This window comes from Streptomyces sp. NPDC035033 (assembly GCF_040636735.1).
Classification (GTDB): Bacteria; Actinomycetota; Actinomycetes; order Streptomycetales; family Streptomycetaceae; genus Streptomyces.
Genome location: NZ_JBEZUZ010000068.1, coordinates 1 through 43,844, shown reverse-complemented (window position 1 = coordinate 43,844; position 43,844 = coordinate 1). Strand labels below are relative to the sequence as shown.

The window sequence follows — 43,844 nt, the reverse complement described above, 5'->3', positions numbered from 1 at the left end:
CGTGGCCGACGGCCGGTGGGCGTGGGGGCGGACCCCCCCCCCCCCGCGCCCGCCAAGGCCGTGATCGGGAGCCGGGCGCTCGACCCCGCCCGGCGGGGCGCCGCCGCCCGCGCCGGACGCGCCCAGGCCGCGGCGCACGCGGAAGCGGTCGCCGCCGTGTGGACGGGGTGACGGGCGGGGCCGCGCCGGGCGGGCGCGGGCGCGTTCCGCGCGGTTGCACAATGAGGGGGTGAACGAGCAGATCCCCGTCCTGCGCGAGGTCGACCACGGCACCGCGCGTCTCATGCCCGACGTGGACCGGGAGCGGGCCTGGCTCCTCACGGTCGACGGCGCGCCGCAGTCGTACGTCGACCTCGACGCCCCCGGCCACCTGGAGTTCGAGTACGCCCGCCGGCTCGGGCACGTCGTCGACGGCGCCGCCGCCGACGGCGCGCCCCTGGACGTGCTGCACCTCGGCGGCGGGGCGCTCTCGCTGCCGAGGTACGTCTCCGTCACCCGGCCCGGTTCGCGCCAGGACGTCGTCGAGGCCGACGGCGGACTCGTCGCCCTGGTCGCCGAGCACCTGCCGCTGCCGGAGGGCTCCGGGGTCACCGTGCACACGGCGGACGCGCGCGCGTGGCTCGAAGCGGCGTCCGCCGCCTCGGCCGACCTGATCGTCGGCGACGTCTTCGGCGGCTCGCGGGTCCCGGCGCACCTCACCTCCGTCGCGTACGCGCGCGAACTCCGGCGCGTCCTGCGCCCTGGCGGGACCTACGCGGCCAACCTGGCCGACGGCGCGCCCTTCGCCTTCCTCCGCTCCCAGCTCGCCACCTTCGCCGCCGTCTTCCCCGAACTGGCGCTGCTCGCCGAACCGTCGGTGCTGCGCGGCCGGCGGTTCGGCAACGCGATCCTGGTCGCCTCCGACGCGCCCCTCGACCTCCCCGGCCTCACCCGCCGCGCCGCCAGGGACGCCTTCCCCGCGCGCGTGGAGCACGGGGAGGCGCTGGCCCGGTTCACGGGCGACGCCGCTCCGGTCGACGACGCCCGGGCCGTGGGGTCACCCGTTCCCCCGGAGGGCGCCTTCGGCATCGGCTGACGGCCCCGGCGCGGGCACCGCGCCGGGGGTCTTTCCGCCGGCCGCGCCGGCGCCCGTGCCCGCGTCGCCCTTCGCCGCCGGCACGCCGTGCGGACGCCGCGTCATGTTCCGCACGTCGGGGACGAGCAGGACGAGCCCGGTGACCAGGGTCATCAGGACCACCGCGCCCCACAGCGACTCCGTCCGGCCGAACGCCGTCTCGGCCGGGCCCGCGAGGGCGGTCGACAGCGGCAGCAGCGCGGTCGAGCCGAACCAGTCGTAGGCGGAGACCCGGGAGAGCTTCTCCTCCGGGATCTCCTGGTGCATCGTCGTCATCCAGGAGACGCCGAAGATCTCCATCGCCACACCGCTGACGAACATCACCGCCGTGAGCCCGACGGGATGCAGCGGGATGGCGAGCGCCGCCGAGGGCAGCGCGATCGGGAACACGCCGAGCGTGCCGACGAGGAGCAGCCGGCGCGGCTTCCACCGCGTCATGAGGACGGCGCCGGCGACGGTGCCCACGCCGTAGCCGGCGAGCGCGATGCCCCAGGGGCGCGCGCCGCCGAGTTCGTCCCGGGCGACCAGCGGCCCGTACACCGACTCCACCGCGCCGATGAGCGCGACGACGACCGAGAACTGGGCGACGATCGACCACAGCCACGGGCGGCCGATGAACTCCTGCCAGCCCTCGCGCAGATCGGCGAAGAGCCCGCCGCCCGGCTTGCGCTCCGGGATGCCGCTGACGTCGAGGAACGCCCGCAGCGCGCCCGCCACGGCGAACGCGGCCGCGTCCACGGCGAGGACCCAGCCGGGGCCGACGAAGGCGACGAGCGCCCCGCCGAGCGCGGCGCCGCCGATGCCCGCGCCGTGCATCGCCATCCGGTAGAAGGCGAAGGCGCGGCCGGCCTGCTCGCCCGAGACGCTGGACATGAGCATGCCCTCGGCGGCCGGGTTGAAGAAGGCCTGCCCGGTGCCGCAGAGCCCGGTGAGCACCATCATCTGCCAGATCTCGGCCGTGCCGGAGAGCACCAGGGCGGCGAAGACCGCCTGGGAGACGAAGTTGAGCGCGTTGGCCGCGACCATCACCCGGTGCCGGGGTATCCGGTCCGCCACCGCGCCGCCGATGAGCAGGAAGACGACCAGCGGCAGGAAGCGCGCCATCGCCACGAGGCCCACGTCGCCCGCGTCGCCACCGGACTCGAACACGGCCCAGGTGGTGGCGATCAGGGCGCCGTGGGCACCGAGACTGGTCACGATGGTGGCGGCGGTGAGCAGCACGTAGTTGCGTCCGGCCCATTCGGGGCGGCGGCCGCTGCGGGGGGAGGCGGGGCGTTTCGTCACTCCGGGACTATCCCCGCCGCCTCCCCCTCCTGCCAAACCGATAACCGGACCGGCCGTCACACGGAGCGCCGGGGCGGGGGGAGGAGCGGCGGGCCGGCGGGCCGGTCAGGACTGCTTGCTGAGCCGGACCGTGGAGAGGATCTTCCGGATCGTCGCGTCCGGGAGCTCGTCCTTCACGCCGTCGGCCGCGTAGAGCACGAAGGCCGCGTAGTCGTTCTCGGCGTTGAGGAAGCTGAAGGCGAACGACTTGCCGTCGGTGTCGCACTTGTTGCGCTTCTTCACGTTCGGCGCCGTGGCCGTGGCCAGGCTGCCCTTCAGGCCGGACGCGGTGGTGAACGGGACGGCCTTGGTGACCTTGATGCTCTTCTCGGGCATGTGCTGGGCGAACGCGGCCCACACCCACAGGCCGGCCTGGCCCTGCGCGGCGGCGGCGGTCCCCTTGGCGCCCTGGGCGCCCTTGGTGCCCGCCCCGGCGAGCCCCGTGTGCTCGGGGCTGCCGTTCCTGTCCGAGTCGACGGCGCACCACTCGCTCTTGAGGTCGGCGGGGCCGGACATGACCACGAGCGGACTGCCGTCGCCCTTCTTGGCGTCCTCGAAGCCCACCTGCATGGTCGGCTTGCCGACCTCCCACTCCGGCGGGACGTCGAAGAGGGTGCCGTAGCGGGGGTTGTGGACGACCTTCCAGCCCGGGACCGTCGGCTCGTACGTCGTGCCGTCGCGCGGGTTGTCGAGCTCGCTGGTGGGACCGTCGGACGGCTCGCCCGTCTCCGCCGAGGGCGTGCCGGAGACCGGGGCCGAGGAGCTCGTGGACGGCTTGCCGGCGTCGTCCGTCTTCTCGTCGTCCTTGCTCAGGACGAGGAAGCCGGTCACGCCTCCGGCGACGACGACCGCGGTGGCGGCCACGATCGCGATGAGCGTCGTCCGCTTCCGGCCGTCCCCGCCCGGGCCCTGCGGCGGCACCGGGCCGGGCACCTGGTACTGCGGCACGGTCGGCTGCTGGTACGGGTTCGGCTGCGCGTACCCCTGCTGCGGGTACGGCTGCTGCGGGTAGCCGCCCTGCTGCGGGTAGCCCGGCTGCGTCGGCTGCTGGTACGGGTTCGGCTGCTGGTACCCCGGCTGCTGGTACGGGTTCTGACTCTGGTCCTGCGGGTTCTGCTCGCCCCCGGGCGGCTGCTGTCCTGGCCACATGGCCCGTAACGATAGAGGGGCGGTGGCGGCCGGGCCACGCCCGGGGCACGGGACGGCCGGGGGCCGTCGGCCGACGGGGCATGGCCAACGCTCCTACTCGCGGGTAACATCACGGCGCATGAGCGCAGATCAGATGTCCGTCGGCGAGATGCTCGCCGCCACGGTCCCCATGGCCAAGACCCTCGACCTGGAGTTCCTGGAGACCACCGGCGAGCGCGCCGTCGTGCGCCTGCCGGACCAGCCCGCCTACCACAACCACCTGGGCGGCCCGCACGCCGGCGCCATGTTCACCCTCGCCGAGTCCGCCAGCGGCGCCATCGTGCTCGCCGCCTTCGGCGACCAGCTCGGCCGGGCCGTACCGCTCGCCGTCAGCGCCGAGATCGCGTACAAGAAGCTCGCCAAGGGCGTCGTCACCGCCACCGCGACCCTCGGCCGCCCCGCCGCCGAGGTCGTCGCCGAGCTCGACGCCGGGCAGCGCCCCGAGTTCCCGGTCCGCATCGACATCACCCGCGAGGACGGCGCCGTCACCGGCGAGATGACCGTCCTGTGGACCCTGAGGCCCAACGACCCCGGCAAGTGACCCGCCCGGCGGACCGGTACGCCTGACGGACCGTTCCGCCCGGAGGCCCCTCCGGCGCCGCCGGTACGGACTTCCCCGCCCCCGCACCCTCCCCCCGGGTGCGGGGGCGGTCGCGTCACGGGACGGCGGACCGGGGAACGGGCGGGGCGTCGTACGCACCGCGCCCGGGGGCCGGGCCCGCCGGGATCCGCGCCGGCGGGCCCCGGGCCGCGGACGACCGTCGAGATCCGTTCGGGGCGAGCGGGTAGGCTGCCCCGGCGTGCCCGACGCGGGGCACGCCACCGCGGCGGCCCGCGACCGGGGCCGCGCAGGTCCGACGGGAGGAACCCGCGTTGCACGTCCAGGAATGGCTGGAGACGATCCCGGCCGTCGCCATCTACGCGCTGGTGGGGGTGGTGATCGGGCTGGAGAGCCTCGGCATCCCGCTCCCCGGCGAGATCGTCCTCGTCAGCTCGGCCCTGCTCGCCTCGCAGCACGGCGACATCAACCCGTACGTGCTCGGCGCCTGTGCCACCGCGGGGGCGATCATCGGCGACTCGATCGGGTACGCGATCGGCCGCAGGGGCGGCCGTCCGCTGCTCGCCTGGCTCGGCGGCAGGTTCCCCAAGCACTTCAGCGAGGCGAACATCGCCCTCGCCGAACGCTCCTTCCAGAAGTGGGGCATGTGGGCGGTCTTCTTCGGCCGCTTCGTCGCCCTGCTGCGGATCTTCGCCGGCCCGCTCGCGGGCGTCCTGAAGATGCCGTACTGGAAGTTCCTCCTCGCCAACGTCTTCGGCGGCATCCTGTGGGCGGGCGGCACCACCGCCGTCGTCTACTCGGTCGGCGTCGTCGCCGAGGCGTGGCTGAAGCGGTTCTCCTGGCTGGGCCTGGTCCTCGCCGTCCTGATCGGCGTCACCTCGATGCTCGTCATCAAGAACCGCGCCAAGAAGGCGGCCGCGGCCGCCGAGCGGCACCCGGAGCCGCGGCGGGAGGCGGAGGAGAGGCCGCGGGAGACGGTCGCGGCGGACTGAGCCCGCGCGGGGACGCGCCCACCCGTACGTGACGGAGGGCGGCGCCCGGAACCTGGTTCCGGGCGCCGCCCTCCGCCGTCCGCCGCCCGGCCGTCAGTCCTCGTACGCCTCGGCGTGCCCCTTGGCCAGGTGGAGGTACATCTCGGCGTTCAGCCGGATGCCCGCCCGCTCCTCCTCCGTCAGCGGACGGCGGACCTTCGCGGGGACGCCGGCGACCAGCGAACCGGGCGGGACCTCCATGCCCTGCGGCACCAGCGCCTGCGCGGCGACGAGCGAGCCCGCGCCGATCCGGGCCCCGTTGAGCACCGTCGCGCCCATGCCGACGAGCACGTCGTCCTCGATGACGCAGCCGTGCACGGTCGCGTTGTGCCCGACCGTCACCCGGTCGCCGATCGAGACGGGGAAGCCCGGGTCGACGTGGACGGTGCAGTTGTCCTGGACGTTGGAGTCCTCGCCGACGGTGATGGGGCCGCAGTCGGCGCGCAGCACCGCGTGGTACCAGACGCTGGCCCGCGCGCCGAGCGTCACCTCGCCGAGCACCACCGAGGTCGGGGCCGTGAAGGCGGACGGGTCGACGCTCGGCTCCTTGCCGCCGACGGCCTTGATCAACGCCTCTGCCATGGGGTCACTCCTGAGGGTCCGTACGGCCCGTGCGGCCGTGGGGGTGTCGCGCCTTCCGGTTGTCTGCCCGCACCTTATGCCGCGCCCATGACGGACATCACAGGGGACCGCGCCGATCAGGTCCCGCACCGCCGACTACGGTGTCGGGGTGCCCAGAAACGGAAACACGTTCTCCTCCCTCGCCGCCTGGCGGCGCCGGGTCGTCGCCCACGCCCTCCAGGGCGGCCGGCGCTGGGCGCAGCAGGCGGGCGCGGTCACCGCGGAGCACCCGGGGAAGCTGAAGTTCCGCCGGCTGGGCGCCGGCACCCGGCTGGCCTTCCCGCAGGGCACGGTCTTCGGCGAGCGGTGGATCGAGATCGGCGAGTGCTGCATCATCGCCGAGCAGGTCACCCTGACCGCCGGGATGCTGCCGGGGCTCGACCTCGGCACGGAGACCGTCCTCACCCTGGGGAACGGCGTCGTGCTCGGGCGCGGCAGCCACGTCATCGCCGACACGACGATCACCATCGGCTCGGACACCTACTGCGGGCCGTACGTCTACATCACCTCGACCAACCACAGCTACGACGACCCGCACGAGCCCATCGGCCGCCAGTGGCCGCGCTCCGAACCGGTCTCGATCGGCCCCGGCTGCTGGCTCGGCACGGGGGCGGTGATCCTGCCGGGCGCGCGGATCGGCCGCAACGTCGTGGTGGCGGCGGGCGCGGTGGTGCGCGGCGAGGTGCCGGACCACTCGGTGGTGGCGGGCGCGCCGGCCAGGGTCGTCCGCCGCTGGGACCCGGAGCGGGGCTGGCAGCCGCCCCTGCGCACCCCGGCCCCGAGGCCGGTCCCCGAGGACGTCACCCCGGAGCAGCTGGCGGCGCTGGCGGCCTGGGAGGCCGAGCGGGCGGAGGCGGGGGAGAGGCCGGCGGCCGAGGCGGACGGGAACGCCGAGGCGGCGGACGCCGTCACGGCCGGATAGCGGCCGGCGGACGCGAGGACCGGTCCGCGCCGCGCGGCCGGCGGGGCCCCGCGGAAGGGCGGTGGCCAGGGCGGACGCGGCGGACACGGGCCCCGCGCGGGCAGGGGCGGACCGGTCGGGGGCAGTACAGTGCACTGCACGATCGGGCGCACCTCACCGTAGTGCGGTCTGTTGAACGATGTCATCCAGGATATTGGACGGAACGTGTCGGATCTCGACCAGCTGACCCAGTCGCTCGCCCGCAATCTGAAGCGCTGGCGCAACGAGCGGGGCTTCACCCTGGACGCGCTCGCCGCACGCTCCGGGGTCAGCCGCGGAATGATCATCCAGATCGAGCAGGCCAGGTCCAATCCGAGCGTCGGCACCACCGTGAAGCTGGCCGACGCCCTCGGCGTCTCCATCACCACCCTCCTCGACCACGAACAGGGCCCCCACGTCCGTCTCGTCCCGCCGGAGCAGGCCGTCCGCATGTGGTCCACCCCGGCGGGCAGCCACACCACCCTGCTCGTCGGCACCGAGGCCCGCGGCCCCCTCGAACTCTGGTCGTGGTCCCTGGTGCCGGGCGAGGGCAGCGCCTCCGACCCGCACCCGCAGGGCACCACGGAGCTGCTCCACGTCGTCGCCGGCGTGCTCACCCTGGTCGTCGACGGCGTCGAGCACACCGTCCCCGCCGGGACCTCCGCCGTCTTCGAGGCCGCGGCCCCGCACACGTACCGCAACGACGGCGGGGAGACGGTCGAGATGACCATGGCCGTCTCCATCCCGCCCGCCCGCTGAACGGCCCGTTCGTACGGTGAGACGGCCGGCCGCGCCGCGGACGGGAGCCGTTAGCGTGGCGCGCATGCGCGCACCCATCGGAGACTTCGCCGACGTCCGACCCGCCCCCGACCGCCTCGACCTGCTCACCCCGCCCGTCGCCGCGGCCGTCCGCGCCTGGAGCGGCCCGGTCCCGGCCGACCAGATCCTCTACGTCGACACCGACCCGGCCATCGCCGACACCGCCGTCTTCGTCGAGCACCACGGCCCCGCCCTCCTCGACGCCTCCGCGAACTGCGTCGTCGTCGTCGGCAAGCGCGGCGAGACGACGACCCTCGCCGCGTGCGTGGTCGGGTCGGCGACGCGCGTCGACGTCAACGGAGTCGTGCGCAAGCACCTCGGCGCGCGCAAGGTGCGCTTCGCCCCGATGGAGACGGCGACCGGCGACACCGGCATGGAGTACGGCGGGATCACGCCCGTCGGCCTTCCCGCCGAGTGGCCCCTCCTCGTCGACGCCGCCGTCGTCGACACCCCGTGGGTCCTCGTCGGCAGCGGCCGCCGCCGCGGCAAGATCATCCTCCCCGGCAAGGCGTTCGCCCAACTCCCGAACGCCGTCGTCCTGGAGGGCCTGGGCCTCCCGGCCGCCTGACCGGGACCGCACGGAGGCGGCCGCGCGACCGCTCAGCCCAGGCGCGGGATCTCGATCGCGGGGCAGCTAGGGTGTATTTCCCCATGTGATACTGCCCTGCATCGGGGAGGTCCCTATCAGGGGAGAAGCATGGAACGGGAAGACACCGACGCGCTAGCGGCGCTCGGGCTGACACCTGAAGAGCTGGAGGAACTCGGGCTCGACAAGCCCGCCACGGGTGACCCGAGCGAGCTCGTAGACCTCTACCTCCGGCGCTCCAAGAAGATGGAGGATCTGGCCACCCTGCGGCGCCACCTCCGCGACGCTGTCAGGTGGGCTCATGCGGAGGGGCTCGGGATCCGGCACGTCTGGTTCGAGCAGCGCAGCGCAAGTAAGCAGCACATTCGTCGGGACGAGTTTGAAAACGCGAAGGCGGCCGTCCTTGCTGGGCGGTCAAAGTGCCTCGCTGTGTGGAAGACGGACAGATTGGACCGGCGCGGCATGGGGGCCGTCGGCTCGCTCCTCGATGAACTCGACCGCCGGCGTGCCCGCCTCGTGTCGATCACTGAAGGGCTGGACAGCAGTAAGGGCGGTCGCATTGTGTTCGCCATCCTCTCGGAGAGAGCCAAGGACGAGGCAAAGGACATCGCCCTCCGTGTGCAGACTGGCCTAGAGGCGCACCGCATCATCGGGCGAGCACCAGGGGGTAAGCCGCCTTACGGCGTCAAGCACGTCGGCGACGGCAAGGTGGGGCCCCACCCGGACGAGTACCCGACGGCCCGAAAGATCGCCGAAGCGTTGTTGAACGGAGAAGCCGGGACGACCGTCGCTCATGCCATGACCCGAGAGGGGGCCCGTACCCGTTCAGGCCGGCATTGGTCTGCCAATGCCATTTCCCGCATGGCGCATTCCCCGCTCTGGGCTGGCCTCGTTCCCTTCAGGGAGCGCCAGACTGACGAGTACGGGAACCCTGTGGACAAGTGGGGCTGGAAGGCTGAGCCCCTGCTTGACGTGGAAGGCAAGCCTGTTGTCTGCGGCACTGGCGTTGTGTCGGTGACAGAGTGGTACGCCATCCGGTCTCTCATTGCGGGCCGGACGGTCCGCGGAATCAAGCGGGGGCACGGGGTTCGCTCCGCGGCGAAGATCCTCACCGGCATTCTGCGATGCCCGCACTGCAAGGTGGGACTCGTTTCGGGTGGCGAGTCGTATCGATGCCGAACGCGCATGGAAGGTGGAGAGACTGCCTGTCCTGGAGTCCGCACTTCTGTGGCGCGGGTTGACTTCGTGGTGGGGGAGATGTGGGTTACCCACGTCTCCGCGCTGGAGCCGGACGACCCTGTTCTTCATGAGATTGGGGCTCGATGGCTGGCCTACCAGGATCCGGAACGTGCAGAGCGTAAGCGTCACGTCGGGGCAGCACTGGACGACGCGGAGCGGAGGCTTGCAGAGCTGGACGATGCCTACTTCGTCAAGGGCCGCATGCCTGAGGAGCGCTACGCCCGGATCTCGTCGGCGCTCGACGATCAGATCTCGTCGCTCCGGACAGAGATGGAGGAGCTGAAAAGGCAAACGGACCTCACGCCGCTTCTCGACGGTTCCCTCCTGGCGGAGGCGTGGCACGCCGCGACGCTCGCGGACAAACGCATGCTGCTGCGCTGTGCCATCGATGAACTCGTCCTACTCCCGTCCACGGGACAGGGGGATCGCCGACCGGTCCGCGACCGCCTCCACGTGAAGTGGCTGTCTGTCGAGCCACCGAGCAACACGGACTGACGTTAGGCACGCGAGAGGCCCCGCTACTACGGGGCCTCTTTGCGTTGCTCAGGAGTCGGATGGTGTCGACCACGTTCCCGCCAGCGGACGCGTCGGGAGCACCGCTCCTGGGCGGCTTACGAAGTACTCCATGAACTGACGGAGAACCGCTGAGCGGTCACTGTCGACGGCCTTCGCCGCGTGGTCGAAAGCGTCCCACAGATCGCTGTCGATACCTCGTAGCCCGCGAAGGGGGTGCTTGTGTTGGCTAGCCATGACTCAATGATGCCAGGGTGGTTGACCACCTGTCGACCATGTGTCATCTTGAAGGTGGTCAACCACCCCGTGAGAGCGGGAAAGGGTGCAGCCCCGGTGTTCCTCTGGCCGAGTCTCCGGGGCTGCGCACTCCCGTGAAGGAGCGATCCAGCATGGCATATCACTTCTCCCCCCGGCGCGAGCGTCTGAACGCCGTCCTCGTCGTCGGCGACACGTCCACCCCTGACGGCCTGGCCGACGTCACGGCCCTGGCCCACGAAGTCGCTGTCCGCATGCAGGTACCAGCGGTGATCGCGATGGGGCGTGACTACGACGTCCGGGCCTACGACACCCTCGTGTACGACGAGGGCTCCTACCTGGAGAACGTCGACGCGGCCGTTCTGTGGGCGGAGGCGTCGAGCGACGAGGCGGACATGGCCGTGATGAACCTCGATGACCTGGAGTCGTTCGACTTCATGGTTGTGTGCGGGTGGTGCGGAGAGCCCGACGAGGACGACCCCATGCCGACGCTCGTCGAAGGAGTCTGGATCCCCGCCGAATTCTGCGGCGGATGCCTGAACGAGGCGCGGCGCCAGGGGCGCGTAGACGCGTAACACTCGGTAACCGAATCGCCCTCGATACCCGCCCCCCGCACCCCGTGGGAGGCGGGTCGTCGGCGTTCCTGGTGACGTCGAGCGGCATCCTCGTCCTCCGGACGGGTCGGACCGGGGCGAACTGTGGGGAGTTTGGCACCGTCCTGACCTGCGGAAATGGCCGGAACGGTCAAACTAGACCCTAACTTCTACTTTTCCCTTAACGCGTTATAGAGAAAAGGAGAAAGCTATTCGGTTCGGCACTTTGGACCCCGGTTTGGCGGGGGCGCCTGCTCGACGTCGAGTCGGACGGAGGCGACGAGGCGGAGGAGGCTCGAAACGGCCCGTGAGGGCACCTCTGAGGCCCTGGAATGCATCTAGGTCACTCGGGTGCATTGCGGTGGTTACGGGCCGCAGGAAGGCGCCTTGAGGCGTTCACGGCTTTGAGGGCGTTCAGCGCCCCGCGTTCGACCCCTTCAGGGCTCAGTTACACAGAGTGTCCGCTAGTAAGGATGGGCGGAGTCGCTGATTCAATCTCACATTGCAAGGCCAACATAACGACTGTGTAACCATTTGAGGGGCAAATGCCTCATCTTCGCGATTTTACGTAACACGCCCCCCATAACTAAAGTAGGAGGGGTTTTCGCGGACGCCGGCTTTGGGCGCGGCTCCCGACCCTCCGCTGACTGCGCCCCCGCTCCCTCCTCTCGGCGGGTGGCGCGCTGCCCTGCGTCGTCGAGCACCCGACGAGCCGCGTTCTCTCTCTCCTCCGCGAACGTCGGCGAGCTCCGGCGCAGGGCTCTGACTTTCGAAGCACTGTCCGACGGGCAGTGCTTCTCTTTTTGCCCAACTTTCGCCAGGAACGCGAGGAAGCCAGGAACAGGAGTGCCCATGGCCGACGTGCCCACCCCCCATTCAAGCGACCGCCCGTGCACGCTGTGCGGACGACTCCTTCCCCGGGATGTCCGTTACTTCAGCCGTGACCCCATGGGGCGGCAAGGACTGTCCGCCAGGTGCCGTGAGTGCCGCGCTGCCGTCGAGCGAGAGCGGTACGCCCGCACGTCGGCTGACGTCCTGGAGCGCAAGCGTCTGGCGCGCATCGAGAGGGCGGAGATGTTCCGCGACTCACCCCAGTGGAGCGCCGCTTAGGCGCCCGTATAGACCCCTTCCTGGCCTCGTCATCCGACGGGGCCAGTTTCATGCCCGAGAGAGGTAAGAATGATTGCCAACCCTGAGTACCGCGCCGCATGGAGCGCCGTTCCTGACGTCGTGCACGCAGAGACGCAGCTCCGAAAGCTGGAGGAACGCCGAAGGGCCCTGGGCGACGTCCCGAGTCCTGATCAGGCTCGCCGCAGGGTGTTCGACGAGGCGGCCACGGCCGTGCGTGCCGGCGCCGAGTTCCCCGATGACATCGGGACGCGCGCGGCCGACGCCTACAGGGGCGCTCTGGAAGCCGAATCGGAGGCGCTGGGGCTCAGTGAGGGCATCAACAGCCTTCGCTACCACCTGGACTACCTGCGGACGACCGACGGCGCGGAGATGGCCCTTGAAGCGCTCGGGAAGCGCCTGACGGAGTTCCTGGCGGAGGTGAAGAAGCCAGCCGCCGAACTGGGCGGCGCGCGTTCCGCGGAAGAGGCAATCCAGCGTGGAGGCAAGGCGCCGGCGGCGTGGAAGACGCTCACGAGCATGCTGGGCACACTGCGGAACATCCGCCAGGCTCAGCTCGACATCCTGAGGCCGCTGGGCGACGGCTACCGACTCAAGGAGCTTCGCGAGAAGGGCTACTTCGAGGCGGCGGGCATCACGCTCGACGGCGTCCCGGAGGACATCATGCGCGCCATGACGTCGGGCTACTACGACGTCCCGTATCTCGTGTACCTGGCAGAGCTCCCCAACGTATGGGTGCCGACGAGCTTCGAGGCGCTGGAGGCTGAAGACGCTGTGGATTGCGGCGTCTCTGACGACTACGTCCACGATTACACCCCGCGCGAGCGGATCATCCCTGCGCACCCGGAGCCGAAGCGGCACGGGTTTGAGCGCACCCCCGACATCACCCTGAAGTGAGAGAGGTAACCCGATGACTGACCCCACCCCCGCGCAGCTTGCCGCTGGCGAGGCTCACGGCCTTCCCCCAGCGCTGTGCGCCCGCCTGCGCGGCGAGACAGACGAGGAGCTCCAGGCGGACGCCGTGGCGTTCGTGGAAGCCTTCGGCACCCCAGAGCCGCCCGCGCCTGTGTACCGCTCCGGCGGCCCCCGCGGAGTCGATGTAGCGAGCTCTGGCGGACGGGGCAGCGTCAGCGCAGGCGCCGCGCTCTACCGCGAGCGCCACGGGCTCGACGAGGACGGCCGGCGCCCGGCGAAGAAGCCGGGGCCGAAGCCGACGAACCGCAACCCGTTCTGGACCAACGACCTCACGTGGGAGAACCGCTAACGGTCGGATTGACGCGCCCGGCGCCAGCCCACAGCCTCTACCGCCTCGATGGCGTCGGCGAGCTGCGTCATGTCGTTCGTCGGCTGCTGAGACACCTGGACGCGGTACGCGAATACCTTGTGGCCGGCCTTGAGTCGAGCCGCAGCCGCCGTATCCGGTCGTGCTGCCGTGACGTGATTCCTGAAGCTCATGGACGTCACGGTAAGCGCCTAGAGGATCCGTGTCAGGCGCTTGACCCCAGGGGCATGGACCCCTCCGAGCAACCTCCAAGACCGTACAGGTGCTGGTCCTCGCGCTCTGTACGGGTCTGGGGGATCTGAAAGGGCCCGCCGGCCCCCGGTCCGCGGTAGGCCCGGAGGCGACCATACAGCCCCTTCTAGGGGGTGCTGAGCGCCGCTCCAGCGGTGAAAGTGTGACTCGCCCGGCATAGTGGACGAGCGCATATCCGCAGATGAGAGGCTTGAAAGTGTGACCTGCCCCCCAGTAGGATGAACCCATGGATACGGTAGACCGGCGCCGCGAACTGTTTGATCGGCTGGTCGAGCTCGTGTTGGCGTACGAAGCCGATTTGGATGGCGAGTGGGGATGCGGTCACACGATCTCCCAGATTACGGCTGGCGAATGCCCTGATCGGACGCCCCTGACCATTGAAGCGTTGCGCCTCATCGCGGAGCTTCGCTCATGAAGAGGACGTGCGCGATGTGCCCCAACGAGCTTCCGCTCATGGCGCGCTCGCACGCCCGCACTTGTTCTCCTCGCTGCCGCAAGGCTCTGTCCCGTGCAGCGAAGAACGCGCTCCCGGACGAGCTGACGACCCGCGACAGGTGGGTCCGACGCGCTGCGGACAAGCGCCCGTTGACCGTCGCCGGCATGCCGGCGTCCTCGACGGACCCGCGGACGTGGAGCACGTACAAAGACGCCTCCGCCTCGACGGCTGGCGTCGGTCTGGGCTTCGTCCTCTCCGACGAGGACGACATCGTCTGCATCGACCTGGACCACTGCATCAACACCCTCACGGGCCGCCTGGCGCCGTGGGCCGCAGCCATCCTCCGCGACGCGGGCGCCACCTACGTAGAGGTGTCCCCGTCCGGCGACGGGCTGCACATCTGGGGCCGCGCTGACGTCCGACAGGGACGGCGCATCCGGCGCCCCGACGGTACGGCCGTGGAGATCTACGGGACCGGCCGCTACATCGCGATGACGGGGCGCCGACACGGCAACGCCCCGTCGATCCTCGCTGATGCATCAGCGCTAGTCGACCAGCTCACATAGCGCTAGCTTCGGTGGGGGGTTCGCCCCCCTTGCCCTTCCGAAGTTCATCACGAAGGGCGCGCAACGAACGAACCGCCAGCGTCGCCTTCTTGCTGAGTGGGGGGATCTGTTCCAGAGCGTGCCGGACGACGAGCTGAGCGCCGCCAATGGCGCTCACACTGAACGCAACCCAGCCAACGGTTTCCATGTGGTCCTTCACCCTTCTTGGGTGGCCGGACCGGGGCGCACGCGCACTCGGCCCGACCACACGCGTGTGTAGTCGAAGCCGAGATGCGCTACCCAGCAAGCCCCGTACTAGCGGGGCTCAGCGGATCTCGAAGAAGCTAGTTCTTGATCCTTTAAGTCAGATTTTCTTGGTGTACCACGCTCTCCGCGCTGGGAGCTGGAGGCGGTTAGGGACCGGAAGCCCTAAGGCCCGTTCCCGCTGGCGAGCACCCACTGGGGGCCCGGCAGTGGCCACACTGTACCACCGATTTCCCACAACCCATCTAAATTTCAGACCACTTGAAGGCCCGCAGCCCCGTGCTGTGGGCCTTCTGCGTTTCCCAACTTGAGAGGTTCCTCATGCCCGCAAACCTGAACGATCCGTGCGCCCGCGACGGCTGTACCTTCCTGCCCCTCTTGGTGCAGGTCGGTGACTCCCTACTCCCGACCGTGCATTGTTCGCACGCCTGTGCTGACTTCTGCTGGCTTGAACGGTCGCTCTCGGCGGCGCCGGTCACGGATGCGACGCCCGGAGCCCTGGAGGGGCTGGAGGAGCTTCGACGTCGACTGAACGCGCGACGAGAGCCGTTCGACATGGGCCCCCTGGTGGAGTTCTGATGGCCGTTGACCTGGACATCGTCGGCACCGCCGGCGTAGACGTCGTTCCCGTCGCCCCACGTTTTCACCAGAAGCTTCAGGCGATCGTCATCCCTGCCGCGGATCGCGTTGGGCAGCAGGCGGGGCGGGTCCTCGGGGAACACATAGCCGACGCCATGGTGCGGCAAATTGCGCCTTCGCTCTCGGAGGCGATCACCTCTGGCGGCCGTGCTGCGCAGACGTCGGCAAGCCGGCAGGGTTCCGAGTCGGGTGGCGCCTTCGCGAACAGCCTGCGGCGGAAGCTCGAAGTCGCGTTCCGCGCGATGCCCCGCCTCGACGTCCGTCTCTCCGACACTGGCGTTGACGCCGAGCTCGCGCGTCTTCGGGCTCGCCTGGAGACCCTGGCCGGCAAGCGAATCGGCATCGACGTCTCGACGGAAGCCGCGGAAGCGGAAGTGGCGCGGATCCAAGCCGAACTGGAGCGGCTCGGAGCCACGCACCCCGAAGTCTCTGTCCGCGCTGACACCGCGACCGCCCGCGCCGCTCTGGCGGAGATCCGTGCGGAGATCGCGGCCGTCGACAACGCGGATCCCGAAGTCGACGTCAAGGTCGACACGAGCGGCGCCCGCATGTCGCTGATGGCGCTCGGGATCGAGATGGCTGCTCTGCTCGCCATTCCCCTGGGACCCGTCATCGCCGGCGGGCTTGGTGCCGTCGTCTCCATGACGGCCGTCGCGGCCGCCGGTTTCGGCTCCCTCGCCCTCGTTGCGGTCCCCGCCATTATGGGCGTGGGTAAGGCGCTGACGGCGCAGACGGCCGCGCAGGAAGACGCGGACGCCGCTACTCGACGTGGCGCAGCAGCCGCGCAGACGGCCGCGTCCAGGGCCCTTCAGCTCGAAGGTGCTCAGGCGTCGCTCGCAGCCGCCCACCGCAACGCGGCCCGCACGATCGCGCAGGCCAACCGCTCCATCGAGGACGCGGAGCGGGCACTCGCGCAGGCCGGCATCCGTGCCGCGGAGCAGCGACGGCAGTCCCTCCGCGCGATCGAAGACGCCGAGCGCTCCCTTGCGCAGGCCGTTACGCGCGCGGCGGACCAGCAGCGTCAGGCGGCCGAGTCCGTCGAGCGCGCTGAGCGCTCCCTCGCTGACGCCAAGCGCGACGCGCAGAAGGCGGAACAGGAGCTCGCCGACGCCCGAGCGCGGGCCTTTGCGGACCTGGAACGCCAGCGCCAGGAGCTGGAGCGCCAGCGCAAGGACACGCACGAGCGCCTGGAGGACGCCTCCCTCGACGAGCGGGACGCCGTCCTTCGCGTCCGGGAGGCTCAGGAAGAGCTCGCCCGGGTGATGGCGGACCCGAAGGCGACCGATCTCCAGAAGGAGCGGGCCAAGCTCGCGGCCGACGAGGCGGAGCACGGTCTCAAGCGTCAGCGGCAGGAAATCAAGGAGCTCCGCGATTCCCTGACCGACCACAGCAAGCGTGCAGTCCTGGAGACCGACGAGATAGCCGCCGCCCAGGACCGGCTGGTCGAAGCTCAGCAGAAGGTCAAGGACGAAGCGAAGGCTGTGGCCGACGCCCAGGGAGCTGCGGCGCGCACGCAGGTCGAGACCCTGGAGGACATCGCCGACGCTCAGCGTCGCGTGGTCGACGCCCAGGAGGACGCCACCCGCTCGCAGGTCGAGTCTCAGCGCAACCTCGTGGACGCTCAGCGACGTGTCGCGGACGCCGTGGACCGTGCGGCAGAGGCCCAGGTGTCGGCCGCGGAGAGCGTCGAGTCCGCCGAACGCTCCCTGGAGTCGGCCCGGCTGTCGTCGTCCTCCGTGACGTCGACGGCGATCGACAAGCAGGCGAAGTACCGCGAGGAACTCGCGAAGCTCACGCCGGCGCAGCGGGACCTCTTCGATTCGGTGAACGGGCTCAAGGACGCCTTCAAGGAGTGGCACACCAACCTTCAGCCCGAAGTCCTCGGAATTTTCACGCGGATGGTGGACGGGGCGGCGAAGATGTTGCCGTCGTTCACTCCGCTCGTGAAGGGTGCTGCCGCCGGCGTCAAGGAACTGATGGACCGCGCGAGCGCGGACCTGAAGGAACCGTTCTGGAAGTCCTTCAAGGACGACCTCGACAAGTCCGTGAAGCCGGCAGTCGTCGGATTCGGCATCGCATTCGGCAACGTCTTCAAGGGCATCGCCGGAATCATCGATGCATTCCTGCCCCACATGGACAGGATTTCCGACAAGTCGGAGACCCTGACGGCACGTTTCGCGGCTTGGGGGACGAGCCTCAAGGGAAGCCCGGAATTCGAGAGCTTCCTGAGGTACGTCGCTGAACAGGCGCCAATTGTAAGCGGGATCGTTTCGGGCGTTCTCGATGCGTTGACTGGCGTTGCAACGGCGTTGAGTCCAGTTTCGACGGCGCTTATGAAGGTGCTGACGCCGTTGTTCGACGGCGTTTCGTGGCTTGCCGAAAACATGCCTGGACTCGTACAGACGCTGTGGGGTTTCTGGGCAGTAAGCAAGGCGATCACGCTTGGAATGGCGGGGTACGCGTTTGCGATGTCCCTGTACGCCACGGTGACGGGTCTAGCTGCCCTGGAAACGTGGAGTCTGTCGGCGGCGCTGGCTACCTCAGGAATCGGTCCCCTAATCGCGACTGTTGCGGTAGTTGTTGCAGGCTTGGCGGCGGCTGTTGTCTACGCTTATCAGGAATGGGATTGGTTCCGCACGGTCGTCGACGGCGCCGTCAACGGAATTGCTACGGCTGCCATGTGGCTGTGGGACGAGATCCTGAAGCCCGCGTTCGACGGTATCTGGTGGGCCATCAAGGGTGTCGGCGACATCGCTGTATGGCTGTGGGAGAACGCAATCAAGCCCTCCTTCGAGCTCATCATGGAGGCCGCGCAGATCTTCGTAACGGCCGTCGTGACGTGGGCGCTCCTGCCGGCGTACCTGGCCTTCAAGGCGCTTGGTGAAATAGCCAAGTGGCTGTGGAAGGAGGCAATCCGGCCTTCCTTCGACTGGATCGCCGACAAGGCTATATGGCTGTGGGACAAGGGTCTTCGCCCTGTCTTCCAGTGGATCGGCGACAAGGCACTCTGGCTCTACAATAGCGCCATCAAGCCCGCGTTCAGGGGCGGCGCTGACGTCATCAGGGCGCTCGGTGACGGCGCGAAGTGGGTGTGGGACAAGACCCTCAACCCGGTGTTCGGCTGGATCGGCGAAAAGGGCGACTGGCTGTACAAAAAGGCCCTGAAGCCCGCCTTCGACGGCATCAACAAAGCCATCGACGCTGTGGCCGACAGCTTTGCCGTGGCGCGTGACGCCATTAAGAAGGCGTGGGACGCCGTCGCGGATATCGCGAAGAAGCCCGTAAAATTCGTCATCAAGCACGTGTACAACGGGGGCATCGTTCCCCTGTGGAACAAGGTGGCGGGCATCACCGGCGCCGACAAGCTCGAAAAGATGGATCTCTCTGGCTGGGCGCGCGGTGGTATTCTGCCGGGCCAGTCCTCCTGGAGGGACGGGGACGATCAGCTCGTCCCGATGCGTCGCGGCGAAGGCGTTTACGTCTCCGAAGCGATGCGTGACCCGTACGAGCGTGCTCGCCTCTACGCCGTCAACAAGGCGGCCATGCACGGCCAGTCGCTCGCCCAGTTCCAGGGCGGCTACGCCGAAGGCGGCATCGTCGGATGGCTGAAGGACCGCGCGGACGACGTCGGCGACTTCTTCAGTAACCCGCTCGCGGTGTTCAGTAAGGCCAAGGATCTGATTACCGATCAGATGAAGGGCATTCTGACAAACCCGTGGGCGAGGCAGATCGGAAGAATCCCGATCAACTTCCTGACGAAGCTCAAGGACAAGGCGCTCGACTTCCTCGGCTTCGGCCCTGACGGGACGAAGAAGGACGTCGCCGGCGGCTCGTGGACCATGCCCGTCAACGCTCCCTTCGGCACCCCGTTCGGCAAGCAGGGTTCGATGTGGGCATCTGGTCGCCATAGCGGTCTCGACTTCCCCGCAGCCGTCGGCACCGCGATCCGGGCCGTCGACGACGGACGGGTCAGCTTGGCGAAGAACGGCGGCCCCTACGGCATCCACGTCACCGTGAACCACGGGGGCGGGATGAGCTCCCTCTACGCCCATATGTCGAAGATGCTCGTCGACGCTGGGGCGCAGGTCCGAGCCGGCCAGGTCATCGGCCAGGTCGGTGCAACGGGCAACGTCACCGGCCCGCACCTCCACCTGGAGGCGCGGAAGAACGGCGTCGCCGTCGACCCGATGCCGTTCCTGATGGCCAACGACGGCACGGGCGGGAAGGGTGTCGAGCGTTGGCGCTCCGTCGTCCTCCAGGCGCTCCGGATGACCGGCAACCCGGTTGACCACGCGAACCTGACGCTGCGGCGCCTTAATCAGGAGTCTGGCGGTAATCCGCTTGCCGTCAACGACTGGGACATCAACGCCGTGAACGGCACACCGTCGGTCGGTTTGATGCAGCTAATCAGGCCCACCTTCGACGCCTATGCCGGCATCATGCGCAGCGTCGGCCCGAAGTTGCACGGCGTCTCGGTGAACCCTCTCGCGAACGTCTACGCCTCGATGCGCTACGCGATGGACCGCTACGGCTCGCTCCCGACGGCCTACAACCGTCCGGGCGGATACGGGTCGGGCGGCTTCCCCGCAGCGGGGGAGGTTGCGTGGGTCGGCGAGCACGGGCCCGAGCTCGTCCGCTTCCTCCACCCCGCGCAGGTCTACAGCAACAGCGAGTCCATGGCGATGGCCCGTGCGGCGTCGACGATTCCCGCGGGAGCCGGGCGCGGCGGACCGGCACAGATTCACGCTGACGTGCATGTCTACATCGGCGACCGCGAGATTACGGACATCGTGCGCACGGAGATCAACATCCGTGACGCCGATACAGCGCGGGCGCTCGAATACGGACGCCGCGTCTGATCACCCGCTAGCTTCGCCCCCGCCATGGGGACGGACGAGCACACCCCCGGGTGCCCCGATGCCGACATGGCACGGGGCACCTGCCCATAGATATTCGAGAGGACGACCATGTTCAACAACATGCCCGTCAAGGAGCAGCCGACCACGTGCCAGCACTGCGGGGCTGACGTGCCTCAGACGCAGGGGCCGGGCCGCGTGAAGCTGTGGTGCACTCCAGAGCACGGCCGGCTGTGGCGACGGAAGGCACGCTTCTTCGGCTGGCTCTAGGCCCTGATTTCGTCCATGAGCATCCGCAGTGTTAGTGAGTGCTTCTCTGGCGGTAGCTGATCCATGGCGGCTGTCGCGTAGGCCAATCCACCCTGCTTGTCGCCGGCCCTGGCGAGCATGAGGCCCCTGTGCAGCTCCAGGTGTGTCGCGAACCGGGGCAGCGCGGCGGGTAGCTCTCGACGAGCGGCATCCTGAGCCTCGACGGCTCCTCGCTCGTCGCCGAGACGAGCGAGGAGAAGCGACATGAAGACGTTGACCCGCCACCACGGCACCGCGTAGTCACTGGTTTGCTCGTGTGACCCGGCCTTGTCGAAGATGCGGCGACCCTCCTCCAGGAGCCGACGGGCCTCGCCGACGTCGCCCCGGAGAGCTGCGGCATGAGCTTTACCGAAGACGGCGTTGAGGAGTCCGAGAGACGGGCGGTCACTGATGGCCATGGCTTGGTCAGCCAGTACGTCAGCGACGCCGAGTGAGGCCCCCTCGTAACCCAGAGCAATAGCAGCCCGGCCGCGAACCCATACGCGTGCGTCGTCGTCCCCGGACTCGTCTGCCGCCTGTGCGGCCATGCGGTACCAATGGACCGCCTTCGACCCGTCCGATCCGGGGAACGTCTTCGCGTAGAGCGTCATCAGGCGGCTAGCGACGGACCACAGTCGGGGGTTCTCCAACTGCTGCTGCACTGCGACGAGTTCGGCGCTTACACGTCGCTGGATGTCTGCGGCCCCCAGAGACATGTACTCCGTGCCGTACGTCGCTAGCTTGCTCTCCCATTCGTCGATGGAGGGCCCACCGCGGAGACGAGCGGCAAACCCCTCACTGAGGAGGTCCGAAGCGACGACGGGAGCTATGGCGGCACCCACGGCGTCAGTCAGGAAGTCGCGGCGCCGCACTTCACCCTCCAGGACAGCTAGGGGCACGTCTAGGACGGCCGACAGACACCGGAGGTAAAACGGCCCCGGTGTTGCCTTGCAACGCTCCCAGCGGCTGACGTACTCCCGTTCCAGGTTCGTTCCGAAGGCGTCGTTGATCGCCGACGCTAGTCGCCCTTGGCTCCATCCGCGAGCCTCGCGAAGATCCCGGATCAGTGCCCCGATCGTCATGCCCCCATCTTGCCCCTAGCTCTGCCCCTTGACATGGGCAAACGGGTGAACGGGGGCGCCTTGCCCCTACTCCTGCCCCTAGTCCCAGCGCTGGTTTAGGACGAACCTCCGTCTGGAGGAAGGGCGGTTAGGCATGGAGGAGCACTGGCAGCCGGCAAAAGCCAGGTATGCCGTCGACAGGGACGGTCGGATCGGCCGGGTGACGGATCTTTTCGCGGGGCGCGCCTGCCTCGTCCCGCCGGGCGGAGGGCGTGAGTGGGAAGTCGAGTCGGAAGAACTCCGCCGGCCGACGGACGACGAGGCGGCGCGTATCCGCGTGCTGACCACGCCTGTGCAGAAGGAGGCGTGATGATCCAGACCGTTCAGGAATTCCCGATCGATCTCCCCGGGATACTTCTCCCCGACCCCGAGCCGCACCCCGGCTGCACGATCTGCGCTGACCTGTCGACGCGCTACCGGCGATACCGGGGAACGGACGAGTCGGCGGCGACGGATTGCGCCGTAGAGATCAGGAACCATCCGCATCGTCCGCTGAAGCTCCGCTTCTCGTCCCTGCCGACGGTGAAGCGATGAGCGTCAGGGCTGTGTACCGATTCGAGACGTACCGCCTGCATCGGGTCCCCGGTAATCCGGCGTCCGTGACGTACCGGTGCACGCACCAGGGGTGCGGGTGGTCGGTAGGCCCCACGGAGGACGTCGACAGCGCGTCGAACGCGTGCATCGACCACCGCGCGGGCACTCGCCATGGCATCTTCGCCACCCATGTAGACGACATCGCGGTGGTCGTGCCCGTGGAGCCCAAGGAATAGAGCTCCGCTCCCTCGTCGTAGGAGGGAGCGGTACGAGCCCGCGTCGCGCAGCTCGCGACTGCCGACGCGGAGAGCGGGCGGGGGCGCCCGGTGAGGTCCGCGTGCCCCCGTCCGTGCAAGTGCAGTGGTGGCACACTGCACGCCCGCAGGGGACGGAGACGGCGAATCGTCGTCCCCTGCCGGCCCCGGTTGTTCTCCCTCCCCCGTAGGAGAGCAACCGGGGCTTCTTCGTGCTGCTAACCTAGGGAATTAAGCTCGATCGCGGGGCAGCGGTCCATCACCATGTCCAGGCCCGCCTCCGTCGTGCGGGCGTACGCGGCCTCGTCGACGACGCCGAGCTGGAACCAGACCGCCTTCGCGCCGATCTCCCGCGCCTCGTCGGCGACCGCGCCGGCCAGGTCGCCGTTGACGAAGACGTCCACGACGTCGACGGGGAAGGGGATGTCGGCGAGCGAGGCGTAACCCGGCTCCCCGTGCACCGTCTCCGCCTTCGGGTGCACCGGCACGATCCGCTTGCCGAAGCGCTGGAGGACGGCCGCCACCCCGTAGGCCGCGCGCGCCCGGTTCGAGGAGAGGCCCACGATCGCCCAGGTGTCGCCCGTGCCCGTCAGGATCCGGCGGACGGTCTCCTCCTCGGAACGCTCCGTCGCCGCGGTGGTCGTGGTGTCGACGCTCATCCTGGTGCCTTCCTTCGTCGTGCCTTCTGCGCCTGCGGCCCGTACGGCCCTTCCCCCGGTACGAACCCACCGCGCCCCGCGATCCTTCCCGCACCGGCGGAGCCGCCCGGTCCGGGCGGCGCGGAGCACGACGCGCCCGGCACGTAGGCTGGCGGGATGCAGGAGCAGTACCGCACGCCGGCACGCGAGGGCGTCCACGAGACCGAGATCAACCGTTCGCGCTTCCTCTGCGCGCTCGCACCGGTCGCCGACGAACGCGAGGCGCAGGAGTTCGTGGCGCGGATCCGCCGGGAGCACCCGACGGCCACCCACAACTGTTACGCCTACGTGCTCGGCGCCGACGCCTCCGTGCAGAAGGCGAGCGACGACGGAGAGCCCGGCGGCACCGCCGGCGTCCCCATGCTCCAGATGCTGCTGCGCCGCGACACGCGGTACGTCGCCGCCGTCGTCACCCGCTACTACGGGGGCGTCAAACTCGGCGCGGGCGGCCTCATCCGCGCGTACGGCGGCGTCGTCGGCGAAGCCCTCGACGCGCTCGGCACCCTCACCCGGCGGCGCTACCGGCTCGCCACCGTCACCGTCGACCACCAGCGGGCCGGAAAACTGGAGAACGACCTGCGGTCCACCGGCCGCGCCGTGCGGGAGGTGCGGTACGCCGACGCCGTCACCATCGAGATCGGCCTCCCCGACGCCGACGTGCCCGCCTTCCGCGCCTGGCTCGCCGACGTGACGGCCGGCACGGCCACCGTGGAACTCGGCGGCGAGGCGTACGGCGACGCCTGACCCGCCCCCGCTTCCCCGCCCCGCCCTTCTCCCCGCCCCCGCTTCCGCGCTCCCCGTCCCCGTCCCCGTCTCCCCGTGTGGCCCCGGCCATCCCCTCCGCCGGGTTAGCGTGGTGGCTGCACAAGACCGGACCCGGCGCACCGGGCGGGGCCGGGACCAGGGGTGAGGAGCGGCACGCGCATGCGGGGTGGGACGACGACGTGAGGTTCCTGCACACCTCGGACTGGCACCTCGGCCGGTCCTTCCACCGCGTCGGCCTGCTCGACGCCCAGGCCGCCTTCCTCGACCACCTCGTCGCCACCGCGCGCGACCGCGAGGTGGACGCCGTCCTCGTCGCCGGCGACGTCTACGACCGGGCCGTGCCGCCGCTCCCCGCCGTCGAGCTCTTCGACCGCGCCCTGCACCGCCTCGCCGAGGCCGGCGTGCCCACCGTCATGATCTCCGGCAACCACGACTCCGCCCGCCGGCTCGGCGTCGGCGCCGGACTCCTCGGCCGCGCCGGCATCCACCTGCGGACCGACCCGGCCGGCGTCGGCACCCCCGTCGTCCTCACCGACGCCCACGGCGAGGTCGCCCTCTACGGCCTGCCGTACCTGGAACCGGCCCTCGTGCGCGAACAGCTCGGCGCGGCGAAGTCCGGCCACGAGGCCGTGCTCGGCGCCGCCATGGACCGGGTCAGGGCGGACCTCGCGGCCCGGCCCGCCGGCACCCGGTCCGTCGTCCTCGCGCACGCCTTCGTCGCCGGCGGCGCGCCCAGCGACAGCGAGCGCGACATCACCGTCGGCGGCGTCTCTGCCGTCCCCGCCACCGTCTTCGACGGGGTCGACTACGTGGCCCTCGGCCACCTGCACGGCTCCCAGACCCTCACCCCGCGCGTGCGGTACTCCGGTTCGCCGCTCGCCTACTCCTTCTCCGAGGCCGACCACCGCAAGACCATGTGGCTGATCGACCTCGGCGCGGACGGCGACGTCACCGCCGCGGAGCGCGTCGACTGCCCCGTGCCCCGCCCCCTCGCCCGCCTCCGGGGCCGCCTCGACGACCTGCTCGCCGACCCGGCCCACGACCGGCACCGGGACTCCTGGATCGAGGCCACCCTCACCGACGCCGTACGGCCGCGCGACCCCATGGCCCGGCTCGCCGAACGCTTCCCGTACACCCTCAACCTCGTCTTCGAGCCCGAGCGCGCCGACACCGACTCCCTCGCCTCCTACGCCCAGCGCCTCCGGGGCCGCAGCGACCGGCAGATCGCCGAGGACTTCGTGGCCCACGTCCGCGGCGGCGGACTCGACACGGCGGAACGGACCGTGCTGTACGGCGCCTTCGACGACGTCCGCGTCGAGGCCGCCACCACCGAGCGCGAGGGGGGCCGATGAGGCTGCACCGCCTGGAGATCACCGCCTTCGGCCCCTTCGCGACCCCCCAGACCGTCGACTTCGACGCCCTGTCCACCGCCGGGCTCTTCCTCCTCCACGGCCCCACCGGCGCCGGCAAGACCTCCGTCCTCGACGCCGTCTGCTTCGCCCTGTACGGCAGCGTGCCCGGCGCCCGCCAGGCCCCCGGCACCACCCTCCGCAGCGACCACGCGCCGGCCGGCACGCCGACCGAGGTGCGGCTCGACCTGACCGTCGCCGGCCGCCGCCTGGAGATCACGCGCAGGCCCGCCCAGCCGCGCCCCAAGAAGCGCGGCGACGGCTTCACCACCGAGAAGGCGCAGAGCACCCTGCGCGAGTACGACCCCGCCACGCGCACGTGGACCGGCCTCAGCAGGTCCCACCAGGAGATCGGCGAGGAGATCACCCAGCTCCTCGGCATGAGCCGCGACCAGTTCTGCCAGGTCGTCCTGCTCCCGCAGGGCGACTTCGCCCGCTTCCTGCGCTCCGACGCCGAGGAGCGCGGCAAGCTCCTCGGCCGGCTCTTCGACACCCGCCGCTTCGCCGCCGTCGAGGAACGCCTCGCCGAGCTGCGCCGCGTCGCCGCCCACCGCGTCGAGGAGGGCGACGCCCGGCTCCTCGCCCTCGCCCACCGCATGGCCCAGGCCGCCGAGGGACTCCCCGCCGCCCGCACCCCGGTCGACGGCAGGCCCGGCGAACCCGGCCTCGCCGACGCCGTCCTCGGCTGGGGCGCCGTCGCCCGCACCGAGGCCCGCGAGGCCGTCGACATCGCCGCCGTGCGCCTCGCCGCCGCCGAACGCGCCGAGGCCCGCGCCCGGGCCGCCGCCGGACACGCCCGGGACCTCGCCGCCCGCCAGGCCCGCCACGCCGAGGCCCTGCGCCGCCGCGAGGCGCTCACCGCGCGGATCCCCGACCGCGACCGCGACCGGCACGCCCTCGACCTCGCCCTCAAGGCCGACCGGGTGGCCCCCGCGCTCGCCCTGCGCCACGAGGCCGAACGCGAGCACGCCGCGGCCCTGGCCGCCCGCGGATCGGCCCGCTCCCTGCTCCCCCCCGACCTCGCCGACGCCCCGGCCGAACAGCTCTCCGCCCTGGAGAACCGGCTCCGCGAGGAACTCGGCGGACTCGCCGCCGCCCGCCGCGCCGAGAGCCGCGCCGCCGCCCTCGCCGAGGAACGCGCCCTCCTGGAGCGCGAGGCCCGCGCCGACGAGGAGGCCCTCCAGGAGGCGGCCGACTGGCTCGCCGACTGGGAACCCCGCCGCGCCGGCCTCCAGCGGCGCGTCGACACCGCGCAGGACGCCGCCGCCCGCGCCGAACAGCTCGCCGGCCGGCTCGAACCCCTCCGCCTCCGGCTCGCCGCCGCCCGCCGCCGCGACACCCTCGCCCGGACCCTCGCCCGGGCCGAGGAGCGGCACGCGACCGCCCGCGAGCACCGCAACGCCGCGCACGAGACCTGGCTCGACCTCAAGTCCCGCAGGCTGCGCGGCATCGCCGCCGAACTCGCGGCCACCCTCACCGACGGCGACCCCTGCCAGGTCTGCGGCTCCACCAGCCACCCCGCGCCCACCCCCACCACCGCCGACCACGTCGACCGGGCCGCCGAGGAAGCCGCCTACGCCCGCTACACGGAGGCCGAGGAGGCCGGCCGCGCCGCCGAACACGAACTCGTCGCCACCCGGGAGGCACTCGCGGCGGCCCGCGAGGAGGTCCGTTCCCTGGCCCCTCCCGGGCAGACGCACGACCAGCCCACCGTCGACGAACTCGCCGCCGAGGCCGCGGAACTGACCGCCCGGCACGCCGAGGCGCAGGCCCTCGCCGCCCGGACCCACGCGGCGCGCGAGGCCCTGGCCCGCGCCGAGCGCGAGCACGAGGACAGGGCGGCCGCCCGGCGGGAGGCGGAACGGCGCGTCGCCGCCCGCACCTCGCACCGCGAGGCCCTCGACCGGCAGCGGGCCGCGCTCGCCGAGGAACTGGCCCGGGGACGCGGCGCGTTCGCCACCGTGGCCGAACACGCCGACCGCCTGGAGCGGCGCATCGCCCTCCTGGTCGACGCCGCCGGAGCCGTACGCGCCGAGGAGAGCGCCGTCGACCGCCTCAAGAAGGCCGACGCCCAGCTCGCCGACGCCGCCTACGCGTGCGGCTTCGCCACCCCCGCCGAGGCCGCGGCGGCCCTCCTCGACGAGCACGGCCGCCGCACGCTCCGGCACCGCCTCGACGCCTGGCAGGCCGAGGCCGCGGCCGTCGCCGACCGGCTCGCCGAACCCGGCGTCGAGGAGGCCGCCGCGCTCCCGCCCGCCGACCCGGCCGGCGCCGAGGCCGCCCACGCCGCCGCGGAACGGACCCTGCGGGCCGCCGCGGCCGGCCTCGCCGCCGCCCGCGAGCGCGCCGCCGGCCTCACCGGCCTCGCCCGTCAGGCCGAGACCGAGGTACGGCGCCTGGGCCCGCTGCGCGCCGCGCACGACCGGGTCGCGCGGCTCGCCGGCCTCACCGCCGGCACCTCCGCCGAGAACGAGCGCCGGATGCGGCTGGAGTCGTACGTCCTCGCCGCCCGGCTCGAACAGGTCGCCGCGGCCGCCTCCGCCCGCCTCCAGCGCATGTCCTCCGGCCGCTACACGCTCGTCCACTCCGACGCGCGCGCCGGCGCCCGGCGCAGCGGCCTCGGCCTGCACGTCGTCGACGCCTGGACCGGCCACACGCGCGACACCGCCACCCTCTCGGGCGGCGAGACCTTCTTCGCCTCCCTCGCCCTCGCCCTCGGCCTCGCCGACGTCGTCACCGACGAGGCCGGCGGCGTCCGCCTCGACACCCTCTTCATCGACGAGGGCTTCGGCAGCCTCGACGACCAGACCCTCGACGAGGTCCTCGACGTCCTGGACTCGCTGCGCGAACGGGACCGGAGCGTCGGCATCGTCAGCCACGTCGCCGACCTGCGCCGCCGGATCCCGGCCCAGCTGGAGGTCACCAAGGACCGCCGCGGTTCGGCCGTCCGCCTCCGCCCGGGCGGCGACGGGCTCAGCGGCTGACGGGACGGCGGGGGAGCGGCGAGGAGTAGACGACGCTGGTCGTCACCGACCCGAGCGTGCCGATCTTCCCGGAGATCTCCTCCAGGTGCCGCATGGACCGGGCGGCGACCTTGATCACGAAGCAGTCGTCGCCGGTGACGTGGTGCGCCTCCAGCACCTCGGGCGTGGCGGCGACCAGGTCGTGGAACGGCTTGTAGTTGCCGGTGGGGTAGCGGAGCCGGACGAAGGCGAGGATGGGCAGTCCGAGCCGCTCGTGGTCGACCACGGCGGTGTACCCCGTGATCACCCCCGCCTCCTCCAGGCGGCGCACCCGCTCGGTCACGGCCGACGGCGACATGGAGACGGCGCGGGCGAGTTCGGCGTAGCTGGCCCGGCCCTGGGCCTGGAGGGCGTCGAGGATCCGCCAGTCGGTGGCGTCCGGTGCGTAGTCGTGCATGACCAGAGCCAACAGGGGTTTCCCCGGCGGATCAAGGCGTCCGCCGGGGAAACGTGCCGTGACGCGCCGTCAGAGCCGGGAGATCTCGTCCACGAGGTCGTCCAGGCCCAGCGGACCCTGGCTCAGCGCCGCCATGTGCCAGCGCTTCGCGTCGAAGGCGTCGCCGTGCGCCTCGCGGGCCCGCTCGCGGCCGAGCAGCCAGGCCCGCTCGCCCAGCTTGTAGCCGATGGCCTGGCCCGGCATCGACAGGTAGCGCGTCAGCTCGCTCTCCACGAACGCCGGCGGCCGGCTGCTGTGCCGCTGGAAGAACTCCTGCGCCAGCTCCGGCGTCCACCGCTCGCCCGGGTGGAACGGCGAGTCCGCCGGGATCTCCAGGCCCAGGTGCATGCCGATGTCCACGATCACCCGGCAGGCCCGCATCATCTGCGCGTCCAGGTAACCGAGCCGGCGCTCCGCGTCCGGCAGGAAGCCGAGCTCGTCCATGAGCCGCTCGGCGTACAGCGCCCAGCCCTCCGCGTTGGCGCTGACCATGCCGATGGTGGCCTGGTAGCGGGAGAGGCTGTCGGCGACGTGCACCCACTGCGCGATCTGGAGGTGATGGCCGGGCACGCCCTCGTGGTACCAGGTCGACACCAGGTCGTAGACGGGGAACCGGGTCTGCCCGTCCACCGGCAGCCAGGTGCGGCCGGGCCGCGAGAAGTCCTCGGAGGGGCCGGTGTAGTACGGGGCGGCGGCCCCGCCCGCGGGCGCGATGCGGGACTCCACCCGCCGCACGCGCTCGGCCAGTTCGAAGTGGGTGCCGTCGAGCGCGTCGATGGCCTCGTCCATGAGCCGCTGGAGCCACGCGCGGACCTCGTCGACGCCCTCGATGTGGGTGCCGTGCTCGTCGAGGTGGGCGAGCGCCTCCCACGGGTCGGAGCCGGGCAGGATCCGGTCGGCCTCGGCGCGCATCTCGCCGAGCAGCCGGTGGTACTCGGCCCAGCCGTAGGCGTACGCCTGGTCGAGGTCGAGGTCGGTGCCGTTGAAGTAGCGGCTCCAGCGGCGGTAGCGCTCGCGGCCCACGGTGTCGGGGGCGCCGGCGATCGCGGGGGCGTACACGTCGCGCATCCAGTCGCGCAGCGAGGCGAGGGCGGCGCCGGCCCCGACGGCGGCCTCGGCGAGCTCCGTCCGCAGTTCCCCGGGCAGCGTGTCGGGCCGGGCCGCGGCGTACTGCTCGAACCAGCCCGGCTCGCCCTCGCCGCCCGCCCAGTCGGTGAGCTGCCCGATGAAGGTGGCGGTGGCCCGCGGCCCGCCGAAGAGCTTGCGCTCCAGACCGAGCGCGAGCGAGGCCCGGTACCCCTCCAGCGCGGCCGGGACGGCCCGCAGCCGCTGGGCGACGGCCGTCCAGTCGTCCTCGGTGTCGGTGGGCATCACGGTGAAGACGATCCGGACGCTGTGCACCGGCGACCGCATGTTGCTGACCGCGCACAGGCCCTCGTCGGCGTCGTGCACGGCCAGTTCGGCGGTCAGCCGCTCCCGGAGCAGCCGGGCGCAGCGCCGCTCGGCGTCGCTGTCCGCGCCCGGGGTCCGCTCGGCCTCGTCGAGGAGGGCGAGGGTCCGGCGGGCGAGTGCGGCCACGGCCTCCTGGCCTTCGGGGGAGAAGTCGGGAAGACGGCCGGCGCTCTCCCGGACTCCCAGGTGGGTGCCGGTGATCGGGTCGAGGGCGATGAGGTCGTCGACATAGGCGTCGGCGACCTGGCGGGGCAGCTTGCTGCGGGAACTCTCTGGCATGTGTCTCATCCTGATGCCTCCATCGGCCTCCCGTCACCCTCGGACGGAGTCACACGGCCGACAAGGACGCTCCCGCGCCGGGCGGCATCAGGGGGCCGCAGTCCCACTGCTGGAAGATCAGCCGGGTCTCGACGCGTGCCACCTCGCGCTGCGAGGTGAACTCGTCGAGCACGAGTCGTTGCAGGTCGGCGGGGTCGGCGACGGCCACGTGCACGAGGTAGTCGTCGGGTCCCGTGAGGTGGAACAGGGCCCGGGACTCGGGCAGGGCCCGGATCCGCTCCACGAACGGACCGATCAGTTCCCGTCGGTGGGGCCGCACCTGGACGAGCAGCAACGCCTCCAGACCACGGCCGAGTTTGGCCGGATCGAGTCGGAGCTGGTGGCCGAGGACGACGCCGGTGCGGCGGAGCCGGGCCACCCGGTCCAGACAGGTGGAGGGAGCGACGCCGACCTCGGCGGCGAGCTCGCGGTAGGTGGTCCGGGCGTCGTTCTGCAGAAGGCGGAGAATGTGCAGATCGACCGTGTCCAGTACGACAGATTCGGCCATCGGGCGAACGTAGCACGGATGTGCGTCGCTACTTCCCGGTATCCGTTCACAGTGCGGCCATGGACGCCATGGATCACGCTCCTTCGGCCACCCCGAAGGCGCTCGCCACCGAAGCCGTGCACGCCGGCCGGGAAGACCTCGCCGCGCTCGGGCTGCACGCCCCGCCGCTCGACCTGTCCACCACCTACCCCTCGTACGACGCCCGGGCGGAGGCCGCCCGCATCGACGAGTTCGCCGCCACCGGCGCCCGGCTCGACGGCCCGCCCGTCTACGCCCGCCTCGACAACCCCACCGTGGCCCGTTTCGAGGAGGCGCTGGCCCGCCTGGAGGGCACCGAGGCCGGCGTGGCCTTCGCGAGCGGCATGGCCGCCCTGACGGCGGTCCTGCTGGCCCGCGCGAGCCAGGGCCTGCGGCACGTCGTCGCGGTCCGCCCCCTCTACGGGTGCAGCGACCACATCCTGGACGCCGGGCTGCTCGGCACCGAGGTGACCTGGACGGATCCGGCGGGCGTCGCCGCGGCGATCCGCCCGGACACCGGCCTCGTGATGGTCGAGTCCCCGGCCAATCCCACGCTGGCGGAGGTCGACATCCGCGCCGTCGCCCACGCCTGCGGCTCGGTCCCCCTCCTCGTCGACAACACCTTCGCCACCCCGGTCCTCCAGCGCCCGGCCGGCCTCGGCGCCCGGATCGTCCTGCACAGCGCCACCAAGTACCTGGGCGGTCACGGGGACGTCATGGGCGGTGTCGTCGCCTGCGACGAGGAGTTCGCCCGCGAGCTCCGCCGGGTCCGCTTCGCCACCGGCGGCGTGCTCCACCCGCTCGCCGGATACCTCCTGCTCCGGGGCCTGTCGACCCTCCCGGTCCGGGTCCGGGCGGCGTCGGCGACGGCCGCGGAACTGGTCCGGCGCCTGACCGCCGACCCGCGGATCGCCCGCGTCCACTACCCCGCGATCGGCGGGGCGATGATCTCCTTCGAGGTCTACGGGGACCCGCACGAGGTGATCGCCGGCGTCCGGCTGATCACCCCCGCGGTGAGCCTCGGCAGCGTCGACACCCTGATCCAGCACCCGGCCTCCATCAGCCACCGCATCGTGCACGAGGGCGATCGCCGGGCCGCGGGCGTCAGCGACCGGCTGCTGCGGATGTCGGTGGGCCTGGAGGACGTCGAGGACCTGTGGCGCGACCTCACCCAGGCGCTCAGCGCTCGCTCCGATGAGCCCGCTGCGGCCGCTCGCTCCGTCGCGGTGCCGACTCCAGCCGAGCGGTGATGACCAGCGTCCCCTCCTCGATCTGGTAGTCGAGGGGGAGGTTCAGGGCCCGCATCGCCGCGACCATGCCGGTGTTGGACGCCTGGGTCACGGCGTAGACGCTCTCGCAGCCGTCCTCCTCGGCCATCGCCACGAGCCGGCCGAGGAGTTCGGAGCCGATGCCGCGCCGCTGCCAGTCGTCCTCGACCAGGAGCGCCACCTCGGTCTCGTCGCCGTCCCACAGCAGGTGGCCGAGGGCGACGAGCCGTCCGGACGCGGTCTGCACGGCGAGGGTGCGTCCGAACCGGGGGCTCAGCAGGTGGTCGAGGTAACGGTCCGCGTCGCCGACCGGCCCGTGGTAGCGCAGGCCCAGGGTGCGCGCCGAGCAGCGGTCGTGCATGGCCCGGGCGGCCGCCAGATCGCGCTGGTCGGCGCGGCGGACCGTGATCTCGTTCCCCTCGGGCAGGGTGAGCACGTCCTGGCTGCGGGGGATACGCGGCCCGAGCCGCGCGTCGAGTTCGACCAGGGCGCGGGCGCGGGCGAACTCGGTCGGGGTGAAGGGCAGGTACGGGCGCTCGATCAGCAGCGTGCCGCCGCTGGGATCGCGCAGCTTCATCACGGTCTCCTCGAGGACGCCCTCGACGGGCGCCTGCTCCCCGGTCGGGCGGCCGGTCAGGGAGACCGCCGGCACCGAGTGCAGGGTGCACCGGCCGAGCAGCTGGCGGAGCGCGAGGGGCAGTTCGGCGGCGTCGAGCGCGGTGCGGGTGGCGAGCCCCAGGACGCGTGTCGGAGTGTCCACCAGGTCGTGGGCGTCGGCGCGCTCGGTCCAGGTGTCGCGCCCGCCGGCCGCCCCGACCTCCCGGGCGAGGTCCTCGGCGGCGAGGCCGGCCGGGGCACGGAGCAGGAACTCGTCGACCGTGCCCTCCGCCAGCGGGTGCGTCTGGAGGGTGAGGATGTCGACGCCGAGCCGGGCGAGGGCCGTGCACAGCGCGGCCAGGCTGCCCGGAGCGTCGTCGACGGTGGTCCTCATCCGCCACAGCGCGGTCCCGGCCGCGCCGGGGGCCCCGTCCGCTCCGGGGTCCGCCTCCCGCGCGCCCTCCGTGCCGGGGGCGGTTCCCGCCGCGGTCGCGGTCGCGGCCGTCGCGGGCGGGGCATGGCTGTGCCTCCGTGCCCACCACGTGTGGAACCCCGCGGTGGCGACCAGCGCGACGGCCGAGAACACCAGGAGGTAGGGGCCGTCGGGCCCCTTGACGATGGTCTTGGCGATCGTGTCGGCCACCACCACGGCGGTGAACAGGGCGGCGAGTTCGATCAGGTCGTGCCGCCAGTGGTGCGGGCGGCGGCTGCTCTTCGAGGACGTCACATCGGTCATGGCTTCACTGTGACCCAGAGGTGTTGCGTGATCACGAACGCTTTGTGACTGGCTGGTTAAGTGGCGATCTGGAGGATTTGTGACCGATTCAGGGCGTTTCTGTCGTGCTCTGATCGGCCCGCTGACGGAGTGCGACGACCCCGGGCCGCCCGGGACCGGGCTACTGCCCCACCAGCCCCGGCCGCAGCACCTTGGTGAACAGGACGGCGCCGTCGTCCGCCCGCAGCCGGACCGTGAGCTCCCCGCTCCCTCCGTCGATCTCCACCTCGCCGAAGTACTGCGGACTCTCCATCGGCGACACGTTCGCCCGCTCGGGCGCCCGCACGAAGACGCGCTCCGGACCGAACGTCCCGTCCAGCCGGTTGGCCGGGAACCCGCCCGCCGCCAGCGGCCCCGACACGAACTCCCAGAAGGGGGCGAAGTCCTGGAAGGCGGCCCGCTCCGGCGCGTAGTGCTGCGCCGACGTGTAGTGGACGTCCGCGGTCAGCCACAGGGTGCCGGTGATCCCGCGGTGCTTGACGAACCGCAGCAGGTCGGCGATCTGCAGTTCGCGCCCGAGCGGCGCGCCGGGGTCGCCCTGGGCGATCGCCTCGAAGTCGGTCGCGCCGTCCGGCACGACCAGCCCGATCGGCATGTCCGCGGCGAGCACCTTCCACAGCGCCCGCGACCGCGACAGCTCCCGCTTCAGCCAGGCGAGCTGCTCGGCGCCGAGGATGCCGGTGGTGTCGTCCGCCTGCCGGCCGGGCGAGTTGGCGTTGCGGTACGAGCGCATGTCCAGCACGAAGACGTCGAGCAGCGGCCCGTACCGCACCACCCGGTGCACACGGCCCCCGGCGCCGGGCCGTTCCCGCGCCGTGGAGACCGGGAAGTACTCGGCGAAGGCACGGGACGCCCGGGCCGCGAGGACGTCCACGTCCTTCTCCGTGTAGCGCGGGTCGTCCAGGATCTGTCCCGGGTACCAGTTGTTGCGCACCTCGTGGTCGTCCCACTGGGCCACCGTCGGCACCTGGGCGTTGAACGCGCGGACGTTCCGGTCGAGCAGGTTGTAGCGGAAGGTGCCCCGGTACTCGTCGAGCGTCTCGGCGACCTTCGCCTTCTCCGGCGTCACCACGTTGCGCCAGATCCGTCCGTCGGGGAGCGTCACCGACGGCTGCAGCGGCCCGTCGGCGTAGACGGTGTCGCCGCTGCACAGGAAGAAGTCGGGGTCGAGACGGCGCATGGCCTCGAAGGCGCGGAAGCCGCCGATGTCCGGGTTGATGCCCCAGCCCTGCCCGGCGATGTCTCCCGACCAGAGGAAGCGCACGCCGTCGCGACGGCGCTCCGGCGCCGTGCGGAACGTGCCGACGACCGGTTCGCCCGTGCGCCGCGGGTCGTCGGGGTCGGCGAGGACGACCCGGTAGTGGATCTGCTCGCCGGCCGGCAGGCCCCGGAGGAACGTCGTCCCCGTGAAGTCGGAACCCGCGCCCAGGTGGGGGCCGTGATGGCGGCGGACCCGCCGGAACGACTCGGTCGCCGACGTCTCGACGATCATCCGGGCGGGACGGTCCGACCGGACCCACACCAGCCCCGAGCGGGCGGTGACGTCGCCGGTCTGCACGCCCCACCGCGCCGCGGGGCGCCCGGACAGGGCGAAGGCCGGGGCCGCGAGCCCGGCGCCGCCCGCGGCGAGCCCCGCGGAGAGCGCGAGCGATCCGCGCAGGACGGCGCGGCGTCCCGGCGCGGAGCAGGTCGTCGAGGGCGGGCCGGCGGGACGGGAACCGGGCGGGGGCGTGGACATGGGGTCCTCCGGAAGCGGATCGGGCCGACGGCGTGCCGTCGGTACGGCGTCAGGGCCGGTTTCTCGACGCGGAGTTCGCGCCGTTCCCTGCCTAACGGCCGGGAACGGCGCACGGGCGAACCGCACGTGAACAGATCACCCCCGCGGCCGACCTGACGGACTCGGGTCCGCCGGCCGCGCCCCGCCGCGCCGCTGCCGGATCCGCCGGGCGCCGCGTACGCCCGTGACGGGCGGAGCGTCCGGCCCGGCACCGCACGGGCGGGGAATCCGCCGCGGGCCCCGGTCGCCACGACCGCGTCGGGCAGGGTGGACGTCCGAGGGCCGCGGCCACCGTGTCCGCGACCCCTCGGCCGGCCGCCCGGCGACCCGCCCGGGCCCCGGCCCCCGCGAAGCACACCCCACCGAAAGGCGAGTTCCCCAGTGAGCACCAACGTCATCGTGCTGAACGGCGGTTCCAGCGCCGGGAAGTCCGGCATCGTCCGCTGCCTCAAGGCGATCCTCCCGCAGCCGTGGATCAACATGGGCGTGGACGACCTGATCGACCGCCTTCCGCCCGCCCTGCTCGACTCGGGTTCGGGCGTCTCGTTCGGGCAGGGCGGCGAGGTGGTCCTCGGCGACGACTGGCGTGCCGTGGAGACCGCCTGGACGAAGGGCGTGGCCGCCATGGCCCGGGCGGGCGCCCACGTCATCATCGACGACGTCTTCCTGGACGGACAGGTCTCCCAGGAGCGCCTGCGCGGACACCTCGAGGGGCTGGAGGTGCTGTGGGTGGGCGTGCGCTGCGCCCCCGAGACCGCGGCGGCCCGGGAGATCGCGCGGGGCGACCGCGCCCCCGGGATGGCGGCCCTCCAGGCGGAGACCGTGCACAAGGGGGTGACGTACGACGTGGAGGTCGACACCACGCACACCGAGTCGCTCGACTGCGCGCGCGTCATCGCCCGGCACGTGAGCTGACCCCGCCGGGGCGGGGCGCGTACGGCACGCGGCGCCCCGCCCCGGTCCGCGACCCCGCCGGCGGGCCGGGCGGAACGCGTCGGGAGGCGGCCGGTTCAGCCGGCGGCGCTGCCGTCGAGGAGGACGCGGGCGACGAGCGCGGGGTCGTCGTTCATCGGGACGTGACCGCATCCGGGCAGACGCACGAGCCGCGCCCCGGGGATGACCCGCTGGGCGCGGACGCCCTGGCGGCGCAACAGCAGGCGGTCCCGGGTGCCCCAGGCCACGGTGACCGGCAGCGCCGGGAGGTCGTCGCGGAAGAGGACGGAGCGGCCCGCGGCGAGGGTCTGGTGGAAGCCGGTGGCCTCGCGCAGCGCCAGCGTCTCGGCGACCACCGCGTCGGGCGAGCGGCGGCCGGGCCGGGCGTAGATGGTGCTGGTCAGCACGGTGCGTCCGGCCGCGGTCCGGGAGAGCCGTCCGATGACGGGGACGGGCAGGGAGAGGGCCGCGCCGCGCATGGCGCGCAGGGTCCCGAAAGCGTACCGGCGCTCGCTCTCCGACCAGAATCCGGCGGGGGAGAGCGCGGTCACCGAGCGGACGGCCTTCTCGCGGCCGAGCTGGAGGGCGAGCAGTCCGCCGAGTGAGTTGCCCGCCACGTGCGGGCGTTCGGCGCCGACGGCGGCGCAGAAGGCGGTGAGCACGGAGGTGACGGTCGCCAGGTCGTAGGCGCAGTCCCGGGGGAGTCCGTCGGAGGCGCCGAAGCCGGGCAGGTCCACGGCGATGACGTCGCGGTCGGCGGCCAGGACGTCGAGGACCGGTTCCCACGCCTGCCAGTGGTGCCCGATCCCGTGGAGCAGGAGCAGCGGCTCGCCCGCGCCGCGGCGTTCGTACGCGAGGGAGGTGGTGCGACGGCCCCGCGGGGTCTCGAACTCGAACGTGATCCGTGCCGGCATGGGAACTCCCTCGCACCTCTTTTTAGACGCCCTGTCAGCAAGGATTACCGGCCGGTAGCCGGGAGGGCAAGGGTCCTGCGGGAAGTGGCGCTCCCGGCCCGGAGCCCCGACCGCTCCCGGGCCGGCGCCCCGACCACCCCGGCCCGGCGCCCCGACCACCCCGGCCCGGCGCTCCGGCCGTCCGCCCGCGGAGGGGGTCCCGGTGCTTCGTGGGCCTCACGGAGGTGCGAACGTCCTGTGAACGGTCAAGGTCAGAGGGTCACATTTCAGGACGATCGGCGGAGGATTGGTCTTGACCAAGGGGGTGGCTCGCCTTATGGTCACAGAGTTAGTGCAGGAACCTTTAATAAACAAGGGCGCGGAAACGCCGCGGGACACGGCGAATTGCGGAGGACAGGGTGGGGACCACGCAGCTGGAATCGGTCCAGGAACCGAAGTACCAGCACCTCAAGACGGTGATCGGCGAAGCTCTGGACACCGACTTCGCGGTCGGCGAGATCCTGCCCAACGAGCGCGAGCTCGCGGCCCGCTTCGGCGTCGCCCGGGCCACGCTCCGCCAGGCCCTGGAGCAGCTGGAGCTGGAAGGACGCCTCCAGCGCCGCCGGGGCGTCGGCACCACGGTCGCGCCGCCGCGCGTCGGCGTCGACGTCTCCACCACGCAGCAGGCGTGGCCCGGGGTCGGGGACGACGCCTGGGAGGCCCAGGACTCCGTCCTCGGCACGGCGCCCGCCGCCGTCGCCCGCCTCCTGGAGACCCCGGCCGACGAGGAGGTGCACCTGGTGCGCCGACTGCGCCTCGGCCAGGGCCAGGCCGTCGCCGCCGAGCTGCTGTACGTCCCCGCCGCCTCGGTCGCGGGACTCGCCGCCGTCGACGCGCCCGCCGGGCCCGCCCGCGCCCGCGCCGTGCTGCGCGAGCTCCAGCACCTCGCCCTCGACGGCCAGGACCGCTCGGTGGAGCTGGGCTCCGCGCGCGCCGAGGACGCCAGGGAACTGGACCGGCTGCCCGGCTCGCCGGTGCTGGTGGTGACGACCCGTTACCTCTCCGGCGGCCGCACCGCCGCCGTCTCCGTCGCCACCTACCGCGCCGACACCTGCCGCCTCACCTTCGGCGACTCCGCCGACCTGGCGATGGCCTCCTGACCCGCGGTCACACACCCGCAGACGCCAGGACCCGGCCTTTCGAGGCCGGGTCCTCGCGTCGTCGGACCGGCGGCGCGGCACGGGGCCCGGCGGTACGGGCTCAGCGCCGCCCCGTCACGCCGCCCTCGACCGCGAACAGTTGCTCCTCGACGTGGTCGAGGGCGAGCCGCAGGGCGCCCGTGCCCACGGCCGCCTCGCCGAGCAGCGAGAGCACCACCCGCGGCGGGCGGAGGCAGAAACGCGCCAGTTCCTCGCGGAGCGGTTGCAGCACCCCGTCCAGGCCGGCCGCCCAGCCGCCGACCACCACGAGCTCCGGGTCGAGCGCGAGGACGAGCGCGCCGACGTCGTGCACCAGCCGCTGGATGAACCGGTCCACGGCGGCCCCGGCCCGTGCGTCACCCTTCTTCGCCAGCGCGAAGACCTCCGCCACCGCCTGCTCGTCCAGCGGGTGGAGCGGCTCGTCGGTGGTCGAGAGCAGGTGCTCCGGCGTCACGCCGCGGCCGAGCAGGTGCAGCGCGCCGATCTCGCCCGCCGCGCCGCCGTAACCCCGGTGCAGCCGGCCGCCGATCAGCGAACCGGCCCCGGGGCTCAGCCCGGCGAGGACGAAGACGATGTCGTCGGAGTCGGTCGCGGCGCCCTTCCAGTGCTCGGCGACGGCCGCCGCGTTGGCGTCGTTCTCCACGATCACCGGGCAGCGGAAGGAGCGGCGCAGCCGCTCGCCGAGGGCGAGCCCGGTCCAGCCGGGCAGGGCGGTGCCGAGCCGGACCGTTCCGTCGGCCTCGACGATGCCGGGGGTGCCGACCCCGACCGCCCGCAGGTTCGACCGGGGCACGCCGGCCCGGCGCAGGACGTCCGCGACCACCGTGCGCACCTTGTCCAGGCGCTCGTCCTCGGGCGCGGTCTCCGACACCTCGCGCGCGCCGGCGCCGATGATCCGGCCGTCGAGACCGGAGAGGAGGGCGGCGACGCGGTGCGGCCCGATCTCGATGCCGAGCAGATGGCCGGCCTCGGCGCGGAAGCGGAACCTCCGGGCGGGGCGGCCCTGGCGCCGGGCCTCGCCCTCCTCGGGCGCGGCCTCGACGACGAGACCGCCCTCGATGAGCCCTTCGACGACGCCTTCGACGGTCGGCCGGGACAGACCGGTGATCCGGGTCAGGTCCGTGAGCGTCAGCGCGTCGGAGCCGCGCAGAGCATGGAGTACCACCGCGGAATTGATCCGCCGCAACAGCGACGGATCCCCGCCGGTCAGCCGCCCCACCGTGTGTCCTCCCAGCTCGTGCCCGCCTGAGCGGATGGTACTCAATGGTTCCGGAACCGGCGAGGGCCGCCCCCGGGCCGCCGGATCACGTCTCCGGCGCCGCCGCCGGCAGACCGGCGGCCCGCCGGAGACGCGCGTACTCCTCGGCCATCGTCTCCGTCGTCCAGTGCGCGTTGAGCCCGCTCGGATTGGGCAGCGCCCAGATCCGCGTCGTGCCGATCGTGCGCTCCTGCGGGCCGATCGCCGCCCTCGGTTCGCCGAAGGCGGTGCGGTACGCGGTGACGCCGACGACCGCGAGCCAGCGGGGCTTCAGCCGCAGGACCTTCTCGGTGAGGATCCGGCCGCCCTCGACGTACTCCTCGCGGCTCAGCTCGTCGGCGCGCGCGGTCGGCCGGGCGGCGACGTTGGTGATGCCGAGCCCGTACGCGAGCAGTTCGTCCTGCTCCTCGGGGCGCAGCAGGCGCGGGGTGAAGCCGGAGAGGTGGAGCACCGGCCAGAACCGGTTGCCGGGGCGGGCGAAGTGGTGGCCGGTCGCGGCGGTCATCAGGCCCGGGTTGATGCCGCAGAAGAGAACGGCGAGGCCGCCCGCGGCCACGTCGGGGACGACGCGGTCGCGGGCGGCCTCCAGTTCCTCACGGGTGAACCGGCCGGTCCGGGTCAGAGGATCGCCCCGGGGGTGTAGGCGGCGGCCTCCGGGTGCTGCTTGACGAGCTCCTCGATCCGGGAGACGACGGCGGCGACCTGGTCGGCGGCGGCGCCGGTGAAGGAGAGCTTGTCCGCCATCAGCTCGTCGAGCCGCGCGCGGTCCAGCGGGATGCGGTCGTCGGCGGCGAGCTTGTCGAGCAGCTCGTTGCGCTCGACGCCCTGCTCGCGCATGGCGAGCGCCGACGCCACCGCGTTCTCCTTGATGGCCTCGTGGGCGAGCTCGCGGCCCACGCCGGCGCGGACCGAGGCCATGAGGACCTTGGTGGTGGCGAGGAAGGGGAGGTAGCGGTCGAGCTCGCGGGCGACGACGGCCGGGAAGGCGCCGAACTCGTCGAGCACGGTGAGGAAGGTCTCCAGCAGGCCGTCGAGCGCGAAGAACGCGTCCGGCAGGGCCACGCGGCGGACCACGGAGCAGGACACGTCGCCCTCGTTCCACTGGTCGCCGGCGAGCTCGCCGGTCATCGAGGCGTACCCGCGCAGGATGACCATGAGGCCGTTGACGCGCTCGCAGGAGCGGGTGTTCATCTTGTGCGGCATCGCGGAGGAGCCGACCTGGCCGGGCTTGAAGCCCTCGGTGACCAGCTCGTGGCCGGCCATCAGGCGGATCGTCTTGGCGATCGACGACGGGCCGGCGGCGAGCTGCACCAGCGTGGTGACCACGTCGTAGTCGAGCGAGCGCGGGTAGACCTGGCCGACCGAGGTGAAGGCGTGCGCGAAGCCGAGGTGGCCGGCGATCCGCTGCTCCAGCTCGGCGAGCTTGCCGGCGTCGCCGCCGAGCAGGTCGAGCATGTCCTGGGCGGTGCCGACCGGGCCCTTGATGCCGCGCAGCGGGTAGCGGCCGAGGAGGTCCTCCAGGCGCGCGTACGCCACGAGCAGCTCGTCCGCGGCGGTCGCGAAGCGCTTGCCGAGGGTGGTGGCCTGCGCGGCGACGTTGTGCGAGCGGCCGGCCATGACCAGCTCGCCGTACTCGGCGGACAGCTTGCCCAGCCGGGCGAGGACGGCCACCGTGCGGTCCCGCATCAGCTCCAGGGAGAGGCGGATCTGGAGCTGCTCGACGTTCTCCGTGAGGTCGCGGGAGGTCATGCCCTTGTGCACGTGCTCGTGGCCGGCGAGGGCGTTGAACTCCTCGATGCGGGCCTTCACGTCGTGCCGGGTGACCTTCTCGCGCTCGGCGATGGAGCCGAGGTCGACCTGGTCGAGGACGCGCTCGTAGTCGGCGATCGCCGCGTCCGGAACCTCGATCCCGAGGTCCTTCTGGGCGCGCAGCACAGCGAGCCACAGCCGGCGCTCCAGCTTCACCTTCTGCTCGGGGGACCAGAGGACGGCGAGCTCCGCGGAGGCGTAGCGGCCGGCCAGGACGTTGGGGATACGGGGCTTCACCGTGGCAGCAGTCACGTGTCCAGAGTTTACTGGTGATTTCTGCAGGCCAGCGCCGTGGTCCGGGCTGGAGCTTGCTACGAGACCCAGGTCACGGGCCCGGGGTGCGCGCCCGGACCCGCGGCGGGGTTCAGACCTCGGTGCGCGTCTCGTACGGCAGCAGCTCGGGGCGCTTCGGCGGACGGCCGTCCCCGGAGGAGCGGCCGGTGAGCCGGCGGCCGATCCACGGGCCGAGGTGCTCCCGCGCGAACCGGGCGTCCGCGGCGCGCCGCGTCACCCAGCCCGGGCGCACGGCGGCGGGCAGCGGGGCCCGCCAGTCCTGCTCGGGCGCGAGCCCCAGCGCCTGCCACACGGCCTCCGCCACCCGCCGGTGGCCGTCGGCGGTGAGGTGCAGCCGGTCCACGTCCCACAGGCGCGGATCGCCCAGGACCGGCGCGCCGTACAGGTCGACCACGAGGGCGCCGTGCCGGGCGGCCAGCTCGTCGATGTGGGTGAAGAGCTCCTCCATCCGGGGGCGGAAGCGCTCCATCACCGGCCCGTTCCGGCCGGGGCTGCGCATCAGGACGAGCCGGCCGCAGGAAGGTGTGAGGCGTTCCACGGCCTCGGTCAGGAGACCCTTCACCCGGCCCATGTCGACCTTGGGGCGGAGGGTGTCGTTGAGGCCGCCGACGAGGGTCACCACATCGGCCTCCATCCCTGCGGCCAGGGGGACTTGCTCCTCGACGATCTGTCCGATGAGCTTCCCGCGCACGGCGAGGTTGGCGTAGCGGAAGCCCGGCGCGCGGGCCGCGAGCCGGCCCGCGAGGACGTCCGCCCAGCCCCGGTACGAGCCGTCGGGCCTCAGGTCCGACATACCCTCGGTGAAGCTGTCCCCGACGGCGACGAGACTGTTGTACGTGGCATTGATCTCCATGGCGAAGCCGATCATACCGCGCGGTATGCGCGGGTGCCGTGGAGAACCCGGGAGGGGAAACCCGATGAGCGAGGCGCTCCTGAACGCCCTGTCCGAGGCGCTGGCCGGACTGGTGGCGACGGTCGGGACCAGCGACGAGGAGGTGCTCGACCCCGACACGGCCGTGAAGTGGCTGGAGAGCACCGGACACGTCCTCGCCGGACTGGGGGCCGCCGACCGGCGCGCCCTCGACGGCCTCTTCCGCGCGGCCGCGCTGCGCGAGCCGCCCGGCCCCCGGCGCGAGGAGCTGCTCAAGGTCTCCCGGGGGTTCGGCCTCGACGAGGGCGTCCACCTCGCCGCCGTCGACGCCGTCGCCGGCCACGCCCGGCGGTACGCGGACACGGTCCGCGGCGCCGATCCGGCGACGCCCGTCCCGACCTGCCCCGGCTGGGACCTCGGCGACCTGACCCGCCACCTCGGCACCCTGCACGGCTGGGCCGAGCACCTCGTGACCGCCCGCCCCGCCACCCGGGTCCGCCCCGGCGACGTCCCCCTCGACCCGCCCGCCGACCCCGCCGCGTACCCCGGCTGGTTCGCCGCCCGCGCCGAGGGCTTCGCCGCCGCCGCCCGCGCGGCCGACCCCGGCGCCCCGGTGTGGTCGCCGGGCGCCGACCCGCACGTGCGCCACTACCCGCGCCACCTCCTCGCCGAGACGCTGGTCCACCTCGCCGACGCCGAGATCGCCCTCACCGGAACGGCCCGGCCGCTCGACCCGGACACGGCCGCCGACGCGCTCGACCACTTCCTCACCACGGCCCCCTACGTCCCGTGGATCGCCGAACCGCTCGCCCACCTCGACCGCGACGGTGCGGTCCTGCGCCTCGCCGCCCGCGACAGCGGAGCCGTCTGGACGGTGACCCTCGGCGGGGGCGGCTTCGCCTGGCGCCGGGGGAGCGGCGGCACCGGGCCGACGGCGGGCGTCACGGCGGACGCCGGCGAACTGCTGCTCCTGCTGCACCGCCGGTACGAGGCCGACGACCCGCGCTTCGCCCTCACCGGCGACCGCGACCTCCTCGACGACTGGCTCGCGGCCGGCGGTCTCTGAGGCCGCGCCGGGAGACGGCGGCAGCCCCGTACCGCGCCGGCCGCGGCCGCGCCGTCGCCCGCCGCCGGACGCGGGGGGGGGGGGGGGGCGCGGGGGG

The 43,844-nt window shown here is 72.2% G+C and carries 38 protein-coding genes; 22 read left to right on the top strand and 16 right to left on the bottom strand.

The genetic code is table 11. The annotated features are described in order from the left end of the window. Positions 1-229 precede the first annotated feature (229 nt). A complete protein-coding gene (locus tag AB0E83_RS24815) occupies positions 230-1,075 on the top strand; it encodes a fused MFS/spermidine synthase (protein WP_362115879.1) in 846 nt (281 codons plus the stop codon). On the opposite strand, the gene AB0E83_RS24810 is transcribed toward AB0E83_RS24815, so the two are convergent. Further along, positions 1,037-2,398 carry an MFS transporter gene (locus tag AB0E83_RS24810; RefSeq protein WP_362115876.1) on the bottom strand — a complete coding sequence of 454 codons (1,362 nt, stop codon included), beginning with the start codon at positions 2,396-2,398 and terminating at the stop codon, positions 1,037-1,039. The two genes, AB0E83_RS24815 and AB0E83_RS24810, sit on opposite strands and share 39 nt — an antisense overlap. 105 nt (positions 2,399-2,503) lie before the next feature. Next, positions 2,504-3,586, bottom strand: a complete 1,083-nt coding sequence (locus tag AB0E83_RS24805; protein ID WP_362115873.1) for a hypothetical protein — start codon at positions 3,584-3,586, stop codon at positions 2,504-2,506. A 118-nt stretch (positions 3,587-3,704) separates the two neighbouring features. On the opposite strand from AB0E83_RS24805, the gene AB0E83_RS24800 reads away from it, so the two are divergent. Together AB0E83_RS24800 and AB0E83_RS24795 are read left to right on the top strand one after the other, a co-directional pair. Continuing rightward, positions 3,705-4,166 (top strand): DUF4442 domain-containing protein, encoded by a 462-nt coding sequence (locus tag AB0E83_RS24800; RefSeq protein WP_362115870.1) that lies wholly within the window; start codon positions 3,705-3,707, stop codon positions 4,164-4,166. Positions 4,167-4,498: 332 nt separating this feature from the next. Further along, a complete protein-coding gene (locus AB0E83_RS24795) occupies positions 4,499-5,176 on the top strand; it encodes a DedA family protein (protein WP_362115867.1) in 678 nt (225 codons plus the stop codon). A gap of 93 nt (positions 5,177-5,269) precedes the next feature. Here the strand turns inward: AB0E83_RS24795 and AB0E83_RS24790 are convergent, their stop codons facing one another. After that, positions 5,270-5,797: a gamma carbonic anhydrase family protein gene (locus AB0E83_RS24790; protein WP_362115864.1), complete on the bottom strand. Its 528-nt coding sequence runs from the start codon at positions 5,795-5,797 to the stop codon at positions 5,270-5,272. 148 nt (positions 5,798-5,945) lie between these two features. On the opposite strand from AB0E83_RS24790, the gene AB0E83_RS24785 reads away from it, so the two are divergent. From AB0E83_RS24785 to AB0E83_RS24755, 7 genes are all read left to right on the top strand, one after another. Continuing rightward, complete coding sequence (locus AB0E83_RS24785; RefSeq protein ID WP_362115861.1) at positions 5,946-6,758, top strand: acyltransferase; 813 nt, start codon at positions 5,946-5,948, stop codon at positions 6,756-6,758. 204 nt (positions 6,759-6,962) lie between these two features. Beyond that, positions 6,963-7,535, top strand: coding sequence for an XRE family transcriptional regulator (locus tag AB0E83_RS24780; protein ID WP_362115858.1), 573 nt, complete (start codon positions 6,963-6,965; stop codon positions 7,533-7,535). A gap of 64 nt (positions 7,536-7,599) precedes the next feature. After that, entirely contained in the window at positions 7,600-8,163 is a 564-nt protein-coding gene (locus AB0E83_RS24775; RefSeq protein WP_362115855.1) for a YbaK/EbsC family protein, read from the top strand. 129 nt (positions 8,164-8,292) lie between these two features. Next, entirely contained in the window at positions 8,293-9,915 is a 1,623-nt protein-coding gene (locus AB0E83_RS24770) for a recombinase family protein (protein ID WP_362115852.1), read from the top strand. 407 nt (positions 9,916-10,322) lie between these two features. Beyond that, positions 10,323-10,763 (top strand): hypothetical protein, encoded by a 441-nt coding sequence (locus AB0E83_RS24765; RefSeq protein WP_362115849.1) that lies wholly within the window; start codon positions 10,323-10,325, stop codon positions 10,761-10,763. 1,197 nt (positions 10,764-11,960) lie between these two features. Beyond that, on the top strand, positions 11,961-12,806 hold the full coding sequence (locus tag AB0E83_RS24760) for a hypothetical protein (RefSeq protein WP_362115846.1): 846 nt from the start codon (positions 11,961-11,963) through the stop codon (positions 12,804-12,806). Positions 12,807-12,819: 13 nt separating this feature from the next. Continuing rightward, positions 12,820-13,173, top strand: coding sequence for a hypothetical protein (locus AB0E83_RS24755; RefSeq protein ID WP_362115843.1), 354 nt, complete (start codon positions 12,820-12,822; stop codon positions 13,171-13,173). On the opposite strand, the gene AB0E83_RS24750 is transcribed toward AB0E83_RS24755, so the two are convergent. Beyond that, positions 13,170-13,364, bottom strand: a complete 195-nt coding sequence (locus AB0E83_RS24750; protein ID WP_362115840.1) for a hypothetical protein — start codon at positions 13,362-13,364, stop codon at positions 13,170-13,172. The two genes, AB0E83_RS24755 and AB0E83_RS24750, sit on opposite strands and share 4 nt — an antisense overlap. 305 nt (positions 13,365-13,669) lie before the next feature. Between AB0E83_RS24750 and AB0E83_RS24745 the strand changes: the two genes are divergently transcribed. The 3 genes from AB0E83_RS24745 (at position 13,670) to AB0E83_RS24735 (ending at position 20,186) form a co-directional block, all read left to right on the top strand. Next, positions 13,670-13,858 (top strand): hypothetical protein, encoded by a 189-nt coding sequence (locus AB0E83_RS24745; protein ID WP_362115838.1) that lies wholly within the window; start codon positions 13,670-13,672, stop codon positions 13,856-13,858. Next, a complete protein-coding gene (locus tag AB0E83_RS24740) occupies positions 13,855-14,445 on the top strand; it encodes a bifunctional DNA primase/polymerase (protein ID WP_362115835.1) in 591 nt (196 codons plus the stop codon). The genes AB0E83_RS24745 and AB0E83_RS24740 overlap by 4 nt, the downstream gene beginning before the upstream one ends. Positions 14,446-15,266: 821 nt before the next feature. Then, a complete protein-coding gene (locus tag AB0E83_RS24735) occupies positions 15,267-20,186 on the top strand; it encodes a peptidoglycan DD-metalloendopeptidase family protein (RefSeq protein ID WP_362115832.1) in 4,920 nt (1,639 codons plus the stop codon). Between the two features lie 263 nt (positions 20,187-20,449). Here AB0E83_RS24735 and AB0E83_RS24730 read toward each other — a convergent pair whose 3' ends face one another. After that, positions 20,450-21,553, bottom strand: coding sequence for a helix-turn-helix transcriptional regulator (locus tag AB0E83_RS24730; protein WP_362115829.1), 1,104 nt, complete (start codon positions 21,551-21,553; stop codon positions 20,450-20,452). Positions 21,554-21,686: 133 nt separating this feature from the next. Between AB0E83_RS24730 and AB0E83_RS24725 the strand changes: the two genes are divergently transcribed. Continuing rightward, a complete protein-coding gene (locus tag AB0E83_RS24725; RefSeq protein WP_362115826.1) occupies positions 21,687-21,902 on the top strand; it encodes a hypothetical protein in 216 nt (71 codons plus the stop codon). Next, positions 21,902-22,126 carry a hypothetical protein gene (locus AB0E83_RS24720; RefSeq protein WP_362115823.1) on the top strand — a complete coding sequence of 75 codons (225 nt, stop codon included), beginning with the start codon at positions 21,902-21,904 and terminating at the stop codon, positions 22,124-22,126. The genes AB0E83_RS24725 and AB0E83_RS24720 overlap by 1 nt, the downstream gene beginning before the upstream one ends. 472 nt (positions 22,127-22,598) lie before the next feature. Here the strand turns inward: AB0E83_RS24720 and AB0E83_RS24715 are convergent, their stop codons facing one another. After that, complete coding sequence (locus AB0E83_RS24715) at positions 22,599-23,039, bottom strand: CoA-binding protein (RefSeq protein WP_362115820.1); 441 nt, start codon at positions 23,037-23,039, stop codon at positions 22,599-22,601. Between the two features lie 156 nt (positions 23,040-23,195). Here AB0E83_RS24715 and AB0E83_RS24710 point away from each other — a divergent pair, with 156 nt between their 5' ends. From AB0E83_RS24710 to AB0E83_RS24700, 3 genes are all read left to right on the top strand, one after another. Further along, positions 23,196-23,822, top strand: coding sequence for a YigZ family protein (locus AB0E83_RS24710; protein ID WP_362115817.1), 627 nt, complete (start codon positions 23,196-23,198; stop codon positions 23,820-23,822). 200 nt (positions 23,823-24,022) lie between these two features. Next, positions 24,023-25,195, top strand: a complete 1,173-nt coding sequence (locus AB0E83_RS24705; RefSeq protein ID WP_362115814.1) for an exonuclease SbcCD subunit D — start codon at positions 24,023-24,025, stop codon at positions 25,193-25,195. After that, positions 25,192-28,236: an SMC family ATPase gene (locus AB0E83_RS24700; protein WP_362115811.1), complete on the top strand. Its 3,045-nt coding sequence runs from the start codon at positions 25,192-25,194 to the stop codon at positions 28,234-28,236. Before AB0E83_RS24705 ends, AB0E83_RS24700 begins: the two co-directional genes overlap by 4 nt. Here AB0E83_RS24700 and AB0E83_RS24695 read toward each other — a convergent pair. The 3 genes from AB0E83_RS24695 to AB0E83_RS24685 form a co-directional block, all read right to left on the bottom strand. Further along, the gene (locus AB0E83_RS24695) at positions 28,226-28,672 is read right to left on the bottom strand and encodes an Lrp/AsnC family transcriptional regulator (RefSeq protein WP_362115808.1); all 447 of its coding nucleotides are present in this window, start codon (positions 28,670-28,672) and stop codon (positions 28,226-28,228) included. The genes AB0E83_RS24700 and AB0E83_RS24695 overlap by 11 nt on opposite strands. Positions 28,673-28,741: 69 nt before the next feature. Then, positions 28,742-30,442: a DUF885 domain-containing protein gene (locus AB0E83_RS24690; RefSeq protein ID WP_362115805.1), complete on the bottom strand. Its 1,701-nt coding sequence runs from the start codon at positions 30,440-30,442 to the stop codon at positions 28,742-28,744. Between the two features lie 49 nt (positions 30,443-30,491). Beyond that, positions 30,492-30,989, bottom strand: coding sequence for an Lrp/AsnC family transcriptional regulator (locus tag AB0E83_RS24685; protein ID WP_362115802.1), 498 nt, complete (start codon positions 30,987-30,989; stop codon positions 30,492-30,494). A gap of 59 nt (positions 30,990-31,048) precedes the next feature. On the opposite strand from AB0E83_RS24685, the gene AB0E83_RS24680 reads away from it, so the two are divergent. Further along, positions 31,049-32,257, top strand: coding sequence for a PLP-dependent transferase (locus AB0E83_RS24680; protein WP_362115799.1), 1,209 nt, complete (start codon positions 31,049-31,051; stop codon positions 32,255-32,257). On the opposite strand, the gene AB0E83_RS24675 is transcribed toward AB0E83_RS24680, so the two are convergent. Further along, positions 32,187-33,608, bottom strand: a complete 1,422-nt coding sequence (locus AB0E83_RS24675) for a GNAT family N-acetyltransferase (protein WP_362115796.1) — start codon at positions 33,606-33,608, stop codon at positions 32,187-32,189. The genes AB0E83_RS24680 and AB0E83_RS24675 overlap by 71 nt on opposite strands. 160 nt (positions 33,609-33,768) lie before the next feature. Beyond that, complete coding sequence (locus AB0E83_RS24670) at positions 33,769-35,385, bottom strand: alkaline phosphatase D family protein (RefSeq protein ID WP_362115793.1); 1,617 nt, start codon at positions 35,383-35,385, stop codon at positions 33,769-33,771. Between the two features lie 420 nt (positions 35,386-35,805). Between AB0E83_RS24670 and cpt the strand changes: the two genes are divergently transcribed. Beyond that, positions 35,806-36,339, top strand: a complete 534-nt coding sequence (cpt, locus tag AB0E83_RS24665; protein ID WP_362115789.1) for a chloramphenicol phosphotransferase CPT — start codon at positions 35,806-35,808, stop codon at positions 36,337-36,339. A gap of 95 nt (positions 36,340-36,434) precedes the next feature. Here the strand turns inward: cpt and AB0E83_RS24660 are convergent, their stop codons facing one another. Then, entirely contained in the window at positions 36,435-37,271 is an 837-nt protein-coding gene (locus AB0E83_RS24660) for an alpha/beta fold hydrolase (RefSeq protein WP_362115786.1), read from the bottom strand. Between the two features lie 398 nt (positions 37,272-37,669). On the opposite strand from AB0E83_RS24660, the gene AB0E83_RS24655 reads away from it, so the two are divergent. Beyond that, entirely contained in the window at positions 37,670-38,410 is a 741-nt protein-coding gene (locus tag AB0E83_RS24655) for a GntR family transcriptional regulator (RefSeq protein ID WP_362115783.1), read from the top strand. 100 nt (positions 38,411-38,510) lie between these two features. On the opposite strand, the gene AB0E83_RS24650 is transcribed toward AB0E83_RS24655, so the two are convergent. The 4 genes from AB0E83_RS24650 to AB0E83_RS24635 form a co-directional block, all read right to left on the bottom strand. Beyond that, positions 38,511-39,668 carry an ROK family transcriptional regulator gene (locus tag AB0E83_RS24650; protein WP_362115780.1) on the bottom strand — a complete coding sequence of 386 codons (1,158 nt, stop codon included), beginning with the start codon at positions 39,666-39,668 and terminating at the stop codon, positions 38,511-38,513. An 85-nt stretch (positions 39,669-39,753) separates the two neighbouring features. After that, a complete protein-coding gene (gene mug / locus AB0E83_RS24645) occupies positions 39,754-40,263 on the bottom strand; it encodes a G/U mismatch-specific DNA glycosylase (protein ID WP_362115777.1) in 510 nt (169 codons plus the stop codon). A 62-nt stretch (positions 40,264-40,325) separates the two neighbouring features. Next, on the bottom strand, positions 40,326-41,768 hold the full coding sequence (purB, locus tag AB0E83_RS24640; protein ID WP_362115774.1) for an adenylosuccinate lyase: 1,443 nt from the start codon (positions 41,766-41,768) through the stop codon (positions 40,326-40,328). A 112-nt stretch (positions 41,769-41,880) separates the two neighbouring features. Continuing rightward, on the bottom strand, positions 41,881-42,663 hold the full coding sequence (locus tag AB0E83_RS24635) for an SGNH/GDSL hydrolase family protein (RefSeq protein ID WP_362115771.1): 783 nt from the start codon (positions 42,661-42,663) through the stop codon (positions 41,881-41,883). 64 nt (positions 42,664-42,727) lie between these two features. On the opposite strand from AB0E83_RS24635, the gene AB0E83_RS24630 reads away from it, so the two are divergent. Then, positions 42,728-43,747: a maleylpyruvate isomerase N-terminal domain-containing protein gene (locus AB0E83_RS24630; RefSeq protein WP_362115768.1), complete on the top strand. Its 1,020-nt coding sequence runs from the start codon at positions 42,728-42,730 to the stop codon at positions 43,745-43,747. Positions 43,748-43,844 lie beyond the last annotated feature (97 nt).

What these genes read in the sequence shown, in the direction of transcription:
- AB0E83_RS24805 (WP_362115873.1), bottom strand. Translation starts at nt 3,586, where the DNA reads ATGTGGCCAGGACAGCAGCCGCCCGGGGGCGAGCAGAACCCGCAGGAC.
- AB0E83_RS24800 (WP_362115870.1), top strand. Translation starts at nt 3,705, where the DNA reads ATGAGCGCAGATCAGATGTCCGTCGGCGAGATGCTCGCCGCCACGGTC.
- AB0E83_RS24790 (WP_362115864.1), bottom strand. Translation starts at nt 5,797, where the DNA reads ATGGCAGAGGCGTTGATCAAGGCCGTCGGCGGCAAGGAGCCGAGCGTC.
- AB0E83_RS24775 (WP_362115855.1), top strand. Translation starts at nt 7,600, where the DNA reads ATGCGCGCACCCATCGGAGACTTCGCCGACGTCCGACCCGCCCCCGAC.
- AB0E83_RS24770 (WP_362115852.1), top strand. Translation starts at nt 8,293, where the DNA reads ATGGAACGGGAAGACACCGACGCGCTAGCGGCGCTCGGGCTGACACCT.
- AB0E83_RS24765 (WP_362115849.1), top strand. Translation starts at nt 10,323, where the DNA reads ATGGCATATCACTTCTCCCCCCGGCGCGAGCGTCTGAACGCCGTCCTC.
- AB0E83_RS24760 (WP_362115846.1), top strand. Translation starts at nt 11,961, where the DNA reads ATGATTGCCAACCCTGAGTACCGCGCCGCATGGAGCGCCGTTCCTGAC.
- AB0E83_RS24755 (WP_362115843.1), top strand. Translation starts at nt 12,820, where the DNA reads ATGACTGACCCCACCCCCGCGCAGCTTGCCGCTGGCGAGGCTCACGGC.
- AB0E83_RS24750 (WP_362115840.1), bottom strand. Translation starts at nt 13,364, where the DNA reads ATGAGCTTCAGGAATCACGTCACGGCAGCACGACCGGATACGGCGGCT.
- AB0E83_RS24745 (WP_362115838.1), top strand. Translation starts at nt 13,670, where the DNA reads ATGGATACGGTAGACCGGCGCCGCGAACTGTTTGATCGGCTGGTCGAG.
- AB0E83_RS24740 (WP_362115835.1), top strand. Translation starts at nt 13,855, where the DNA reads ATGAAGAGGACGTGCGCGATGTGCCCCAACGAGCTTCCGCTCATGGCG.
- AB0E83_RS24735 (WP_362115832.1), top strand. Translation starts at nt 15,267, where the DNA reads ATGGCCGTTGACCTGGACATCGTCGGCACCGCCGGCGTAGACGTCGTT.
- AB0E83_RS24730 (WP_362115829.1), bottom strand. Translation starts at nt 21,553, where the DNA reads ATGACGATCGGGGCACTGATCCGGGATCTTCGCGAGGCTCGCGGATGG.
- AB0E83_RS24725 (WP_362115826.1), top strand. Translation starts at nt 21,687, where the DNA reads ATGGAGGAGCACTGGCAGCCGGCAAAAGCCAGGTATGCCGTCGACAGG.
- AB0E83_RS24720 (WP_362115823.1), top strand. Translation starts at nt 21,902, where the DNA reads ATGATCCAGACCGTTCAGGAATTCCCGATCGATCTCCCCGGGATACTT.
- AB0E83_RS24715 (WP_362115820.1), bottom strand. Translation starts at nt 23,039, where the DNA reads ATGAGCGTCGACACCACGACCACCGCGGCGACGGAGCGTTCCGAGGAG.
- AB0E83_RS24710 (WP_362115817.1), top strand. Translation starts at nt 23,196, where the DNA reads ATGCAGGAGCAGTACCGCACGCCGGCACGCGAGGGCGTCCACGAGACC.
- AB0E83_RS24700 (WP_362115811.1), top strand. Translation starts at nt 25,192, where the DNA reads ATGAGGCTGCACCGCCTGGAGATCACCGCCTTCGGCCCCTTCGCGACC.
- AB0E83_RS24695 (WP_362115808.1), bottom strand. Translation starts at nt 28,672, where the DNA reads ATGCACGACTACGCACCGGACGCCACCGACTGGCGGATCCTCGACGCC.
- AB0E83_RS24690 (WP_362115805.1), bottom strand. Translation starts at nt 30,442, where the DNA reads ATGCCAGAGAGTTCCCGCAGCAAGCTGCCCCGCCAGGTCGCCGACGCC.
- AB0E83_RS24685 (WP_362115802.1), bottom strand. Translation starts at nt 30,989, where the DNA reads ATGGCCGAATCTGTCGTACTGGACACGGTCGATCTGCACATTCTCCGC.
- AB0E83_RS24680 (WP_362115799.1), top strand. Translation starts at nt 31,049, where the DNA reads ATGGACGCCATGGATCACGCTCCTTCGGCCACCCCGAAGGCGCTCGCC.
- AB0E83_RS24675 (WP_362115796.1), bottom strand. Translation starts at nt 33,608, where the DNA reads ATGACCGATGTGACGTCCTCGAAGAGCAGCCGCCGCCCGCACCACTGG.
- AB0E83_RS24670 (WP_362115793.1), bottom strand. Translation starts at nt 35,385, where the DNA reads ATGTCCACGCCCCCGCCCGGTTCCCGTCCCGCCGGCCCGCCCTCGACG.
- AB0E83_RS24660 (WP_362115786.1), bottom strand. Translation starts at nt 37,271, where the DNA reads ATGCCGGCACGGATCACGTTCGAGTTCGAGACCCCGCGGGGCCGTCGC.
- AB0E83_RS24635 (WP_362115771.1), bottom strand. Translation starts at nt 42,663, where the DNA reads ATGGAGATCAATGCCACGTACAACAGTCTCGTCGCCGTCGGGGACAGC.
- AB0E83_RS24630 (WP_362115768.1), top strand. Translation starts at nt 42,728, where the DNA reads ATGAGCGAGGCGCTCCTGAACGCCCTGTCCGAGGCGCTGGCCGGACTG.